The organism is Kocuria sp. CH-021 (assembly GCF_049716185.1).
Lineage (GTDB): Bacteria > Actinomycetota > Actinomycetes > Actinomycetales > Micrococcaceae > Kocuria > Kocuria cellulosilytica.
In genome coordinates this window covers 55,722-111,855 of the sequence record NZ_JBNAFK010000013.1, presented here as the reverse complement: position 1 = coordinate 111,855, position 56,134 = coordinate 55,722, and the positions used below count along the sequence as shown (strand labels likewise).

The 56,134-nt window shown below is 72.7% G+C and carries 48 protein-coding genes (1 of these 48 running past the window's edge); 19 read left to right on the top strand and 29 right to left on the bottom strand.

Features of this window, described 5'->3' with window-relative positions:
* The 3 genes from ACPYN7_RS11850 to ACPYN7_RS11840 form a co-directional block, all read right to left on the bottom strand.
* Nucleotides 1–1,119, bottom strand: partial view of an S-(hydroxymethyl)mycothiol dehydrogenase gene (locus ACPYN7_RS11850; RefSeq protein WP_424347788.1) — the 5' portion only. 45 nt of this gene lie to the left of the window's left edge; the window shows 1,119 of its 1,164 coding nt (coding positions 1–1,119); it begins with the start codon at nt 1,117–1,119; its stop codon lies off the left edge, out of view.
* A gap of 133 nt (nt 1,120–1,252) precedes the next feature.
* A complete protein-coding gene (locus ACPYN7_RS11845; protein ID WP_424347787.1) occupies nt 1,253–3,721 on the bottom strand; it encodes a GcvT family protein in 2,469 nt (822 codons plus the stop codon).
* 47 nt (nt 3,722–3,768) lie between these two features.
* On the bottom strand, nt 3,769–4,131 hold the full coding sequence (locus ACPYN7_RS11840; protein WP_058873001.1) for a bifunctional 3-phenylpropionate/cinnamic acid dioxygenase ferredoxin subunit: 363 nt from the start codon (nt 4,129–4,131) through the stop codon (nt 3,769–3,771).
* Nucleotides 4,132–4,486: 355 nt separating this feature from the next.
* Between ACPYN7_RS11840 and ACPYN7_RS11835 the strand changes: the two genes are divergently transcribed.
* The 4 genes from ACPYN7_RS11835 to ACPYN7_RS11820 all read left to right on the top strand — a co-directional run bounded on the left by ACPYN7_RS11835 (nt 4,487) and on the right by ACPYN7_RS11820 (nt 9,803).
* On the top strand, nt 4,487–5,677 hold the full coding sequence (locus tag ACPYN7_RS11835) for an NAD(P)/FAD-dependent oxidoreductase (protein WP_424347786.1): 1,191 nt from the start codon (nt 4,487–4,489) through the stop codon (nt 5,675–5,677).
* A gap of 77 nt (nt 5,678–5,754) precedes the next feature.
* On the top strand, nt 5,755–6,918 hold the full coding sequence (locus ACPYN7_RS11830; protein ID WP_424347785.1) for an aromatic ring-hydroxylating oxygenase subunit alpha: 1,164 nt from the start codon (nt 5,755–5,757) through the stop codon (nt 6,916–6,918).
* Nucleotides 6,915–8,858: a BCCT family transporter gene (locus ACPYN7_RS11825; protein ID WP_424347784.1), complete on the top strand. Its 1,944-nt coding sequence runs from the start codon at nt 6,915–6,917 to the stop codon at nt 8,856–8,858. Before ACPYN7_RS11830 ends, ACPYN7_RS11825 begins: the two co-directional genes overlap by 4 nt.
* A gap of 111 nt (nt 8,859–8,969) precedes the next feature.
* A complete protein-coding gene (locus ACPYN7_RS11820) occupies nt 8,970–9,803 on the top strand; it encodes an IclR family transcriptional regulator (RefSeq protein WP_082696965.1) in 834 nt (277 codons plus the stop codon).
* A gap of 130 nt (nt 9,804–9,933) precedes the next feature.
* On the opposite strand, the gene ACPYN7_RS11815 is transcribed toward ACPYN7_RS11820, so the two are convergent.
* Nucleotides 9,934–10,848 (bottom strand): hypothetical protein, encoded by a 915-nt coding sequence (locus tag ACPYN7_RS11815; protein WP_424347783.1) that lies wholly within the window; start codon nt 10,846–10,848, stop codon nt 9,934–9,936.
* A 221-nt stretch (nt 10,849–11,069) separates the two neighbouring features.
* Here ACPYN7_RS11815 and ACPYN7_RS11810 point away from each other — a divergent pair, with 221 nt between their 5' ends.
* The gene (locus tag ACPYN7_RS11810) at nt 11,070–11,744 is read left to right on the top strand and encodes an SDR family NAD(P)-dependent oxidoreductase (RefSeq protein ID WP_424347782.1); all 675 of its coding nucleotides are present in this window, start codon (nt 11,070–11,072) and stop codon (nt 11,742–11,744) included.
* A 49-nt stretch (nt 11,745–11,793) separates the two neighbouring features.
* On the opposite strand, the gene ACPYN7_RS11805 is transcribed toward ACPYN7_RS11810, so the two are convergent.
* The 3 genes from ACPYN7_RS11805 to ACPYN7_RS11795 all read right to left on the bottom strand — a co-directional run bounded on the left by ACPYN7_RS11805 (nt 11,794) and on the right by ACPYN7_RS11795 (nt 16,436).
* The gene (locus ACPYN7_RS11805; protein ID WP_424347781.1) at nt 11,794–12,909 is read right to left on the bottom strand and encodes an NAD(P)-dependent alcohol dehydrogenase; all 1,116 of its coding nucleotides are present in this window, start codon (nt 12,907–12,909) and stop codon (nt 11,794–11,796) included.
* Between the two features lie 118 nt (nt 12,910–13,027).
* On the bottom strand, nt 13,028–14,662 hold the full coding sequence (locus ACPYN7_RS11800) for an ATP-binding cassette domain-containing protein (protein ID WP_424347780.1): 1,635 nt from the start codon (nt 14,660–14,662) through the stop codon (nt 13,028–13,030).
* 445 nt (nt 14,663–15,107) lie between these two features.
* Nucleotides 15,108–16,436, bottom strand: coding sequence for an MFS transporter (locus tag ACPYN7_RS11795; protein ID WP_058873228.1), 1,329 nt, complete (start codon nt 16,434–16,436; stop codon nt 15,108–15,110).
* Nucleotides 16,437–16,646: 210 nt separating this feature from the next.
* On the opposite strand from ACPYN7_RS11795, the gene ACPYN7_RS11790 reads away from it, so the two are divergent.
* Nucleotides 16,647–17,696, top strand: coding sequence for an ATP-binding cassette domain-containing protein (locus ACPYN7_RS11790; protein ID WP_424347779.1), 1,050 nt, complete (start codon nt 16,647–16,649; stop codon nt 17,694–17,696).
* A complete protein-coding gene (locus ACPYN7_RS11785) occupies nt 17,693–18,514 on the top strand; it encodes an ABC transporter permease (protein ID WP_082696934.1) in 822 nt (273 codons plus the stop codon). The genes ACPYN7_RS11790 and ACPYN7_RS11785 overlap by 4 nt, the downstream gene beginning before the upstream one ends.
* Nucleotides 18,515–18,523: 9 nt before the next feature.
* Here the strand turns inward: ACPYN7_RS11785 and ACPYN7_RS11780 are convergent, their stop codons facing one another.
* The 5 genes from ACPYN7_RS11780 to ACPYN7_RS11760 form a co-directional block, all read right to left on the bottom strand.
* A complete protein-coding gene (locus tag ACPYN7_RS11780) occupies nt 18,524–19,540 on the bottom strand; it encodes a magnesium and cobalt transport protein CorA (protein WP_058872993.1) in 1,017 nt (338 codons plus the stop codon).
* A 231-nt stretch (nt 19,541–19,771) separates the two neighbouring features.
* Nucleotides 19,772–20,794: a sugar ABC transporter permease gene (locus tag ACPYN7_RS11775; protein ID WP_197412630.1), complete on the bottom strand. Its 1,023-nt coding sequence runs from the start codon at nt 20,792–20,794 to the stop codon at nt 19,772–19,774.
* Between the two features lies 1 nt (nt 20,795).
* Nucleotides 20,796–22,430, bottom strand: a complete 1,635-nt coding sequence (locus ACPYN7_RS11770; protein ID WP_058872992.1) for an ABC transporter permease subunit — start codon at nt 22,428–22,430, stop codon at nt 20,796–20,798.
* Nucleotides 22,430–23,650 carry a sugar ABC transporter substrate-binding protein gene (locus tag ACPYN7_RS11765; protein WP_082696933.1) on the bottom strand — a complete coding sequence of 407 codons (1,221 nt, stop codon included), beginning with the start codon at nt 23,648–23,650 and terminating at the stop codon, nt 22,430–22,432. The genes ACPYN7_RS11770 and ACPYN7_RS11765 overlap by 1 nt, the downstream gene beginning before the upstream one ends.
* 58 nt (nt 23,651–23,708) lie before the next feature.
* A complete protein-coding gene (locus tag ACPYN7_RS11760; protein ID WP_424347778.1) occupies nt 23,709–24,845 on the bottom strand; it encodes an ABC transporter ATP-binding protein in 1,137 nt (378 codons plus the stop codon).
* Between the two features lie 239 nt (nt 24,846–25,084).
* Between ACPYN7_RS11760 and ACPYN7_RS11755 the strand changes: the two genes are divergently transcribed.
* Nucleotides 25,085–26,812, top strand: coding sequence for a glycoside hydrolase family 13 protein (locus ACPYN7_RS11755; RefSeq protein WP_424347777.1), 1,728 nt, complete (start codon nt 25,085–25,087; stop codon nt 26,810–26,812).
* Entirely contained in the window at nt 26,773–27,834 is a 1,062-nt protein-coding gene (locus tag ACPYN7_RS11750; RefSeq protein WP_424347776.1) for a LacI family DNA-binding transcriptional regulator, read from the top strand. The genes ACPYN7_RS11755 and ACPYN7_RS11750 overlap by 40 nt, the downstream gene beginning before the upstream one ends.
* A gap of 147 nt (nt 27,835–27,981) precedes the next feature.
* Here the strand turns inward: ACPYN7_RS11750 and ACPYN7_RS11745 are convergent, their stop codons facing one another.
* The 12 genes from ACPYN7_RS11745 to ACPYN7_RS11690 form a co-directional block, all read right to left on the bottom strand.
* Nucleotides 27,982–29,544: a molybdopterin-dependent oxidoreductase gene (locus tag ACPYN7_RS11745; protein WP_424347775.1), complete on the bottom strand. Its 1,563-nt coding sequence runs from the start codon at nt 29,542–29,544 to the stop codon at nt 27,982–27,984.
* Nucleotides 29,545–29,557: 13 nt separating this feature from the next.
* Entirely contained in the window at nt 29,558–30,598 is a 1,041-nt protein-coding gene (locus tag ACPYN7_RS11740; protein WP_058872987.1) for an ArsA family ATPase, read from the bottom strand.
* Nucleotides 30,589–30,864: a cory-CC-star protein gene (locus ACPYN7_RS11735; protein ID WP_058872986.1), complete on the bottom strand. Its 276-nt coding sequence runs from the start codon at nt 30,862–30,864 to the stop codon at nt 30,589–30,591. The genes ACPYN7_RS11740 and ACPYN7_RS11735 overlap by 10 nt, the downstream gene beginning before the upstream one ends.
* Nucleotides 30,865–30,868: 4 nt before the next feature.
* The gene (locus ACPYN7_RS11730; RefSeq protein ID WP_424347774.1) at nt 30,869–32,575 is read right to left on the bottom strand and encodes a carbon starvation CstA family protein; all 1,707 of its coding nucleotides are present in this window, start codon (nt 32,573–32,575) and stop codon (nt 30,869–30,871) included.
* A gap of 139 nt (nt 32,576–32,714) precedes the next feature.
* Nucleotides 32,715–33,497, bottom strand: coding sequence for a VOC family protein (locus ACPYN7_RS11725; protein ID WP_058872984.1), 783 nt, complete (start codon nt 33,495–33,497; stop codon nt 32,715–32,717).
* A 70-nt stretch (nt 33,498–33,567) separates the two neighbouring features.
* Nucleotides 33,568–34,947: an N-acetylglucosamine-6-phosphate deacetylase gene (locus ACPYN7_RS11720; protein ID WP_424347773.1), complete on the bottom strand. Its 1,380-nt coding sequence runs from the start codon at nt 34,945–34,947 to the stop codon at nt 33,568–33,570.
* Between the two features lie 48 nt (nt 34,948–34,995).
* Nucleotides 34,996–35,871 carry an endonuclease/exonuclease/phosphatase family protein gene (locus ACPYN7_RS11715; protein ID WP_424347772.1) on the bottom strand — a complete coding sequence of 292 codons (876 nt, stop codon included), beginning with the start codon at nt 35,869–35,871 and terminating at the stop codon, nt 34,996–34,998.
* Entirely contained in the window at nt 35,868–36,848 is a 981-nt protein-coding gene (locus tag ACPYN7_RS11710; protein WP_058872982.1) for a family 43 glycosylhydrolase, read from the bottom strand. Before ACPYN7_RS11710 ends, ACPYN7_RS11715 begins: the two co-directional genes overlap by 4 nt.
* The gene (gene nagB / locus ACPYN7_RS11705; protein WP_058872981.1) at nt 36,845–37,633 is read right to left on the bottom strand and encodes a glucosamine-6-phosphate deaminase; all 789 of its coding nucleotides are present in this window, start codon (nt 37,631–37,633) and stop codon (nt 36,845–36,847) included. The genes ACPYN7_RS11710 and nagB overlap by 4 nt, the downstream gene beginning before the upstream one ends.
* Before the next feature lie 50 nt (nt 37,634–37,683).
* Entirely contained in the window at nt 37,684–38,550 is an 867-nt protein-coding gene (locus ACPYN7_RS11700; RefSeq protein ID WP_058872980.1) for a carbohydrate ABC transporter permease, read from the bottom strand.
* A gap of 1 nt (nt 38,551) precedes the next feature.
* Nucleotides 38,552–39,526 (bottom strand): carbohydrate ABC transporter permease, encoded by a 975-nt coding sequence (locus tag ACPYN7_RS11695; RefSeq protein ID WP_058872979.1) that lies wholly within the window; start codon nt 39,524–39,526, stop codon nt 38,552–38,554.
* Nucleotides 39,527–39,580: 54 nt separating this feature from the next.
* Entirely contained in the window at nt 39,581–40,909 is a 1,329-nt protein-coding gene (locus tag ACPYN7_RS11690; protein WP_424347771.1) for an ABC transporter substrate-binding protein, read from the bottom strand.
* Nucleotides 40,910–41,057: 148 nt separating this feature from the next.
* Here ACPYN7_RS11690 and ACPYN7_RS11685 point away from each other — a divergent pair, with 148 nt between their 5' ends.
* Both ACPYN7_RS11685 and ACPYN7_RS11680 read left to right on the top strand, forming a co-directional pair.
* Nucleotides 41,058–41,780, top strand: a complete 723-nt coding sequence (locus ACPYN7_RS11685; RefSeq protein WP_424347770.1) for a GntR family transcriptional regulator — start codon at nt 41,058–41,060, stop codon at nt 41,778–41,780.
* Nucleotides 41,781–41,967: 187 nt separating this feature from the next.
* A complete protein-coding gene (locus ACPYN7_RS11680; protein WP_058872976.1) occupies nt 41,968–42,474 on the top strand; it encodes a glutathione peroxidase in 507 nt (168 codons plus the stop codon).
* Nucleotides 42,475–42,502: 28 nt separating this feature from the next.
* Here the strand turns inward: ACPYN7_RS11680 and rocD are convergent, their stop codons facing one another.
* Nucleotides 42,503–43,768 (bottom strand): ornithine--oxo-acid transaminase, encoded by a 1,266-nt coding sequence (gene rocD / locus ACPYN7_RS11675; protein ID WP_424347769.1) that lies wholly within the window; start codon nt 43,766–43,768, stop codon nt 42,503–42,505.
* Nucleotides 43,769–43,949: 181 nt separating this feature from the next.
* Here rocD and ACPYN7_RS11670 point away from each other — a divergent pair, with 181 nt between their 5' ends.
* Nucleotides 43,950–44,816, top strand: coding sequence for an alpha/beta fold hydrolase (locus tag ACPYN7_RS11670; protein ID WP_424347768.1), 867 nt, complete (start codon nt 43,950–43,952; stop codon nt 44,814–44,816).
* Nucleotides 44,817–44,878: 62 nt separating this feature from the next.
* Here the strand turns inward: ACPYN7_RS11670 and ACPYN7_RS11665 are convergent, their stop codons facing one another.
* The gene (locus ACPYN7_RS11665) at nt 44,879–45,391 is read right to left on the bottom strand and encodes a hypothetical protein (protein WP_058872974.1); all 513 of its coding nucleotides are present in this window, start codon (nt 45,389–45,391) and stop codon (nt 44,879–44,881) included.
* Between the two features lie 296 nt (nt 45,392–45,687).
* Here ACPYN7_RS11665 and ACPYN7_RS11660 point away from each other — a divergent pair, with 296 nt between their 5' ends.
* Together ACPYN7_RS11660 and ACPYN7_RS11655 are read left to right on the top strand one after the other, a co-directional pair.
* Complete coding sequence (locus tag ACPYN7_RS11660) at nt 45,688–46,899, top strand: alcohol dehydrogenase catalytic domain-containing protein (RefSeq protein ID WP_424347767.1); 1,212 nt, start codon at nt 45,688–45,690, stop codon at nt 46,897–46,899.
* A 7-nt stretch (nt 46,900–46,906) separates the two neighbouring features.
* Nucleotides 46,907–47,041 carry a hypothetical protein gene (locus ACPYN7_RS11655; protein ID WP_269433305.1) on the top strand — a complete coding sequence of 45 codons (135 nt, stop codon included), beginning with the start codon at nt 46,907–46,909 and terminating at the stop codon, nt 47,039–47,041.
* On the opposite strand, the gene ACPYN7_RS11650 is transcribed toward ACPYN7_RS11655, so the two are convergent.
* Entirely contained in the window at nt 47,038–48,048 is a 1,011-nt protein-coding gene (locus ACPYN7_RS11650) for an IS481 family transposase (RefSeq protein ID WP_424347766.1), read from the bottom strand. The two genes, ACPYN7_RS11655 and ACPYN7_RS11650, sit on opposite strands and share 4 nt — an antisense overlap.
* A 226-nt stretch (nt 48,049–48,274) precedes the next feature.
* Here ACPYN7_RS11650 and ACPYN7_RS11645 point away from each other — a divergent pair, with 226 nt between their 5' ends.
* The 3 genes from ACPYN7_RS11645 to ACPYN7_RS11635 all read left to right on the top strand — a co-directional run bounded on the left by ACPYN7_RS11645 (nt 48,275) and on the right by ACPYN7_RS11635 (nt 51,363).
* Nucleotides 48,275–49,258: an aldo/keto reductase gene (locus ACPYN7_RS11645; RefSeq protein WP_424347765.1), complete on the top strand. Its 984-nt coding sequence runs from the start codon at nt 48,275–48,277 to the stop codon at nt 49,256–49,258.
* A gap of 81 nt (nt 49,259–49,339) precedes the next feature.
* Nucleotides 49,340–49,816, top strand: coding sequence for a MarR family winged helix-turn-helix transcriptional regulator (locus tag ACPYN7_RS11640; protein WP_424347764.1), 477 nt, complete (start codon nt 49,340–49,342; stop codon nt 49,814–49,816).
* 107 nt (nt 49,817–49,923) lie between these two features.
* Nucleotides 49,924–51,363 carry an alpha/beta hydrolase family protein gene (locus ACPYN7_RS11635; RefSeq protein ID WP_424347763.1) on the top strand — a complete coding sequence of 480 codons (1,440 nt, stop codon included), beginning with the start codon at nt 49,924–49,926 and terminating at the stop codon, nt 51,361–51,363.
* Nucleotides 51,364–51,448: 85 nt separating this feature from the next.
* Here ACPYN7_RS11635 and ACPYN7_RS11630 read toward each other — a convergent pair whose 3' ends face one another.
* Together ACPYN7_RS11630 and ACPYN7_RS11625 are read right to left on the bottom strand one after the other, a co-directional pair.
* Nucleotides 51,449–52,225: an SDR family NAD(P)-dependent oxidoreductase gene (locus ACPYN7_RS11630; RefSeq protein ID WP_424347762.1), complete on the bottom strand. Its 777-nt coding sequence runs from the start codon at nt 52,223–52,225 to the stop codon at nt 51,449–51,451.
* A gap of 1 nt (nt 52,226) precedes the next feature.
* Entirely contained in the window at nt 52,227–53,012 is a 786-nt protein-coding gene (locus ACPYN7_RS11625; RefSeq protein WP_424347761.1) for a FadR/GntR family transcriptional regulator, read from the bottom strand.
* 189 nt (nt 53,013–53,201) lie between these two features.
* On the opposite strand from ACPYN7_RS11625, the gene ACPYN7_RS11620 reads away from it, so the two are divergent.
* Both ACPYN7_RS11620 and ACPYN7_RS11615 read left to right on the top strand, forming a co-directional pair.
* On the top strand, nt 53,202–54,704 hold the full coding sequence (locus tag ACPYN7_RS11620; protein ID WP_424347760.1) for a GntP family permease: 1,503 nt from the start codon (nt 53,202–53,204) through the stop codon (nt 54,702–54,704).
* Between the two features lie 121 nt (nt 54,705–54,825).
* Nucleotides 54,826–56,031, top strand: a complete 1,206-nt coding sequence (locus ACPYN7_RS11615) for a CynX/NimT family MFS transporter (protein WP_058872966.1) — start codon at nt 54,826–54,828, stop codon at nt 56,029–56,031.
* Nucleotides 56,032–56,134 lie beyond the last annotated feature (103 nt).

The window sequence follows — 56,134 nt, the reverse complement described above, 5'->3', positions numbered from 1 at the left end:
GCGCTCCTCCGCGCCGGTCCCGGCACGGTCCAGTTCCACGACGGAGCGCAGGACGGTGCCGGCCTTCATCTTCGCGAAGGCCTCCTCGACGTCGCCCAGGCCGATCCGCTCGGTGACGAACCCGTCCAGGTCCAGCCGGCCCAGCCGGTACTGGTCCACCAGCATCGGGAAGTCCCTCGACGGCAGGGTGTCGCCGTACCAGGCGGACCTGATCGAACCGCCGCGGCCGAACACCTCGTCCAGCGGGATCTCCCACGTGGTCCCCGGGGCCGGCACGCCCACCAGGACCATCCGCCCCGCCAGGTCACGGGCCTCGAAGGCCTGCTTGAAGGTCGGCGCGATGCCCACCGCGTCGATCACCAGATCGGCGCCGAACCCGCCCGTGAGCTCCCGGATCGCCTCCACCGGGTCGGAGTTCCGGGAGTTGACGGTGTGGGTGGCACCGAACTTCTGCGCGGTGGCCAGCTTCTCGTCGTCGAGGTCCACGGCGACGATCGTGGTCGCCCCGGCCAGGGCGGCCCCGGCGATCGCGGCCGCCCCGACGCCCCCGCAGCCGATCACGGCCACGGACTCCCCGCGCTGGACGGCACCCGTGTTGAGCACGGCACCGATCCCGGCCATCACCCCGCAGCCGAGCAGCCCGACGGCCGCGTACTGGTGCGGCTCGAGGTCGGCCTCGATCTTGGTGCACTGACCCGCCGCGACCAGGGTCTTCTCCGCGAACGAGCCGATGCCCAGGGCCGGGGACAGCGGGGTGCCGTCCTCCAGGGTCATCTTCTGGGTGGCGTTGTGGGTGGCGAAGCAGTACCAGGGCTCGCCCCTGCGGCAGGCCCGGCACTGCCCGCACACCGCGCGCCAGTTCAGGATCACGTGGTCGCCCACGGCGACCTCCGTCACGCCCTCACCGACCGCCGAGACGACGCCCGAGGACTCGTGGCCGAGCAGGAACGGGTAGTCGTCGCCGACCCCGCCCTCGACGTAGTGGTGGTCGGTCTGGCACACCCCGCAGGTGAGCACGTCCACCAGCGCCTCCCCGGGACCCGGGTCGGGCACCAGGATGGTCTCCACGCTGACGGGCTGGTTCTTGCCCTTCGACACCACGCCTTTGACCTTGTGCATGCTGGAACTGCCTTTCGTCGTCGTCGGCACCGGGAACGGTGCTCGATCACAGAAGTCGTACTGGGGAGTCCCGGGGTCGGGACCAGGGGCCGCGGCCGGAGCGGTGCACGCGCCGGCCGCGGCGGCAGGGGCCTCAGCCGCGGATGCGCTCCATGCCGGGGTCCACGAGCGGCTCGGCGCTGACCGTGGCGGGGACGCGCTCGCCGAGGTACTCGATCTCCACGCCGTCCCCCTCGGAGAGCTCCGGCGGGAGCCAGGCGTAGGCGACCGGCCGGCCCACGGTGTGGCCGAAGACCGCGCTGGTGACGTAGCCGGCGGCGGTGCCGTCCACGTACACGGGCTCCTTGCCCAGGACCACGGAGCGGCCGTCGTCGACGGTCAGGCAGCGCAGCCGGCGGCGGACCCGGCCGTCGGAGGCCACGGCCTCCGAGCCCACGAAGTCGCCCTTGTCCTTCTTGACGGCGAAGTCCAGGCCGGCCTCCAGGGCGGTGTGCTCGGTGGTCATGTCGGTGCCCCAGGACCGGTAGCCCTTCTCCACGCGCAGGCTGTTGAAGGCGGCGCGCCCCGCGGGGACGATGCCGAACTCCTGGCCCGCCTCGTGCAGCAGGTCCCACAGCCGCAGCCCCTGGTCGGCGGTGGTGTACAGCTCCCAGCCGAGCTCCCCCACGTAGGAGAGGCGCATCGCGGTGACCCGGAGGCCGCCCACCCGGATCTGCTTGGTGCGGAAGTACTTCAGGCCCTCGTTGGACAGGTCGTCCCGGGAGACCTTGGCCATGACCTCCCGGGCCTTCGGCCCCCACAGGCCGATGCAGCAGGTCTCGGCCGTGGTGTCCCGGACCACGACCCAGGCGGCGGGGTCCTCGGCGCTCTGCCCGCTCGCCTCGGCGGACAGGTACGCCACGTCCACGCTGCTGTTGATGCCGGCCTGGAACAGGTTCTCGTCGAGCCGGGCCACGGTGATGTCGCTGCGGATCCCGGCCTTCTCGTCCAGCAGCAGGCAGTACGTCACGGCGCCCGGCTTGCGCAGGATGTTGCCGGTGGTGAGCCGCTGCAGCAGGGCGGCGGCGCCCGGCCCCTCGACCGTCACGCGCTTGAGCGGGGTCATGTCGTACATCGCCACGGCGGTGCGGGTCTTCCACGCCTCGACCGCCGCGATCGGCGAGTGGTACCGGGCCGCCCACGGCTCGCGCTCCGGCTCCCGCCACTCCTCCGGCAGCTGCTCCAGGAGCGCGCCGTTGGACTCGTACCAGTGCGGGCGCTCCCAGCCGTGGCTCTCCAGGAAGAACGCGCCGAGCTCCAGCTCCCGGGGATAGAAGGGGCTGACCCGCAGGTTGCGCGGCGACTCCCGTGGCTGGAGCGGGTGCAGGACGTCGTAGATCTCCACGAAGTTCTGCCGGCCAGTCTCCTCGACGTACTCCGGGGAGAGCTGCACGTCGTCGAACCGGGTGGCCTCGCAGCCGTGCAGGTCCGTCTCCGGGACGCCGTCCACCAGCAGCTCGGCCATGGCCTTGGCCACGCCCGAGGAGTGGGTGACCCACACCGCCTCCGCCACGAAGAAACCGGCGAGGTCCGGGGACTCGCCGATGAGCGGCCCCCCGTCCGGAGTGAAGGAGAAGATGCCGTTGAAGCCCTCGGCCACCTCGCTGCCGCGCAGGCTGGGGAGGAAGCGCCGGCTCTCGGCCCACTGCTCCGTGAAGTCCTCGGGCGTGAAGTCCAGGCGGGAGGGCATCCGGTCGTGGGCGATGTCGCGGGGCGCGTAGTGCGGCAGGTCGGAGAGATCCACCGGCATCGGTCGGTGCGCGTAGGAGCCGATGCCGATCCGGTCCCCCCACTCCCGGTAGTAGAGGTCCGCGTCCTGGTGCCGGAGGATCGGCAGGGTCGCGCCGTTCGGGGCGTCGTGCTTGCCGACCAGCTCCGGGACCGCGGAGGTGAAGACGTACTGGTGGGCCAGCGGCAGGATGGGGCACGGCATGCCGGCCATCTCGCCGATCGCGGGGCCCCAGAAGCCGGCGCAGGAGACGACGATGTCGGCCGGCACGGTCCCGTCGGACGTGGTCACGCCGGTCACGCGGCCGTTCGACCGCTCGATGCCGGTGACGGTCGTCTCCGCGCAGTACGTCACGCCGGCGCGGGAGGTGCGCTCGACGAGCACCTGCACCGCCTTGGCCGCGAGGGCCAGCCCGTCCGTGGGGACGTGGTAGCCGCCCAGGACCATCTCGGGGTTGACCAGGGGGTGCTGCTCGAGCACCTCCTCGGGAGTGAGCAGCCGGCCCTCGAGCCCCCACGACGTCGCGTAGCCCACCTTGCGCTTGAGCTCCTCCAGCCGCTCCGGCGTGGTGGCCACCTCGAGGCCGCCCACCTGGTTGAAGCAGCCCAGGGAGACGAGCTTCTCCACCGTGTACTGCGCGAAGCGGGTGAGTGCCCGGGACGGGTTCGTCTGGTAGACCAGGCCGGGCGCGTGCGACGTCGAGCCGCCGGGCAGGGGCAGGGGGCCCTGCTCGATGACAGTGACGTCGGTCCAGCCGCGCTGGACGAGCTCGTCGGCGAGGTTCGTGCCGACGATGCCGGCGCCGATGATGACGACGCGAGGGGTGGTGCTCATGGATGGTTCTCCTGACCTGCGGGTGTCGTGCGGGGGTCGACCGGGGTTCAGTTCGACTGGGACTCGTGGCCGTGGGCGGTGAGCCCGGGAGGCAGGTTCGGTGCCTCACTCGACTCCTCGACCATGATGTCGCCGTCCACAACGGCCACCTTGTGGGTTCGGACCGGCAGCTTGGCCGGGGGTGCGTCCACCGCGCCGGTGCGGAGGTTGAACTTGGACGCGTGCAAGGGGCACTCGACCTCGCAGTCCTCCACCCAGCCGTCGGCGAGCGAGGCGTCCTGGTGGGTGCAGGTGTCGTCGAGGGCGAACAGCTCGCCCTCCTCCGTGTGGAACACGGCGATGGGCGGGACGGTGTCGAGGCGCAGGGCGTCACCGGGTGCGAGGTCCTTGAGGGGGCAGGCCTTGTGCATCGGATCGGATCCTTTCCTGAGGAGGACGGGCCTGCCGTGCCGAGCGCATCCGCTCCGGCCGAACTGGCTCACCATGAGCAACAGGCGTTGCAATGTGCAACAAGCGTGGGGACACGTTCCCGACGCTGTCAAGAGATGTGCGCCGTCCGGACCACTGCGCCGAGTCGCAAAGGGACGCAGTGTGAATTTCTCGGGCCGAACCGACGGGACCCCTTGACGGAGCCGGTGACGAGGTTCACGCTGATCCTCACATCGTGAACCGTGTTGCACGACACGCACAGAAGGGCGGAGACCGAGAACTCCGTCGTCGTTGCTCCGGCTCACTGGAGACCACAGATCGGAAAGGGGTCCCCCCATGGAGTCCCTCGTCATTGTCGGAGCGTCACTGGCAGGCCTGTCGGCCGCCCGGGCCGCCCGGAGCCTCGGGTTCGCCGGACGACTGGTGATCATCGGGGATGATCCTCAGCGCCCCTACGACCGCCCGCCGCTGTCCAAGGACTTCCTCGCCGGCCGGCTCGGGATCGAGGACCTCGCGCTGGAGACCGACGACGAGGCCCTGGAGGCCGAGTGGGTCCTCGGGACCCGGGCGGCGTCCTTCGATGCGACCACCCGCCTGGTGCACCTGGAGGACGGGCGCTCGGTGCGCGCCGACGGCCTGGTGATCGCGACCGGTGCCTCGCCCCGGTCGCTGCCGCAGATCGCCGGCGCCGCGAACGTGGTGAGCCTGCGCACCCTCGCCGACGCGCAGAAGCTGCGCGGACTGCTGGCTCACGGACGGCGGCTCGTGGTCGTGGGCGCCGGCTTCATCGGTGCGGAGGTCGCCTCCACCGCGCACGCCCTCGGCCTGGAGGTCACGGTGCTCGAGAAGTCCCCCACCCCGCTGTGCGGGCCCCTGGGCACCGAGCTGGGCGGAGCAGTCGCCGGACTGCACGAACGCGCCGGGGTGGAGCTGGTCTGCGGAGTCGACATCGAGGACTTCGAGCTCACCGGCGGGTCGGTCAGCGCGGTGCGCCTGGCCGGCGGACGGGTGCTGCCCGCCGACGTGGTGGTCGTGGGCATCGGCGCGGTGCCGAACACCGCCTGGCTGGAGGGCTCCGGGATCGAGCTGGGCAACGGCGTGCTCTGCGACGCCGTCGGGGCCACCAGCATCTCCGGGGTCGTCGCCGTCGGGGACTGCGCCGCGTGGTGGGATCCGCGCACCGGCCGCCACCACCGGGTGGAGCACTGGACCGGGGCCGCCGAGCGCCCGGCGGTGGCCGTGGGCGCCCTGCTGGGCGTCGACCGGGCCGGGCTGCCCGCGGTCAAGCCACCGTACTTCTGGTCCGACCAGTACGGCACCCGGCTGCAGTTCGCCGGCGACGCCTCGCGCGCCGACCGCGTGGCCTACGAGCACGGCGGCCCGGACCAGGACTCCCTGCTGGCCGTCTACTACTCCGGGAACGAGCCGGTCGCCGTGCTCGCCTGGAACCAGACCAGACTCTTCTGCCGCTGGCGCAAGACCCTCGAGAAGCTTGCCCTCGGCGCGGCCCAGCCCGTCGCGGCCTGACCGCCCGCGCCCGACCGTCCTTCCTCCTCCCCATTCCACCCCGCGCCCTGCGCGCTGTCCGACCCCAGGAGTTCGTGTTGCCCACCAACGTTGTCTCGGAGTCCCTGATCTCCACCCTGCCCGGCTCCACCTACGTGGACGAGGCCGTCTTCCGCGCCGAGCAGGAACGCATCTTCGAGCAGATGTGGTTCTGCGCCGTGCGCGCCGCCGACCTCGACAAGCCCGGCGCCTACCGCACCGTCCAGATCGGCCGGGAGTCCATCATCATCACCCGCAACCGCAAGCACGGCATCCGCGCCTTCTACAACATCTGCCGCCACCGCGGCGTGAAGCTGTGCATGGAGGACACCGGCGAGGCCGCACGCTCCTTCCAGTGCCCCTACCACGCCTGGACCTACGACTTCGACGGCAAGCTCATCGCCGCCCCCAACCTCACCAAGATGCCCGACATCGACCGCCAGGAATACGGCCTGGTCACCGTCCCGGTCCGCGAGTACCTCGGCTACGTCTGGGTCTGCCTGGCCGAGAACCCTCCGTCCTTCGAGGAGGACGTCATGGGCGACATCCAAGAACGCCTCGGGGACACCCAGGCCATCGAGGGCTACGACATCGCCAACCTCGCCCTGGGCCGGCGGATCACCTACGACGTGCGCGCCAACTGGAAGCTCATCATCGAGAACTTCATGGAGTGCTACCACTGCGCCACCATCCACCCCGAACTCACCGAGGTCCTGCCCGAGTTCGCCGACGGACTCGCCGCCCAGTACTTCGTCGGCCACGGCGCCGAGTTCGGCGACGACGTCGCCGGCTTCACCGTCGACGGCTCCGAGGGACTCGACAAGCTTCCCGGCGTGGACGACGACCACGACCGCCGCTACTACGCGATCACCGTCAAGCCCACCGTGTTCGTCAACCTCGTGCCCGACCACGTCATCATCCACCGCATGTTCCCGATGGCCCCCGACCACACCGTCGTGGAGTGCGACTGGCTCTACCTGCCCTCCGTGGTCGAGTCCGGCAAGGACGTCTCCGCCTCGGTCGAGCTGTTCCACCGCGTCAACCAGCAGGACTTCGACGCCTGCGAACGCTGCCAGCCCGCCATGAACTCCAGGATCTACGCGGGCGGCGGGGTCCTCGTCCCCTCCGAGCACCACATCGGCGCCTTCCACGACTGGATCACCGACAAGGTCGGCGACGTCGTCCCCGTCCCCCGCCCGACGAGGCCGGAGAAGGTCCGATGAGCGACGACTGTCGCACGGACCCGGGGCAGGCCGAGGAGCCGGCGGCACCGTCCGCAACACCGCCCGTGGACGACACGACCCTGCTGCACGAGACCGAGGCCGAGGAGGCCGCGATCCTCGACGAGCTGAAGGACGGGGTCGCCGAGCGGCGCAAGTCCTTCCGCACCGGCCTGGAAGGCCTCGACCGGACCATCTTCGTGGTCACCGGCGCTCTCGTCGTCGCGTTCGTGCTCTGGGGGTTCCTCGGCACGGAGAGCCTGTCCAACGCCTCGACGGTGGCGCTGGCCTGGGTGCTGGAGAGCACCGGGTGGCTCTTCGTGCTGCTGGCCTCCCTGTTCGTCGTCTTCGTCCTCTGGCTGGCCGTCGGCCGGTTCGGCAACATCCCGCTGGGCCAGGACGGCGAGCGCCCGGAGTTCCGGACGGTGTCGTGGATCTCGATGATGTTCGCCTGCGGCATGGGCATCGGCCTGATGTTCTACGGCGTGGCCGAGCCGCTCTACCACTACATCTCCCCGCCGCCGGCCACGGCCGACGCGCAGACGGCCGAGGCCATCGAGGCGGCGATGGCCACGTCCCTGTTCCACTGGACGCTGCACCCGTGGGCGATGTACGCGGTGGTCGGCATCGCCATCGCCTACGGCACCTTCCGTCTGGGCCGCAAGAACCTGCTCTCCGAGGCGTTCGTCTCGATCTTCGGACGCAGAGCCGTGGACGGCGTCGGCGGGAAGATCATCAACATGCTCGCCATCTTCGCGACCGTGTTCGGCACCGCCGCGTCGCTCGGCCTGGGCGCCCTGCAGATCGGCAGCGGCCTGCAGTTCAACGGCGTCGTCGCCGAGGTGACCACCCCGATGCTGGTGGTCGTCATCGCGGTGCTGACGTTCTGCTTCGTGGCCTCGGCCGTCTCCGGCATCGCCCGCGGCATCCAGTTCCTCTCGAACACCAACATGGTTCTGGCCCTGATCATGGCGGTCATCATCTTCGTGGTGGGCCCCAGCGTCTTCATCCTCAACCTCATTCCCTCCTCGGTCGGCTCCTACGCGCAGATGCTGCCGGAGATGTCCGCCCGCACGGAGGCCGTGGGCGACGAGGGGATGCGCGAGTGGCTCTCCGGGTGGACCATCTTCTACTGGGCCTGGTGGGTGTCCTGGACTCCCTTCGTGGGCATGTTCGTGGCCCGGATCAGCCGGGGCCGGACCATCCGCCAGTTCGTGGTGGGCGTGCTCGTGGTGCCCTCGCTGGTGTCCCTGCTGTGGTTCGCCGTCTTCGGCGGCACGGCCATCGACATCCAGCGCCGCGCCGACGCCACACCGGACCCGGGCGACGGCATCGCCACGGTGGTGGACGGGTCCCCGACCATCTCCTTCGACAGCGCGATCTACGACATGTTCACCGGCCTGGACCTGCCGCAGGCCGTCACCGTCGGCCTCGCCGTGCTGGCCATGGTGCTCACCGGGATCTTCTTCGTCACGGGCGCCGACTCGGCGTCCATCGTGACCGGCTCGCTCAGCTCCCGCGGCAGCCTGGAGCCCTCCCGCCCCGTCATCGTCTTCTGGGGCGTGCTCATGGGCGGCGTCGCCGCGGTGATGCTCCTCGCCGGCGGCGACGACCCCGCCGCCGCCCTGGGCGGCCTGCAGCGGATGACGATCGTCTCCGCCCTGCCGTTCATCCTGGTGATGCTCCTGCTGTGCTTCGCGCTGGCCCGGGACCTGCGCCGGGATCCCCTGTGGCTGCGCAAGCGCCTGTCCGAGTCCGTGATGAACCGCGCGGTGCGCCACGCCGTCGACGAGTACGGGCACCAGAAGTTCACCCTGGTCACCCGGGAGAGCACGGATCCGCACACAGCAGAGTTCCGGGCCGTGGACGCCACGGCCGCCGGCCAGCCGATCTATGCCCAGCAGAACGGCCGTTCCCGGCGGAAGGGGGCGGACCTCTCATGACGGGGCGTGCTGCCGGCCCGGCAGCACGCCCCCGGCGCCGGCCTCGCCGGGGCCGGCGCCCACGAGCCGAGCGGACGGAGCACGACCATGACGGATGACTACCATGGGGTCATGTCCCCACAAGCCCCCAGACCTCTGCTGACCTCCGACGCCGGGACGGAGCAGAACGGTTCCGACGGGGTGACTCCGGGCGGCGTCCAGTCCGTCGACCGGGCGATCACGGTGCTCGAGGTCCTCGCCCGGACCGGTGGTTCGACGGTGACCGAGGTGGCCGCGGAGCTGGGAGTGCACAAGTCCACTGCTTCGCGCCTGCTCAGCGCCCTGGAGCTGCGCGGCCTGGTGCACCATCCGAGCGACGGGAGCCCGTACCAGCTCGGTTTCGGGATCCTGCGGCTGGCGCACGCGATCCCCGGCCGGCTGAGCGTGGTGGCCGAGGCGCGCGACGAGATCCGCGAGCTGGCTCGGACCCACTCCGAGACGGTCAACCTGGCGGTCCTCCGGGAGGGCCAGGCCGTCAACGTGGACCAGGAGATGGGGCCCTCCGCGCTCAGCATGCACGACTGGATCGGAAGCCTGACCCCTCTGCACGCCACCGCCAGCGGGAAGGTGCTCCTCGCCGGGCTCCCTTCCGAGGACAGGGCCCGCGTTCTCCGGTCCCAGGGACTGCGGGCCCTGACCGGCCGCACGATCACCTCGCGCAAGCAGCTGGAACGGCAGCTGATCGACGTGGCCGCCCGGGGCTACGCCATCGCGTGCGAGGAGTTCGAGATCGGGTTGAACTCCCTGGCCGTGCCCGTGCGCGACCATCTCGGCACGGTCGTCGCCTCGATCAGCGTGTCGGGCCCGGCGTTCCGGTTCACGGACCAGCACATGGCCGAGCTCGTCGACGACCTCAAGGAGGCCGGCCTGCGGGTCAGCCGGCGGATGGGGTACACCCCCGCCTGACCCGCCCCCGCTCTTCCCGCATCCTCCGCGAACGCACCGGATGTGCCCGAGATCAAAGCACACAGGCCGGTGTCCCGGGTCGGACCGGTGACTTCGGGGGATGCGGGGACGACGCCGGGAGCGGGGCGGCTCAGGCGCGGAACGAGGCGATCATGGCCTGGATCTGCTGGTGCTCCTCGGACGCGACGTACTCCTCGGCCGCCGCGACGGTCGGGAAGTCGTGCGCGGAACTGAAGATGACCGTCCGGTAGGTGATGCCGTTGGACGCCACCACCCCCGTCTCGACCAGCCCCAGGCCGTACATGACGTGCGGCAGCATCGCGGTGGGCGGCGGCGTGTCCGCGTCGGTCAGCGACGTCATGAGCCGCACGTTGTCCTGCCAGCCGTTGACGTTGCGCAGCCGGGGCGAGGAGGTGAGGTCCATGGCCACGGAGCGCACCACGAACTCGCCGCTGCTGGACAGCGCCGCCTCGCCCGGGACGTCGCCCAGGTGGACCACTGCCGGCTGGGTGCAGTCGGGCCCGCACTCCGCGCCCCACGCCTGGAGGACCGTCAGGTAGCCGAGGGGTGCGCCGTCGGGGCCGACGACCGTGACCGTGCCGCCGACGCCCGAGAACTCCCCGTCCACCCGCCACGTGGCGGGCAGCTCGAAGGCGAAGGCCGCGTCGGCGGCCGTGCCCGAGTACGTCACGCGCTCCGCGGGAGCCGGTGAGCCCGTGGGGCCCGAGGTCGGTGTGGCGGTGGGGCTCTCCGTCGGCCCAGCCGTCGGCGTCCCGGTGGGGCCGGCGGTCGGGCTGGCGGTGGGGCCGGTCGTCGGGCTCCCGGTCGGATCGGCGGTCGGGCTCGCCGAGGCCGGCGACGGGGACTCCGTGGCCGGTCCCGAGCCGGTCGGGGACTCGGCCGCCGTGGCTGCCGGGGAACCGGTGGCGCCGGTGCCCTCCCCCGAGGGCTCCCCGCCGGTCGGGGCGGCGCAGGAGGCCAGGAAGAGCAGGGCCGCGGCCGCGGCGCCCAGCGCCCGGGCCGAACCTGACGTGGTCGGTGACATGTGGATGGACCCCCCGATCGCGGAGCACCAGCGCGCGGGCGTCCGCCCGGCCCGGCCCCGAGGACTGCAATCTACGCCGGTCGGTTCGCATCCGACAACGGTGGGCGACGGGCGGCGGGCGATCGTTGTGGAACTGCACAGCACTGGGCGCTGTCGGAGCGTCTGGGTACGCTCGGAGCACGGCCCCGTCCCGGGGCCGCACCGGGGGCAGGAGTGGGATCATGGACCTGAACGGCGCGAGGATCCTCGTGGTGGGGGCGACCGGCGTCCTCGGACAGCGGCTGTGCGAACGGCTGGGCGAGCGCACCACCGACATCGTGGTGACCGGCCGCTCCGCCGCGGACGCCGAGGAGCTGCGGCGCCGGCTCGGCCTGCGCGCGGCCCACGCCCTGGACCTCGTGGACCACGACGAGGCCGCGGCCGTGGTCCGCCGGGCGGCCGAGGAGCTCGGCGGTCTCGACGCCGTGGTGATCGCCACCGGCGTCGCCGCGTTCGGTCCGGCCGTCGACGAGGACGAGGCCGTCGTGGAGGAGCTGTTCGAGGTCAACGCCCTCGGGCCCATGGCCGTGCTCCGGGCGGCCCTGCCCCACGTCGCGGACGGCGGAGCGGTCGCGGTCCTCACCGGTGTGGTCGCGGAGCTGCCGCTGGCCGGCATGGCCGGCTACGCCGCCAGCAAGGCGGCCATGGCCTCCTGGCTGGGGTCGCTGCGGCGGGAGCTGCGCCGTCGCCGGATCGCGGTGGTGGACGCACGGCTGCCCCACATGGACACCGGGCTCGTGGACCGCGCCCTGACCGGCCTGCCGCCCCGGCTGCCGCCCGGGCACAACGTGGACGACGTCATCGCCGCGGTGGAGCTCGGTCTCGAGCGCGGCGTCCACGAGCTGCGGATCGACTGAACCGTCTGCGCTGCGTCCCCGGACCCGGCACGGGAACGGGACCGCCGGGTCAGCGGGGCATCCGCAGGACCGGCTTGACCACGGCACCGGACCGGCTGTCGGCGAGGGCCTGCTCGATCTCCTCGAACTCGTAGAAGCGCACCAGCTCGTCGAACGGGAACCGGCCCTGCCGGTGCAGGTCGATCAGGGCGGGGATGAACCTGCCGGTGCGGCTGCCGCCGCCCAGCACACCCAGGATCCGCTTGCCCCACAGCGTGCGCAGGTGGTCCACGCTAAAGCGCGCCTGGGCGGGCGCCCCGCCGATGAGCAGGAGCGTGCCCAGCATGCCCACGCACTCCGCGGCCTGTTCCACGACCGGGACCACCCCGGTGCACTCGAAGGCGTAGTCGGCGGCTCCGCCGGTGATCCGGGCGACCTCCGCGACCACGTCCGTGTCGCGGGAGTTGATGACGTGGGTGGCTCCGTACCGGGTGGCCAGCTCGAGCCGGGAGTCGTGCAGGTCCACGGCGATGACCGTGGTGGCGGCGGTGCAGCGCGCCGCCATGATCGCGGCGAGTCCCACGGCCCCGGCGCCGAAGACCACCAGGGAGGAGCCCGGCTCCGGGCGGGCCTCGTTGAGCACCGCGCCGGCGCCGGTGCCCAGCCCGCAGGCCAGGGGACCGAGCAGCTCGAGCGGCACGTCGTCGGGCGCCTTCACGAGTGCGTCGGCGAGGACGATCGAGTGGGTCGCGAAGGAGGACTGGCCGAAGAAGTGCCCGGAGAGCTGCGAGCCGTCGGCCCGGGTGTAGGCCGAGGTCCCGGCGTCCTCGCCCCGGAAGCGGCGGCCCGAGACCAGCGCCTCCCCGGTGCGGAGGCAGTACCGGGGCTGGCCGTCCAGGCAGTTGCGGCACGCCCCGCACGAGGGCCAGCCGATGACCACCCGGTCACCGGGCGCCACGGCGGTGACGCCCTCGCCGACCTGCTCCACGACCCCCGCGCCCTCGTGGCCCAGGATGCCGGGCAGCGGCAGCGGCATGTCGCCCTCGCGGGTGATGGCGTCGGTGTGGCAGACCCCGGTCGCGACGACGCGGACCAGGACCTCCCCCCGGCCCGGCTCGGCGAGCTCGACGTCCTCCAGCTCGAACGGGGCGTCGATCCCTTCGACGACGGCAGCGCGGATCCTCATGGTGTCCTCCTCGGCATCCCGGCGCGCCGGGCCCCGGCGCGTGGTGGCGGTCCCCTCCGCCCTCTGCTCCGCAGTCTAGGGCCGGCCCACGGGCGGCCGTCCACCCGGTTCCGGGCCGTCACAGCCCCAGCCGCGGCCAGCCCTTCGTGTCCCGCAGGAGCTGCCGGTCGTGGGTGGTCAGCACCACCGCCGCGGCCGTGGCCGCGAGCGCCTCGGTGAGCTCGTCCACGAGGGCGATCGAGAGGTGGTTGGTCGGCTCGTCCAGCAGCAGCACGTGCGGGCGGGACGCCAGCACCACGGCGAGCTCGAGGCGACGCCGCTGCCCGGCGGACAGCTCCGCCGCGGGGCGCTCACGGTCCCGCGCCGCCAGCAGGCCCAGGGCGGCCAGGGGCACCACCTCGTGCTCGGCCAGCCGGCCCGCGAGCACGAGCCGGACGAGCTCCTGCTCGTACACCGCCTGGGCCGAGCGCGCACCGTGCGGGAGCCCCTCCTGCCGCAGATGCCCGATCCGCACCCCTGGTGCGGAGGTGCGCCGGCCCGTGCCGGGAGCCGACTCACCGGCGAGCACCTGCAGCAGGGTGGACTTGCCCGCCCCGTTGGGGCCCGTGACCACCAGCCGGTCCCCGGACTCCAGCGCCACGTCGACGGGCCGGAGCAGCCGACCGTGCACCGTGACGCCCTCGGCCCGCACCAGCTCGACGCCGGGCAGCACCGGCAGCTCCGGCGCCGCGGGCACCAGCGGGGGCTCGGGGACGTCCACACGGTGCCGGTCGAGGTTCTCCTGCCGGCGGTGCACCGACCGGACGAGCCCCGGCGCCCGGGTGGCGCGGGTGTGCTTGCCGGTGCCCTTGTCCGGGCGCCATCCGTCGACCAGGCGGGAGCGCGCACGCTCGAGGTCGCCGGCCAGCCGGGCGTGCTCGGCCTGCTGCTCCCGGTGGTCGTGGACCCAGCGGGAGCGCTCGGCGGTCCGGCCGGCGCGCCAGCCCGCCACCCCGCCGCCGTACCACCGCGGGCGGCCGTCCCGGCTGGGGTCCAGGTCCAGGACGGTGTCGACGACCTGCCCCAGCAGCCGCCGGTCGTGGCTGACCAGGACCACGCCGCCGCGGAAGCCGCGCAGCGCAGCGCCCAGGTGGGTCAGCCCCGCCGCGTCGAGGTGGTTGGTGGGCTCGTCCAGCAGGAGGAGGTCGTGGACGGTCCCGAGCAGGCAGGCCAGGCGCACCCGGTAGCGCTGCCCCACCGAGAGGGTGCCGAGCACCCGGGAGCGGTCGGTCACGGCGTGCAGGGCCTGCAGAGCGAGGTCCACCCGCCGGTCGGCGTCCCAGGCGTCGAGGGCCTGGGCGACCGTGAGCGCCTGCGCATACTCCTCCGCCGCGCCCGGCTCGTCCGTGGCGAGGGCGCGGGCCGCTGACTCGACCTGCGCCACCGCGGTGTGCTCGGCGGTGAGTTCGAGGTCCAGGAGGTCCCCCACCGTGCCGTCGGGCGGCACGGGCAGCTCCTGGTCGGCCACGGCGAGCGTGCCGGTGCGGCGGACGGTGCCGGCGTCCGGGAGGAGGGCGCCGGAGAGCACCTCCAGCAACGAGGTCTTGCCGCGGCCGTTCTCCCCCACCACCCCGAGGCGGGTGGTGGGCGTGATCGTGAGGTCGAGGCCGTCGAGGACGGCGTGGGAACCGCGGACCAGTCGGATCCCGGTGGCGGTCAGCTGGGCGTGCTCGCCCGCGGGCACGGCGGGACGGTGGACGGGAACGGTGGGCATGCTTCCTCCGGGGTGCGGAGCGGCGCGCGGCGGACGGCCGGGGCTCCTGGCGAGGGGACGGGTGGGCAGTGGAAAGATCCGCCGCGGCGGACGTGCTGCGCGGCGGGATCCGGGCCCGTCAGAGGAAGAAGTGGTGGAACATGGTGGCTCCAGGATAGCCCCGGCCCGCAGGCCCCGCCGAGCCCGGTCCCGAGCCCCCACGTCTGCGCGGCCCACCTCGCCGAGTCCCCAGGTCTGCGCCGGATCCCCACGGTCAACCATGGGGATCCGACGCCGGCGTGGGGACTCGACGCACCGGGCGCACCAGGGGTGGGGATTCGGCACCTCGGGCGCACCAGGGGTGGGGACTCAGCGCACCGAACGGACCAGGGATGGGGGCTCGGCGCACCCGGCGCACCGAGGGTGGGGACTCGGCACACCGGGCGTGCCGGGGGCCGGGGCCAGGTCAGGGTGCCCGGCGCTCCCGCAGCACGCCGGCCATCAGGGCCGCGACGACCGCGAAGACGGGGACCACCACCAGTGCCGCCCGCAGCCCGACGGCGTCGGAGAGCACGCCGATGGCCGGGGACAGGCCGAGGAAGCTGATCCGCATCAGCCAGCTGACCAGGGCCAGACCGGTCCCGGTCCGCAGGCCGGGGATGTCGTCGGCGGCGTGGAAGGCCGCGGGCACGAGCGTCGCGCAGCCGAAGCCGGCCAGCGCGAAGCCCGCCACGGCCGCCGCCGGCACCGGGGCCAGGACCACGAGTAGCATCCCGGCCGCGCTCAGCGCGGCACCGGCGCGGGCCACCGCGGCGCGCCCCCAGCGGTCGGTCATGGGGTCGCCGAGCATCCGGCCCACGAACTGCGCCGCCATGAGCGCCACGAGCCCGAGTCCCGCGGCGGCCAGAGGAGCGCCGAGCTCGGTGCTCAGGTACACCGCCGACCAGTTCTGCCCGGCGTCCTCGACCATGACCCCGGCCATCGCGATGACGGCCACGGGGAGAAGGCTGACGACGACGATGCGCCCCGCCGAGCGCTGCCCCGTCCCGCCGCGCCCGGGGTCCGGGTCCGGCCGGGAGCCGGCGGCGCCGGGGTCCGTCGTCGTCGTGCCGTCCGAGGGTGTGCCGTCCGCGCGCAGGTCGTCCGGCAGCGGGTCGTCCGGGCCGACCGTGCGAAGCCCCCGGCCCTCCGCCGGGCTCAGCGCGGAGCGCAGCGCCACGAGGGCGACCGCGCTCCACACGATCCCGCTCGCCGGCAGGTGCCATCCGAGGGGCACGCCGAGGGCGAGCGCCGCGGTGCCCATGAGCCCGCCGGCCACGGCGCCCAGGCTCCACAGGGCGTGCAGGGAGTTGATGATCGAGCGGCCGCGGGCGCGCTGGACCTCCATCCCCTGGGCGTTCTGGGCGGTGTCGACGTGGGCGTCCAGCGCCCCACCCAGGAACATCGCCGCGAGGAACACGCCCACGCCCAGCCCCGTGCCGGCGCCCAGGCCCGCCCCGGCCCCGGCGGCCGCGAGGCATCCGGAGAGCAGGACGGTGCCCAGCGCCGCCACCCGGCCGGAGCCGAAGCGGCGGATCGCCCGGGCGGGGAGGGCGCCCACCAGGATCGCTCCGAGCGGGAACGCCACGACCACGAGGCCGTAGAGGGTGTTGGAGAGCCCGAACGCGTCCTTGACCTCCGGCAGGCGCGGCAGCAGGTTGGCGTAGAGGGCGCCGTTGGTGAGGAAGAACGCGGACACCGCGATCCGGGCGCGCCGGACCCGTGCGGGATCGAGGGCGGTGGTGGGGACGCTCACGCCCACGACTCTAAGCCCGGTCCGCCCCGTCCCCGCGCCCGGCCCGCGGCATGCGGAGAGCCCGCGCCCCGTCCGGGGTGCCGGCGGACCGGCCGTGCCCGGCCCCTGCGCGCACCGGCAGGGGCACCCGCGGCACCGGATCCGGCACGTCCCGCAATCCATGTCCTCCCGCGGGCGGCCGCCGGCCCGGATGCGCTCTACCGTGGACCCATGAGCACCCCACCCATCATCAGCGCCCGCGGGCTGAGCAAGAGCTTCCGCGGGCCCGGCGGCCGGACCGTCCAGGCGGTGGTCGACCTGACCATGGACGTGGCACCGGGCACGCTGACCGCGTTCCTCGGTCCCAACGGCGCGGGCAAGTCGACCTCGCTGCGCATGCTCACCACGCTGCTGCGGCCCACGGGCGGCACCGCCACCGTGTGCGGCTTCGACGTCGCCCGGCAGCCGGCCGAGGTGCGCGCCCGGATCGGCTACATCGGGCAGAAGAACGGGGCCGGGCAGTACCAGCGGGTCCGCGACGAACTGCTCAGTCAGGGTGCCCTGTACGGGCTGGGCCGCGCGGAGACGCGGCGCCGCGTGGACGAGCTCGTGGAGGCCCTCGGCCTCGGCGACCTCGTCCGCCGGCCCACGATGAAGCTCTCCGGCGGCCAGCGCCGCCGCGTGGACATCGCCCTCGGCCTGATCCCCGGCCCGCAGCTGCTCTTCCTCGACGAGCCCACCACCGGGCTGGACCCGCAGTCCCGGGCCAACCTGTGGGAGCACATCCTCGGGCTGCGCCGGCGCTACGGGACCACCCTGTTCCTCACCACCCACTACCTCGACGAGGCCGACCAGTTCGCCGAGCGGATCATGGTCGTGGACCGGGGACGGATCATCGCCGACGACACCGCGTCCCGGCTCAAGACGGACCTGGCCGGGGACCGGATCGCCCTCACCCTGGACGCCGGCCCGGCGGCCGCCGTGGCTGCCGTCCGGCGCGCGGCCGCCGCAGCGGGGGCCGGCGGCGCCGAGCCGGAGGCGGCCCCCGCCGGGGAGGGCGCGCGCGTCGTCGTCGCGGTCGACCACGGCGAGCGCGTGCTGCCCGCCCTGCTGCGCGAGCTCGACCGGGACGGCCACACGGTGCGGACCGCCGAGCTCGACCGCCCGACCCTCGACGACGTCTTCCTCCGGCTCACCGGGCGGAGCCTGCGCGAGGAGCAGACGGACGACCCCGAGACCGATCCGGCCGCCGAGGCCCCGAGCGTGGGAGCACCCCGATGACGACCCTTCCGACCACCCGCGAGTCGTCCGGCGGGACCGCCGGCGGCACCGAACGGGCCCGCCCGGCGGGGATCCTGCACGACTCCGTGAGCGTCTTCGTCCGCGAGCTGCGGCCGGTGATCCGGGACCCCTTCAGCCTGGTCTTCTCGCTCATGCAGCCGCTGATGTTCCTCGCCTTCTTCGGCCCGCTCCTGGGCGGGATGACCGGGCTCCCCCTGGACCAGGCGTTCCAGTGGTTCGTGCCGGGCATCGTGGTGATGATCGCGCTGTTCGGCACCGCCATGACCGGCTCGAACCTGCTGTTCGAGATCCAGTCCGGGGCGCACGAGCGGATGCTCGTGGCCCCGGTGTCCCGCTCGGCGCTCATGGTGGGGCGCGCGTGCAAGGAGATGGTGCCGCTGGTGCTGCAGGCCCTGGTGATCTCCGGGGTCGCCGCGTTCTTCGGCTTCCGCCCGTCCCTGCCCGGCATGGCGGTGGGCCTGGCGATCCTCGCGGTCTTCGGGGTGGGGCTGGGGGCGCTGAGCTACGCCCTGGCCATCGTCTCCCGGAACCGGGACTGGATGTTCTGGACCGTGCAGCAGGGGCTGCTGTTCCCCCTCATGCTGCTGTCCGGGATGCTCCTGCCGCTCGAGGCCGGTCCGGGGTGGATGCAGGTGCTCTCGCGGTTCAACCCGCTCACCTACATGGTCGACGCGGAGCGGGCCCTGTTCAACGGCCAGTTCGGCGAGCCGGCCGTGGCCGCCGGCGCCCTCGCGGCGGTCCTGCTGGCCGCCCTGGGCCTGGCCGTGGGGATCCGCGCGATGCGCCACAGCATCTGAGGCCGCCTCTCAGAGCCACCGCTTCCACTTGAACACCCCGTAGAGGGCCACCCCCATGCCGAGCATGGCCAGCAGCGCGAGCGGGTAGCCCAGCGGCCACGCGAGCTCGGGCATGTGCTCGAAGTTCATCCCGTACACCGTGCCCACCAGGGTCGGGGCAAAGAGGATCGCGGCCCAGGAGGAGATCCGCTTCACCTCCTCGCTCTGCGCCAGGGCCGACTCGGTGAGCCGCTGCATCTCGTCGTTCTGCCGCTGCCCCACCAGGGTCGCGTGCACCGTGAGGGCGTTCTGCAGGAGCACGCGGAACGCGTCGGCGCGCTCCCCCACCCGGATGGCGTGGTCCTGCACGTCCCGCAGCCGCTGCTGCAGCTCGACGCCCAGTCCGTGCTTCTCCGCCCCGAGCTGCAGGGCCTCCAGCATGGCCACCAGCGGGTGGACGGCGCGCTGGAACTCGATGACCTCCCGGGAGAGCTCGTAGACCCGGCGGGAGACGTCCCGGTCCGCGCCGAAGATCTGGTCCTCGATCTCGTCGATGTCGTTCTCGAGACCGGCGACCACGGGGGCGTAGCCGTCGACCACCTCGTCGAGGATCCCGTACAGCACGGCCTGCGGGCCCGCGCCCAGCAGCTCCGGGGCGGCCTCCAGCCGGCGCCGGACCGCGGCCAGGTCGGGGGACTCGGCGTGGCGGACCGTCACCACGAAGTCGCGGCCCACGAACACGTGCAGCTCCCCGAACTCGACCTTCTCGACGTCGTCCAGGTACCGGGCCGGGCGCAGCACCACGAAGAGGGTGTCCCCGAAGCGCTCCAGCTTGGCGCGCTGGTGCCCCTTCAGGGCGTCCTCCACCGCGAGATCGTGCAGCCGGAACTCCGCGGCCACGGACTGCACCTCGGGCGGCTCGGGGCGGTAGAGGCCGATCCAGGCCATCCCGCCGTGCCCGCGCATCACCGCGTAGGTCTCGTCCAGGTCCTCCGGGGTCGACGCGCGCCGGCCCTCCACGTACACCACGTTGTCCACCAGCGGCACCGCGTGCCACCTCCCGTCCGGTCCGTCGTGCGTTCCGCCCCATCATGACAGGCCCCGCTGCCCGCCCGGCCCCTTCCCGCGCACGCTCACCTCCCGCACGGGCCCGCTTCGCCTCCTCGTGAACTCACCGGTTCCGCCCGGGACCAGAGCATCGATGCTCTGGTCCCGGGCGGAACCGGTGAGTTGGGCGCAGAGGTGGCCGGGCGGTGGTGCAGGCAGGCAGGCTGGCGGTCAGCCCTTCACCGCGCCGCCGGTCAGGCCCGAGACGATGTAGCGCTGCAGGAAGAGGAACAGCGCGACCACCGGGATCGCCGCCAGGATCGCCCCGGCCGTGAAGACGCCCCAGTTCTCCCCGAACTGCACGGAGACGAACTGGTACAGCCCCACGGCCAGCGTGTACTTGTCCGGGTCCTGCAGCACGATCTGGGCGAGCAGGAAGTCCGAGAAGGACGCGATGAAGGACAGCATCCCGACGACCACGAGGATGGGGGTCACCAGCGGCAGGATCATGGTCCAGTAGATCTGGGCGTGCGAGGCGCCGTCGATCTCCGCGGCTTCGTCCAGGTCCTTGGGGATGGTGTTGAAGAAGCCGTACATGAGGAACGTGTTCGCCCCCAGTGCCCCGCCCAGGTAGACGGCGACGAGGCCGAGCCGGGAGTTCAGGCCCAGGAAGGGATAGATCTCGGAGATCGCGAACAGCAGCAGGAAGATCGCCACGAAGGCCAGCAGCTGCGGGAACATCTGGATGATCAGCAGGGACATGAGCCCGCTCTTGCGGGACTTGAACCGGAAGCGGGAGAAGGCGTAGGCCGCCGCCGCGCCCATGAGCACGGTGCCCACGGCCGTGGTCACGGAGACGAACATCGAGTTGGCGAACCAGGTGAGGTACGGGTTCTGCGGGTCGTTGAGCAGGTTGGTGTAGTTGGCACCGGTTACGTCGGAGAAGAGCCGGTTGGATCCCAGGAGGGACCCGGAGGCCGACAGGGACGCCGAGAGGGCATAGACGAGCGGGAAGAGCGCAAAGACGCACGCGGTGATCGCGGCGAGGTGCTTCCATCCGCCGCGGGCGGAACGACGGCGCCGACGGGGCCGGGGAGCCCCGGTCGGGGCGTCCGGGGGCCGCAGCGTGTCGGTGGGCTGGACGGTGTTCGAGGTGCCGGTGGACGGAGCGGCCGTGGCCGCGGCCCACGGGGCGTCGTGGGCGCCATCGGAGCCGGGGCGGTCGCCCGGGGTGGGCGTGGTGGGAGTGGACATGTCAGCTGATCTCCTCGAGAGCCTTGCTGCGGCGGAACGTCAGTCCGGAGATGACGGCCACCATGATGAAGATGAGGATGGACAGGGCCGAGGCCAGGCCGTAGTCATTGGTGCCGCCGGCGAACGCGATCTTGTAGACGAACGAGATGAGGATGTCCGTGGCGCCCACCCCGGTGGTGGACTCCACGTCCTGGGGCCCGCCTCCGGTGAGAAGGTAGATCACGTTGAAGTTGTTGAAGTTCATGGCGAAGGACGCGATGAGCATCGGGCCGACCGCCACCATGAGCATGGGCAGGGTGATCGACCCGAACTGGCGGACCGGTCCGGCCCCGTCCATCTCGGAGGACTCGTAGATCTCGCTCGGGATCGACTGCAGGGCGCCGGTGGTCACGAGGAACATGTACGGGAAGCCCAGCCAGAGGTTGACCAGCAGCAGCGAGATCCTGGCCAGCCAGGGGTTGTCCAGCCAGGGAACTCCGGCGCCGCCCAGCAGGATCTCGTTGACGAAGCCGTAGTCGGTGTTGAGCAGACCTGCCCAGATCAGGATGGACAGGAACGCGGGGAAGGCGTACGGCAGGAAGATGATGGCCCGGTAGACGTTCCGGAACCTCAGCTTCTCGTCGTTGAACAGGATCGCCAGGAGCAGGCCCAGGAAGAAGGTCAGGGCCACCGAGAGGATGGCGAAAGCGAAGGTCCACAGGGTCACGGAGACGAACGGGCCGCCCAGGATCGCCGGGTCGAAGATCGCCGCGAAGTTGTCCAGTCCCACGAAGACCCGCCAGCCCGGCCGCAGGGCCTCGCCCTCGGGTCCGACGAAGGCGCCCTCCCCGTTGTTCGCGTACACGGTGCCGTCGTCGGCGACCATCGCGTCGGCCGCCTCGTCGTGGACGAGCGTGGACTCGTACACGTAGGCGGTCCGGCCGTCGTCGGTGCGCAGTGCGGCGTCGTCGGCCTCCTGTCCGCTCACGGGCACCCGGAGGTCGGTCAGCTCGTCGGCGGCCGCTACGACGCCGCCGTAGTCGAGCACCTCGTAGCCGGGCGCCTCGACGACGCGGCCGTCCGTGACCGTGGCGTCCTCGAGCGGGGCCAGCGGCTGATCGGCGGCGCCCACGAGCACCTGGTCGTCCTGCACGGTGGCCAGCGCAAGTCCGTCATCGCCCTCGAGGACCGTGACGGGGTACGCCTGGGAGCCCTCGACCCGCTGCTCGTAGGTGGTGGTGAGCTGGCTGATCGCCGCCGTCTTGGTGGCGTTGTGTCCGTCACCGTAGTTGGTGAACGCCGTGGCGGCGGTGTAGAGCACCACGAAGATCTGGAAGATCAGCAGGAAGATCAGCCCCGGGTAGAGGTACTTGGCGGGCAGGATCTTCCGGCCGGGCAGGAAGTAGACGAGGTCGGCCACGATCAGGGCCAACGCCAGGAAGGCCAGGATGCCCCAGCTGCCGGCGGCCCAGGCCGCGAGGATGCCGTAGAGGCCGAACGCGTTGATCAGCGCCATCAGGACCAGCTTGACCACGAAGCCCAGGCCGAATCCCCGGGAGTGCGAGTTGCGCAGGTCCAGGGGCGCGCCGAGCCCGGCACCGCCCCCCGCCTCGCCGGGGGCGGCGGTGGTGCCCCGTGCGGTGATGTGCGTGCTCATCAGATCTGTCCTTCGATGTTGTCGATCATGCGGTCCCACAGCTCCACGGGGTTTCCGCGGCCGTTGATGATGGCGTTCTCCGTGGTGCCCCAGAAGCTCCACACCGCGCCCATCTCGGGGATGGCCGGCATGGGCAGGCCGGTCTCGGCGATCTCGGCGTAGGCGGCGCGCAGCGGGTCGCCCTGCATGCGGTCGATCGCCACCTGGCTGGCCGGGGGCCGGCCCGTGCTCTCATACATGGCCGTCTGCGACTCCGGGCGGGTCAGGTAGTTGGCGGCGAAGTCCTGGGCCGCGACCGGGTTGGGGGCGTTGGCATTGACGAAGAACGCCTGGACGCCCACGAACGGGCGTGCTTCCTCGTCCCCGGCCGGCGGCACGGGCAGGACGCTCACGTCCATCCCGGCGGCCTCGACGTCGGTCAGCTCCCACGGCCCGCCCAGGTGGAAGGCGGACTCGCCGTTGAGGAAGGACTCCTTGGCGATGTCCGGGGTCATGGAGGTCTGCAGGTCCCCGGTCTGTCCGAGGTCCTGCAGGTAGCGGGCGAACTCGTGGCCGTCCTCGCCCCCCATGGTGAGGTTGCTGGTGTACTCCCCTTCCGCGGTGCGCTCGAAGACCTCGGCCCCGAAGGAGGTCTGCAGGGCGTAGAGGTGGTAGGGGTCGCCGGCCTCGGGCGACTGGCTCACCGTGAAGGGGTACTCGATCCCCCGCTCCTCCATGAGCCGGTGCCCGATCGCGCGCAGCTCGTCGAACGTGGCGGGGTCCTGGGCGGTGAGCTCGTTGTTGCGCAGCATCGCCACGTTCTCGATCGCGTACGGCACCCCGTAGCTCACCCCGTTGTAGACGACGGCCTCACGGGCGTTCTCGGTGAAATCCTCCGCCCGGTCTCCCATCTCCACGGGGGCCACCACCCCGTTGGCGGCGAGCTGGCCGAGGTTGTCGTGCGGGGAGACGATGATGTCCGGGGCCTGCCCCGTGGGGGACTGGGAGATGAAGTTGGAGATCGCCTGCGCGTTGATCTCCCGCTGGACGAACTCCACCTCCACCCCGGTGTCGGCGGTGAAGCTGTCAGCGACCTGCTCCAAGGCCGGGATCTCGTCCTCGCCCGCCTGGATCTTGATGCTGCCCGGTCCGCCGGCCAGGCCGGCCGTGGGTGCCGACGCGCAGCCGGCGAGCAGGATCGCGGCACCGACGGCTCCGGCCGCCCGGTGAGTCTGTTTCATGGTGGGATTCCTCATCATTGTCCGTAGTCAGTCGGCGGCGTGAGCGTGGGATCCGGAGTCAGTCGGGCAGGCGTCGGCCGGTGGCGGCGTCGAAGAGGTGCACGTGCTCCAGGTCCGGGGCGACCCAGATGGTGGTCCCGGCCCGCGGCGGAGTGCGGCCCTCGACCCGGACGATGAACTCGTGGGTGGCGGGGTCGTCGGCGGTCCCGGTGGTGGCGTCCACGGGCACGATCGTGTTGGCGGCGGTGACCGGGGCCAGGTGGCCGTAGACGAAGGCGTCCGCTCCCAGTTCCTCGACGACGTCGGCGACGATCGGCAGCCCGGTGCCCTCACTGGCCCGGTGCAGGTCCTCGGGGCGGATCCCCACTGACACCTGGGACCCGGTCACGGCCGACCGCTGGGCGCCTGTCAGCGGAATCCGCACCGTGCCCAACTGGGCCCCGGCCTCGGTGAGCGGCACCCGGAAGAGGTTCATCGCAGGCGACCCGATGAACCCGGCCACGAACTCCGTGGCCGGCCGGTCGTAAAGCCTGCGCGGGGTGTCGACCTGCATCAGCAGCCCGTCCTTGAGCACGGCCACCCGGTCGCCCATCGTCATCGCCTCGACCTGGTCGTGGGTGACGTAGACGGTGGTGACCCCCAGCCGGCGGGTCAGCGAGGCGATCTGGGTGCGGGTCTGCACCCGCAGCTTCGCGTCCAGGTTCGACAGCGGCTCGTCCATCAGGAACACCTGCGGGGACCGGACGATGGCCCTCCCCATCGCCACCCGCTGGCGCTGCCCGCCGGACAGGGCCTTGGGCTTGCGGTCCAGGTAGTCGGTCAGATCCAGGATCTTGGCCGCGTCCTCGACGCGCCGGCGGCGCTCCTCGGCGGAGATCTTGGCGATCTTCAGGGCGAAGCCCATGTTCTCGGCCACGGTCATGTGCGGGTACAGGGCGTAGTTCTGGAAGACCATGGCGATGTCGCGGTCCCGGGAGGGGACGTCGGTGACGTCGCGGTCGCCGATGAAGATGTTGCCGCCGGTGACCTCTTCCAGGCCGGCGAGCATCCGCAGGGTGGTGGACTTGCCGCACCCGGAGGGGCCCACCAGGACGAGGAACTCCCCCTCGGCGATCTCCAGGTTCAGGTCGGTGACCGAGGGGCGTTCGGCCCCGGGGTACTGACAGGTCACATTCGCGTAGCGCACAGAGGACATGGTGGGTGATTCCTTTCAAGGTCCCGCGGCCGCTCCCGCGCCGGCGGAACCCGGAGAGGGAGAACGTGGCCGGAGCTCGGACGGTCCGGCCGGGAGGGCTATACACCGGGAGGTGAGTTGGCTCACTACTGTAAGTGCTATCACAAACACTGTCCATACCCCAGGAGAACCTAGGCGCTTTGGTCATCGCATGGTGATAGCGCTTCCAGTACGCGGCGATCCGACCTACGATGGAGCGCATGTCCACGACCTCCCCCGCGCTGCAGTCCCTGCGCCTCACACCCGTCCACGACCGCGACCAGGAGCCGAAGTGGTGGCGCTCCTCGGTGATCTACCAGGTGTATCCCCGCTCGTTCCGGGACCTCGACGGGGACGGCGTCGGCGACCTCGCCGGCATCACTGCCGAGCTGGGACAGCTGGCGGAGCTGGACATCGACGCGATCTGGCTCTCCCCCTTCTACCCCTCCCCGCAGCGCGACGGCGGCTACGACGTGAGCGACTACTGCGACGTCGACCCCGCCTTCGGCACCCTCGCGGACTTCGACGCGCTGGTCTCGGCCGCGGACGCGCTGTCGATCCGGGTGATCATCGACCTGGTGCCCAACCACTGCTCGCAGGAGCATCTCCTGTTCCGGCAGGCCCTCGCGGCGGGTCCCGGCGCCCCGGAGCGCGACCTGTTCGTCTTCCGGGACGGCCGCGGCGCGTCCGGGCAGCTGCCCCCCAACAACTGGCAGTCCCACTTCGGGGGCCCGGCCTGGACCCGGGTGACCGAGCCCGACGGGCAGCCCGGCCAGTGGTACCTGCACCTGTTCGACTCGTCGCAGCCCGACTTCAACTGGGACAACGAGCTGGTCCGCCAGGAGTTCGAGCGCGTGCTGCGCTTCTGGCTCGACCGCGGCGTCGCCGGCTTCCGGGTGGACGTGGCGCACGCCCTGATCAAAGCCGAGGGCCTGCCCGACTGGGGAGGACGCGCCGACGGCGGGAGCATTCCGGGCTACCCCTTCACCGACGCACCGATGTTCGGCCAGCCGCAGATCCACGACATCTACCGCCGCTGGCGCGAGGTGCTCGCGGAGTACGACGGCGAACGGATCCTGTGTGCCGAGGCCAGCGTGGAGCCGCTCACGCGCCTGGCCGACTGGGTGCGCCCGGACCAGATGCACCAGACCTTCAACTTCTCCTACCTGGCCGCGCCGTGGGACGCCGCCCAGCTGCGCCGCATCATCACCTCCTCCCTCGAGGCGTTCGACGCGGTCGGGGCCCCGACCACCTGGGTGCTCTCCAACCACGACGTCGTGCGGCACACCACCCGTCTAGGGCTGCCCGAGAACGTGTCCCGCCCGGGCGACGGCCTCGGGCCTGAGGACGCGCAGCCGGACCACATCCTGGGCACACGTCGGGCGCGCGCGGCGTCGCTGCTCATGCTGGGCCTGCCGGGCGGGGTGTACCTGTACCAGGGGGAGGAGCTGGGGTTGCCGGATCACACGACCCTGCCCCACGGCTTCCGGCAGGATCCCACGTATCACCGCACCGGTGACGACCGGATCGGGCGCGACGGCTGCCGGGTACCACTGCCGTGGACCACCACCGGGGATTCCCTCGGATTCAGCGCCACCGGCAAGTCCTGGCTGCCGCAGCCCGCCGACTGGTCGGAGCTCTCACGCGAGGCGCAACGGGAGGACCCGGCCTCCACGCTGTCCCTCTACCGCGCCGCCCTGGCGTTGCGACGAGCCCACGGACTCGGTGCCGGCTCGCTGGCTTGGGCCGAGGATTTCACCGGGCAGGGATGTCTGGGGTTCGTCAACAACGACGTGCTGGTGCTGCTCAACATGGGCACCACCGCGGTGGAGCTGCCGGAGCTGCCGGTCCTGCTCCGCAGCGACTCCGGGACGGCTGTGCCCCGTATTCTGAGCCCGGAGGAGTGCATATGGCTGAACATGGACGACCCCGGGATCACGGGGCCTTGAACCCCCCGCGGCTCCAAGACGTCGCCGACCGGGCCGGGGTGTCTACGGCCACCGTCTCCCGCGCGCTCAGCGGCAGAGGGCATGTGTCCTCCCGGGCCCGGGCGAAAGTGCAACAGGCCGCGCACGAGCTGGGTTTCGTCGTCTCCTACCACGCCTCGAGCTTGGCCAGCGGTCGGAGCCGCAACATCGGGGTGGTGCTGCCCTACGTCGACCGGTGGTACTTCTCCACGGTCCTGGAAGGAGCGGCCGGAGCTCTCATGGACGCCGGATACGACCTGTCCCTCTACAACTTCGAGGGCGACCGCTACCGAGAGACCGTCCTGACCGACTTCCTGCTGCGCAAGCGGCTCGACGCGGCCGTGGCGGTGTCCCTGCACCTGGACCCGACCGAGGCGGCCCAACTGCTTGCTGCCGGCATCCCCCTCGTCGGGGTCGGAGGCCCGCTGGAGGGTGTGCCCACCATCAGCATCGACGACCTCGACGTTGGGCGCCGCGCGACCGAGCACCTCATCGGGCTGGGCCACCGGCGGATCGCACATCTCGGCGGGGCCGAGGAGGGCAGACGCTACTTCCCCATGTCCAGCGACCGCCGGGACGGCTGGGAACAGGCGATGGCGGGCGCCGGGCTGCCCGTTGACCCCGCGTGGTCGCTCATCGCGGACTACACCTTCACCGGCGCCTACCAGCAGGCCAAGAACCTCCTGGCGGACCCCTTCCACCGCCCGACGGCGGTCTTCGCCTCGTCCGACGAGATGGCGGCCGGCACGATCCTCGCGGCGCGGGACCTCGGTCTCACCGTGCCCGGCGATCTGTCCGTCATCGGCATCGACGCCCATCCCATCGGGGAGGCCTTCGGCCTGACGACTCTGGACCAGCACGCCCGGCAGCAGGGCACCCGTGCCGTCGAGCGGCTCCTCGAGCACCTGTCCGGAGGCTCCGACGAGCCGTCGAACGAGGTGCTCCCGGCCCACTTCGTCGTCCGGTCCTCCACCGGACCGGTCGCGGCCCCGCACGGCACCTGACCCACCCCTGACCCTGCCCCGCCCCGTCGGCGTCACCGCCCCGTGAACCCACCGGTTCCGCCCGAGAGCGGCACACCAGTGCCGTGGTCCCGGGCGGAACCGGTGGGTTCGGCGGAGGGGCCGGGGAGCGGCGCGTGCAGAGGCCGGTCAGGCCACCGTGAACGTGCGCTCGTGCCACCCGGAGGCACCGTCCGGGGCCGGCGGGGCCTGCTCGGCGGTCTGGACGGCCCCGTCCCGGTCGACGGCCCGCACCCGCGCCGTGTGCCGGCCGCCGGGGAGCTCGGTGCGCAGCACCCACTGCCGCCACGTGTCGTCGGAGGGCACCTCCCCGAGGTCGGCCTCCTGCCACGGTCCCCCGTCCACGCTGACCTGCACCGCGGCGATCCCCGTGTCCTGGGCCCACGCGGTGCCCGCGAGCACGACCTCCCCGGCGTCCACGCGGCCCCCGGCGCGCGGGACCTCGATCCGGGACGCCGTCTTGACGGGCCCGAGCGCCGACCACCCGCGCGGGGTCCAGTAGCCCTCGTCGCGGTCGAACCGCGTGACCTCCAGGTCCACCAGCCACTTGGTCGCGGAGACGTAGCCGTAGAGCCCGGACACCACCATGCGCACCGGATAGCCGTGCTCGAACGGCAGCGGCTCCCCGTTCATGGTCACCGCCAGCAGGGAGTCGCGGCCCGGGTCCAGCAGCGCGTCGAGGGGCGTGCCGGCGGTGAACCCGTCCTCGGAGGTCGAGAGCACCATGTCCGCGTCCGCCTGCACCCCGGCTTCGGCGAGCAGCTCCCGGATCGGCACCCCCGTCCACACGGCGTTGCCCACGAGGTCCCCGCCCACGGTGTTGGACACGCAGGCCAGCGTCACCACGTGCTCGGCGAGCGGGCGCGCCACGAGGTCCTCGAAGCTCAGCTCGAGCTCGCGGTCCACCATGCCGTGGATCCGCAGCCGCCAGTCCGCCACGTCGATGCGGGGCACGCTCAGGGCGGTGTCGATGCGGTAGAAGTCGTCGGCGGGGGTGAGCCAGGGCTGCACGCCCTCGATGCCGAGGTCGGCGCCCGCCGGGATCGGGTCGCGCACCGCGGGCGGGGGGATCCGGAGCATCTCGCGCGCCGCGGGCACCCGCGCGGCCGCGGCGGAGGCCCAGCGGCCCGCGACGCCGGCGGCGGCGCCCAGCACGGCGGCGGCCGCGGAGGCCCGGACGAAGCCGCGGCGGTCGAGCCCCGCCCCGGGCCGGGGGGAGGGACCGGCCCGGCGGGTGAGCACCGTCAGGAACAGCGCCCCGGCCGCCGTGCCGACGACGACGGGGACCGTGTCCGCCACGGCCGGCCCCGCCCGCGTCAGCACCGCCAGCAGCCCGAGGAGACCCAGCACGCCGAGCAGCACCGTGCCCATCGGCGGGTTGGCGCGCTGGGCCGCCCCGATCCCCGCGCCGACCGCCACGAGTCCCGCGGCCATGACGAGGAGCAGCACGAGCTTGTCCGCGGTGCCGAAGAGGGCGATCGCCGCGTCCTTGACCGGGGCGGGGACCCCGTCCACGATCACCCCGCCCACCGCCGTGAGCGGCGCGCCGACGGGCCCGGTCACCCAGGCCAGGAGCTCGGCCAGGCCCACGGCGAGGGCGGTCGCGGCGACACCGGCGAGGATCCACGGGCCGAGGTCGGCGGGGGTCCGTCGTCGTCGCCCGGCGTCCGGGCGGTGCGCGGTGGAGGTCATGCGCGTCAGCGTGTCACGTGGCCCTGAGATCAGCCTGGGCGAGCGCGTCCCCGAACCGCTCGAGCGCCTCCTGGCCCACCACGTCCCCCGGCAGCAGGGGGACCTGCAGCAGCGGGACGTCCGGGAGGGCGCCGCGCAGGGTGGCGACGTGCACCTCCTCCAGCGCGCGGCGCTCGGCGAGGAAGTCCCCGGCGTCCGCCGGGGAGCGCTTGTTGATCACGAGGGCCCCCACGTGCACGCCGGCGCGGACCAGCTGCCCGTGCAGCTCGACGGTCTCGAGGACGGGCAGCCGCTCGGCCGCGAGGACGATGACGAAGCTGCAGCGCCCGGCGTCCACCAGCACCTCGCGCAGGGCCTCGAAGCGCTCGCGGCGGCGCAGCAGGATCCGCCGGATCTCGAGGTCGCGCTCCTCGCGCGGGTCCCGGGGCCGCTCGGTGCCCACGATGCTCTCGGCCGCGGCGTCCCGGTCCTCGAGGCCCCGCAGCGCGGCGCCGAACTTCTCCGCCCTGCCGCGGCGGCGCAGCAGCCCCTCGGTCCAGGCGGACATGATCTCGGGCAGGGCCATGAGCCGGGCGGTGTGCCCGGACGGTGCGGTGTCGAAGACGATGAGGTCGTAGTCGTGCAGGCCCGTGTCCACGAGCTCGGCGATCCGCTCGAGCACCGCCGACTCGTGGGTTCCCGGGGAGTCGCGGGCGAGCTCCATGTGCTTGTCGACCTCGCCGGCGAGGTGCTCGGGCATGAGCCGGCGGATCGTGGCGCCCACGGCGACGAGGTGGGCGTCGGTCGTGGCGACCGGGTCCACCTCGATGCCGTCGAGGAGGCCGCCCCCCGGCCCGGGGCCGTCCAGGTCCCGGGCGAGCGGGGTGATCCGGTCCCCGACCGGGCGCTCCCACAGGTGCCCGAGGTTGTGCGCCGGGTCGGTCGAGACGACCAGCACCCGGCGGCCGGCGCGGGCCTGGGCGAGGGCGGTGGCCGAGGCGACGGCGGTCTTGCCGACGCCGCCCTTGCCGCCGACGAACAGGACCCGGCGGGCGGCGGCGAGCTCTAGCAGCATGAGATGTGCTCCAGGGGCGATCGCTCCATGCCCATCCGCCGGTGCCAGTCGTGGAACCGGTCGTAGACCACGGGCAGCAGCTCCACGGTGTAGTAGCTGGCGGGATTGGGCACGCCCAGGGCCTCGGAGAGGACCAGCATCATGAACAGGTCCTCCTCGTCGCGCTGGGCGCGGGCGAAGGTGCGCCGGTAGGGCGCCACGTAGAACTCGTGCAGGCCCGCCCCGAGGCGGGCCTGCACGGTGCGCAGCCGGTCGAGGAGCGTCACCGGCTCACAGGGAGCGCTTCTCCCCGGCCGTGCTGGGCAGCGGCTCCTCGTCGAGCTCCGGCGGGTTCTTCCGGGCCGCGGTCATCGCCGACACGGACTCGACGATCACCCACAGGGCGGCGATCAGGATGATGACGTCGAGGACGAGCAGGAACCAGTTCTCGGCGGCCCAGAACTGTCCCAGCTGGACGACCAGCGCGTAGACCGACATCAGGAGCAGGAACACGAGGGGCACCAGCACGGGCAGCACCGGGCGGCCCTTGCGCAGCAGGATCACCGCGATCATCGACAGCGTCAGGCCGGCCAGCAACTGGTTCGAGGTGCCGAACAGCGGCCAGATGAGCATGCCGCCGGAGCCGTCCGCGCCGGCGCTGAAGGTCAGCCCCATGGCCACCGCGAGCACGATGAGCGTGGCGAGCGCCTTGCCGATGTTGACGCCCATGATGTGTCCGGCCTCCTGCACCACGAAGCGCTGCAGGCGGATGCCGGTGTCCATGGTCGTGGCCGCGAAGAGCACTGCCATGGTCGCGAGGATGGTCGCGCTCAGCGACGGGGGGATGCCCAGCCCGGAGTTGACCACCGAGGCGCCGCCCTGGACGAACGCGCCCACGCCGCCCTGGCCGAACGCGCTGTACACGGCCTCCCAGTCGGCGAGGGTGCGGAAGCCGGCGGTCGTGGCGATGATCGCGCCGAGCGCGAGCAGGCCCTCGCCGACCGCGCCGAAGTAGCCGACGAAGCGGGCGTCGGTCTCCTTGTCCAGCTGCTTGGAGGACGTCCCCGAGGCCACGATCCCGTGGAACCCGGAGATCGCACCGCACGCGATGGTCACGAACAGCAGCGGCACGAGGCTCGGCGTGCCCTCGGGCACGGAGTCGTTGAACGCGGGGGCCACCACGGTCGGGGCGGAGATCAGGACCGCGCCGTAGAGGATGCCCAGGGCGATGAACAGCTGCAGGCCGTTGATGTAGTCGCGCGGTTGCAGCAGCATCCACACGGGGAGCACGGACGCGATGCCCGCGTAGACGAAGAGCACCACGATCCAGAACGCGTTGGCCGGCAGGCCCAGGACCGTCTCCGGCAGGACCACCGGGAAGCGGTCGCCCAGCAGGATGAGGGCGTAGAGGGCCACGACGCCGACGACGGAGACGACGGCGAGGTTCCACTTGTAGCGGTAGACCGCCTGGCCGATCAGCAGCGCGACGACGATGGCGCCCCACGTGGGGATGACCGAGGTGGGCGTGCCGACCAGCAGGTTGGAGATCACCACGGCGAACGCGGCGTTGACCATGAGCAGCACGAGGAAGATCACGACCAGGAAGAGGTTCCGGCCGCGGTGGCCGATGTACTTCCCGGACAGCGATCCGATGGACCGCCCCTGGTGCCGGTTGGACGCCCACAGGGCGCCGAGGTCGTGGACGCCGGCGAAGAAGACGGTGCCGAGAGTCACCCAGAGGAACGCCGGGAGCCAGCCCCAGATGACCGCGATGGCGGGTCCCACGATGGGGGCCGCGCCGGCCACGGAGGTGAAGTGGTGGCCCCACAGCACGTACTTGTTGGTGGGCACGTAGTCCACACCGTCCCCCATCTCGTGGGCGGGGGTGACGAAGGAGTCCTGGAGCTTGTAGATCCGGCGGGCCACGAACTTCGAGTACAGGACGTACCCGAGGATCATCATGGCGACGCCGACCACGGCGAGGACGATGGAGTTCATGCTGCTCCGATCTCTGCGGAAGTGGCGGTGGTGGTCGCTGGGTCACCATGCTACCGCCGGGTGACTGCCGTCACGACGGGCACCGGGCACGTGCCCCGGCCCCCGCGCAGAGCGCAGCGCGCAGCGGGGACGGAGCCGGTTACGTGCCCGCGGGCGTCATGATCGCGAAGGACTCCCGGTCCGGGCCGGCCACGACCGCGAGCCGCCCGTAGGCGAAGTCGAACGGGTTCTCCACGACCGATCCCCCGGCCTCGCGCACGCGCTGGACGGCGGCGTCGACGTCGTCCACCTGGAAGCAGACCGACCAGACCGCGGGGGCGTTCTCGGCCCCGGGGTCGGTCCCGCCGATCCCGCCGGCCGGGCGCTCCCCGTGCGGCACCGTGAACGTGGCGTAGGAGACGCCCTCCTCGCCGATGTCCTCGTAGTGGTAGCCGAAGACGTGGGCGTAGAAGTCGCGGGCGGTGTGGTGGTCGGGGGTCATGAGGTCGCACCAGGCGACGCTGCCGGGCACGTCGACCAGCGCGAACCCGATGTGCTCCCCGGCCTGCCACATCCCGAAGGCCGCCCCGGTGGGGTCCTGCCAGACGCCCATCCAGCCGAACCGGCCCACCTCCACCGGCTCCATCAGCTGCGTGCCGCCGGCCGCGTGCACCCGCTCGGCGCAGACGTCGAGGCGCTCCGTGGCGAGGTAGACCTGCCACACGTGCGGCACGCCCTCCAGGTCCGGGGCCGCTGGGGAGAGCCCGGCCACGGGGGCGCCGCCGACCAGGGCGTTGCGGTATCCGCCGTGCTCCGGCCGCGGCTCGCTGTACTCCCACCCGAGCACTGTCCGGTAGAACTCCTGCGTGCGGCCGGGATCGGACACGGTGAGATCCGCCCAGCAGGGCGTCCCGGCGGGCCACGGTTCGGTGCGCTGTGTCATGACGGGCTCCTTCCGACACGGCCAGCGTACGCCGCGCCTCCCCGCTCCACAGGACCGGCCCGGGGGATCGTCACCCACCTGTGCCCCCTGCTCCCTCCCTTCCGCTCCTCCCTTCCGCGAGATTGCGGCTGTCGGCCACCGCGCGGGGTTGCGTAGCCGTCAGCCGCAACCTCGGCGTCCCGGCGGGCGCTCCGAGGGATGCTCCAGGGGTCGCTCCGGGGGGGCGGGGAGGGGTTCCGGAGATCCACCGGCCCCGGCGCATCACGGCGGCCGGCCGCAGGTCCTCCCCCACGACCAGGAGGTCCGCCAGCGCGCCCGTCGTCAAGCTCCCGGCCTCACCCGCCAGGCCGAGGACCCGGGCGGGGACCACGGTGGCCGAGCGCAGCGCGTCCCCGAGGGGGACGCCCGCCGCGACCGTCCGGCGCAGGACCTCCAGCATCGTGGCCGTACCACCGGCGATCGATCCGTTGGAGACCAGCGAGGCCACTCCGTCCTCCACCCGGACCTCCGCCGCGCCGAGCGTGTAGGTGCCGTCCGTCAGCCCGGTCGCGGCCATCCCGTCGGTGACCAGCGCGATGCTGTCCGCCCCCGCCAGCTCGAACACCCACTGCACGATGCCGGGATCCAGGTGGGTGCCGTCCGCGATGAGCTCGACGACGGCCCGGCCCTGCGCCGCGGCGCGCAGGCAGGCCGGCACCGGCCCGGGCGAGCGGTGGTGGATCGCGGGCATGGCGTTGAACAGGTGCGTCACCGTGGGCAGCCGGGGAGCACCGTCCACGGCGGCGTCGCGGAGCATCTCCTGCACCCGGCGCAGCGCGGTGTCGACCGTCGTGGTGTCCGCGTCGGTGTGCCCCAGCGAGGGGACCACGCCGTGGGCGACGAGCAGCTCGGCCAGCTCCTGCGCGCCGGGCAGCTCCGGGGCGAAGGTCATGGTCCGGAGCGTCCCCGCCGCGGCGGCGATGAGCTCGGACGCCAGCCCGAGGTCCGGCTCCCGCATCTCCGCGGGATCCTGTGCCCCGCACCGTGCCGTGGACAGGAACGGGCCCTCGAGGTGGATCCCGGCGACCAGCCCGTCCTCGGTGAGCGCCGCCAGCAGCGGCTCGGCGGCCAGCATGTCCGCCCGCGAGGCGGTGACCAGGCTGGCCACGAGCGTCGTCGTGCCCTGTCGGTGGAAGGCGTCGAGGGTGGCCCGGACCGGTCCCTCCGCCGAGGAGGAGAAGTCCGCGCCGAAGCCGCCGTGGCAGTGCACGTCCACGAGCCCCGGCAGGATCATCTGGCCGGGGCCCAGGACGAGGTGCTCCCCCGGGTCGCCGCCGGGATGCCCGGACCGGGGCCCGGCGTGGAGGACGCGGTCGCCCTCGACGACCACCAGGCCGTCCCGGTGCTCGGCGTACCCGGTGTGCACGCGGCCGGAGAGCACCGTCCTGCGCGGGGAGTCCTCGGAGACCAAGGGTCTCACCTCCTGACTGGTCGTGCGGGGCGTCGGACCGGTCCGGGACTACCGGACCAGCCCGTTCGGGGACCGCGGGATCTCGAGGTCGGCGACGATCGGCAGGTGGTCCGACGCCGACGTGCGCACCACGTGCGCCTCCTGCGGCCGCACGCCCTCGGACACCAGCACGTAGTCGATGCGCAGGCTCGCGTCCAGGACCGGGGCGCCGTCCGGGGCGAAGGTGTGGGCGTCGTCCTGGCCCAGGGCCGCGAAGGTGTCCGTGAACACCGAGAGGAGACCCTGCAGCTCCGGAGCGCCGGGTTCGGCGTTGAGGTCCCCGACGACCACTGCCGGGCGCCGGCTCTCACCGGTGATCTCCACGATCTCCCGGGCCTGCAGCTCGCGCTGCTCGGCGCGCTGGTGGTCGAGGTGGGTGCTGTAGAACCCCACGTGGTGACCCTTCACGTTGATCACCGCCTCCAGCAGGCCGCGCTGCTCGGTGGGCCGCTCCGGGTACTCGATGCTGGTCAGCAGGTGGTTCTCGGAGTCGATGATCGGGTGTTCGCTGAGGATCGCGTTGCCGTACCGGCTGTTCTCCGTCGGGCCCTCGGCGGGCGCCACGTCCAGGTTCGCGCCGTACACGTAGTGCATCCCCAGGAGCCCGGCGAGACGGGCGGCCTGGTCCTCGAAGTCGCTGCGCGAGGACCAGGCGTCGTCGACCTCCTGCAGGCCGATCACCTCCGCCCCCGACGCCTCGATCACCGCGGCGGTGCGCTCGAGGTCCAGCACGTCGTTCCCGTCCGCGCCGTGGTGGATGTTGAAGGACATGACGCGGAGGTCGGTGGTGCGCTCCGGGGCGGCCGCGGCGGGGGCCGCGGCGAGCACGCCGGTGGTCACGAGCAGGGCGGCCGCGGAGGCGGCGACCATCAGGGTCTTTTTCACGAGGTGCTCCTGGGGGTGGGGATGGGTGGTAGGTCGTGGACGGGGAAGAGCCGGCCGTCCGTCAGCAGGTCCGTCAGCGGCACGGGGCTCGCGATCTCACCGATGAAGCGGCCGTCCACGCTGTTCTGGAAGCCGAACACGACCCACTGGCCGTCGCGCCTGCGGAACAGCTGGGCGGCGTAGACGCCGGGCACGAAGAAGCTGGCGCTCCGCTCGAGCTCCCACGGGCCGAGCCGGCCGGCCCCGGGGGCGATCCAGGTGCCGGTGCTCGCCGCCGAGAACGGGATGCCGGGGGCCAGCCGCGGGAGGCAGGAGAAGATCAGCACCCCGGCGCCGTCCACGACCTGCGCCTGGACGACCTCCATCTCCCCGAAGCCGGCCGGCGCGGTCAGCGGGGGCCGGACGGTCCAGTGCTCCAGGTCGTCGCTCACGGCGTGGCCGACCACGCCGCGGGCGGCCGGATCCCCGGCGGCGGCGCGCGCGGTGACGAGCATCTGCCACTGCCGGGAGTCGTCGTCGTAGAAGACGAAGGGGTCCCGCCACGCCTCGTCGGCCCAGGTGCCCTCCCCCAGCTTCTCGTACCAGCGGGGATCGGCCTCGAGCGGGCCCGCGCCCGTGCGCTCCCAGCTGATCAGGTCGTCCGAGACGGCCGAGCCGATGCGCTGCCGCAGACCGTCCTCGGCGCGGCTGATGCCGGTGTAGAAGAGGTGCCACCGGCCGTCGTGGCCCTGCACGGTGCTGCCCGTCCAGGTCGCCATGTCGTCCCAGGACGGTTCGTCGCCGGCCACGAGGGCGTCCGGCAGCAGGGTCCAGGTCTCCAGGTCGGACGAGACGGCGTGCCCGATCGAGGCCCGGCGGTGGCGCTTGTCGGGGTCCCGCAGGGCGCGGCTGGCCCGCAGGAAGAACAGGTGGTAGTCCTGTCCGTCGTCGGCCAGCCAGCTGTCCCAGACCCAGGAGTCCGCGAGGCGGAACGTCATCGCTGCTCCCGGGGCGGCCGGTGCCCGGCCTCGGCCACGAACCGGTAGTAGTCGGTCAGGGCGAGCCGCCCCGCCGCCGCCTCGTCCACCACGACGGTGACCGACCGGTGGAACTGCAGGACGGATCCCGGGCACATCGCGGAGACGGGCCCCTCCACGGCGGCCGCGACGGCGGTGGCCTTGCGCTCGCCCTGGGCGACCAGGAGCACGCGGCGGGCGTCGAGGATCGTGCCCAGTCCCTGGGTGACGCAGTGGGTGGGGACGTCGTCGGGCGTCTCGAAGAACCGCGCGTTGTCGGCGCGCGTCCTCGCGGCCAGCGCCTTGACCCGCGTGCGGGAGGACAGCGAGGACCCGGGCTCGTTGAAGCCGATGTGGCCGTTGGCACCGATCCCGAGGATCTGGAGGTCGATGCCGCCGGCTCCGGCGACGTCCTCCTCGTAGTCGTGGCAGGCCGCCTCGAGATCCTCCCGGGAGCCGTCCGGCACGCGCACCCGCGAGGGCGGCAGGCCGAGGGGCCGGGCCAGCTCGCGCTCCAGGACGGCGGCGTAGCCGGCCGGGTGGCCGGCGGGCAGCCCGACGTACTCGTCGAGGGCGAAGCAGCTGAGCCGCGTGAGGTCCAGCAGGCCGTGGGCCTGCCGGCGGGCGAGCTCCCGGTACGTGCCCAGGGGCGAGGAGCCCGTGGCCACGCCCAGCACGGTGTCCTGCCGGCGCGAGACCTGGTCGCCGACGACGTCGGCCGCGCGCGCGGCGACGTCGTCGGCCGTGGGCAGGACGAGCACTTCCATGGGGTCCTTCCGGACGGTCGGTGGAACGGGACAGCGCCGGGCGGGCGGGGTCAGCCCTTGACGGCCGAGCTCGCCACGCCCTCGATGAACCAGCGCTGGAAGACGAGGAACACGACGACCACGGGCACGACCAGCAGCACCCCGAAGGCCATGACCTCTCCCCACGCCGGGGGGAGCTGGCCCGCGAAGACGCTGATCTGGAGGGGCAGGGGGCGCAGGTTCGGCTCGGAGATCATCAGGACCGGCCACAGGAACGCGCCCCACTGCGTCAGGAAGGTCAGCACCGCCACCGACGCGTAGACGGGTTTGCTCATGGGCGCGATGATCTGCCAGAACACCCGCAGCGGTCCGGCGCCGTCCATCCGGGCGGCCTCGTCGATGCTGCGGGGGATGCCGGAGAAGAACGAGTAGAAGAGGAAGATCGACAGGGCGTTGCCGATGAAGGGCGCGATTTGGATCCACAGCGTGTTCCGGGCGTCGTTGTAGAGGTAGAACATGGGTACGGCCACAGCCTCGAACGGGACGATGAGCAGCAGCAGGATCCCCAGGAGCACCAGCTCCTTGCCGCGCCAGCGCAGCCGGGACAGGGCGAAGGCCGCCATCGAGTTCACGATCAGCCCCAGCCCCACCACGGAGACGGTGACGGTGACGGACACGAAGAAGAACCGCCACAGGTGGCCGGTGCTGTCCGAGGACAGGCTCGAGGCCACCCCGGTGTAGTTGTGCAGGCCCCACCCGCGCGGATCGAAGACCTCGAAGCCGGCGAGCGTGCGGGAGGCGGGGGCCAGGGAGGCGGCCGCCATGTAGGCGACCGGGGCGAAGAACAGGATGCTCGTGACGACGAGCACCGCGTAGCGGGGCGCGTCCGTCCTGCGCCGGCGGCGGTCGGTGGGGGCGGCGGAACCGTTCTGCGTCATGTCAGTCCTCCCGTTCGCGGGTGGCGCGGCGCTGGATGAGGGACAGGACCACCACGATCACGAAGAACACCACGGAGATGGCGCTCGCGCGCCCGATGTTGTTCTCGTCGAAGGCGGACGTCACGGCCTCGAACATCACGGTGCGGGTGGCGTCCTCGTTGAGCCCTCCGCCGGAGCGCGCCAGGACGTAGATCTGGTCGAACACGCGCAGCGACAGGATCATCGTGTACAGGGCCACGAAGACGAGGGTGGTGTTGATCCCCGGCAGGGTGACGTGCACGAAGCGCTGCCACGCGTTGGCCCGGTCCAGGCGGGCCGCCTCGTAGAGGTCGCCGGGCACCTGCTGCAGGGCCGCCAGCAGGATGACCATCTGGAAGCCGACGCCCTGCCAGATCGACAGGACGATGACCGAGGCCAGCGCCGTGAGCTCGGAGCCCAGCCAGTCCTGGGCCCCGAAGCTCCCGCCCGAGAAGAAGCCGAGCAGGGAGTTGAGCAGTCCGTCGTCCCCGCGGGCGAGGATCAGCCGCCAGATGAGGGCCACCAGGGCGATGGGGAAGACGACGGGGAGGAAGTAGACGGACCGGAAGATCCCGATCCCCGGGATGCTCTTCTGCACCAGCATGGCCAGCGCGAGCGCGAGGGCGGTCTGCACCGGGACCACCACGGCCGCGAAGACCAGGTTGTGGAGCAGCGCGCTGAGGAAGCGGCTCGACACGTCCGGGTCGGTGAAGATCCGGGCGTACTGGGTGATCCCCATGAAGGTGGGGTCGCGCGGGTCGCCGAGCCGGACGTTGTAGAAGGAGAAGCCGACGGCCGCGAAGAACGGGACCGCGACGAACAGCACGAGCAGCAGCACGGCGGGGGCCGCCATGAGGGGCCCGGCGAGGCTGTCCCGCCGGAGCCCTCTCCGGGGCGGCGCCTCGGGCACGTCCTCCGGGGCGGACGCGGGGGCCGCGAGGCCCGGGGTGGTGGTCATGGTGCACTCCTCGCCGGTGCGCGGCGGGACCGCTGGGCGGTCCCGCCGCGCCCGTCACTCGTCCTGGTAGCCGTTGTTGTCCTCGAAGTCGGCGTCGATGGCCCGCGCCGCGGTGTCGAGCTCGGCCTGCGGGTCCGCCCCGCCCCAGATCGCCGCGAGGGCGCTGCCGTAGGAGCTCGTGACCGTGGGGTAGCCCGGGGTGATGGGCCGTGCCACCGCGATGCACTCCTGCGTGACGTCCTCCGAGCCGCAGGCGGAGGCCAGGTTGGTCGCGAACAGCTCCAGCGGGCCTCCCTCGCCGTAGAGCTCACTGCCCTCGAGCGCGCTCGTGGTGCCGGGCACCGCCGCGTTGGCCTCGACCATCCGGGCGATGCTCTCGTCGGAGTGCAGGAAGTCGAGGAAGGCGCCGGCCGCGGCCTCGTCCCCTCCGGCCGCCGGCGTCACGCCCCACTGCCAGGAGCCGTGCCCCGCCTTGGTGCCGTTGCCGAGATCGGGCAGGGGCATGAGCACCAGGTCCTCGCCGAGGGCCTCGCTGAACGTGGGGTACATCCAGTTGCCGGTCCAGGTCAGGGCGATGTCCCCGTCGGGAAAGGCGGTGCCGCTGGTGTTCGGGTCCGTGTGCTCCTTCCACGAGGCCCACTCCTCGAGCGCCTCGACGTTCTCGGCGCTGTTGAGCACCCCCTCCGCCGAGCCGTCCCGGAGGAGCGTGCCGCCGTTGGACCACAGGACCGGGGTGGTGGTGAAGGTGCCCCACTCGGCGGCGAAGCCGTTGGCCTCTCCCAGGTCGATCGCGTTGCCCGACGGGCTGACCTCCGCCAGCTTCTGCAGGTTCTGCTCGAACTCATCCGCCGTCCACGCCTCCTCGGCGGTGGCCGGGGCCTCCACCCCGGCGGCGTCGAGGAGCTGCTGGTTGCCCCACAGGCCGAGGCCGACGTCGAACATGCCGACGGCGTAGGTCTGGTCCCGGTACGTGCCGCTCTCCCGCACGCCCTCGATCCGATTGTCGAGGGTCTCCTGCGACACCACGTCGTCGAGGGGCACGAGCTTGCGGTCGTAGACGAAGGACGCCATCGTCGGGGCGTCCATCTCCATCACGTCGGGCAGGTCCTCCGCGGCGGTCGCCTGGACGGTGCTGGTGTAGTCGGCCTCCGGGATGAGGGTCAGCTCGACGCTGACGTCCTCCTGCGAGTCGTTGTACTCGGCGACGAGGGCCTCCAGCGCCTCGGCCTCGGCCGCCTGGCCGCTGTGCGCCCAGACCTCCACGACGCCGTCGCCCTCCGCGCTCGCGCTCTCCCCGCCACCGCAGGCGGACAGCAGCACGGCCGCCGACAGGCCGGTCCCCAGCACCACGGCCCGGGACCGGCGCCTCGTTCGTGCACTCATGAGCAGTTCCCCTTCTCTCCGCCGCAGTGTTCGCGATCGTCACAGCTTTCGTTCCCCCAGCTTGGACTAGACCAATTTGTGTGTCAATGGTCACAGTCGGACGGACGGGCCCCGGCGGCCCGGACGGGGCGGCCGATATGCTGGACGGATGAGCGCGGAGCCGCGGAACGTCCCGAAGTACTACCTGCTCAAGGAACAGCTCCGGGCGCTCGTGCGGGACGCCGCCCCCGGCACGCTCATCCCCACGGAGCGCGCGCTCGCCGAGCAGTACTCCACCTCCCGCACCACGGTCCGCCAGGCCATCGGCGAGCTCGTGGCCGAAGGGGTGCTCGGACGCGCCCAGGGCCGGGGCACCTTCGTGGCCCCGCCGCGGTTCACCTACGTCCGCCAGCTCACCTCGTTCAGCGACGACGCCGCCGCCCAGGGCCTCACGAGCTCCTCCACCGTCCTCGACGTGAGCCGCACGGCCGCCGACGACGACACCGCGGCCCGGCTGCGCGTGCCCGCCGGGGCCGAGCTCGCGCGGGTGGAGCGGATCCGGCTCATCAACGGCGAGCCGCTGGCCCACGAGGTCGCCCTGCTCGCCGGACCGCTGCCCGACCTCGCGGAGCACCTGGACCGGACCGGGTCCCTGTACACAGCGCTGCGGGAGGACTACGGCATCGACATCGTCGCGGCGGAGGACACCGTGGAGACCCGGCTCGCCGGCCCGGAGGACGTCCGGCTCCTGGGCATCGAGATGGGGGCGCCCCTGCTGCTGATCCACCGGCTCGGGTTCACGTCGGACGACTCGCCCGTGGAGTGGACCCGGTCGGTGTTCCGCGGGGACCGGTTCCGCTTCCTGGCCCGCATGAAGGGCCCGCAGCCCTGACCCGCGGGCCCAGCCCTGACCCGCGGGCCCCCAGCCCTGGTCCGCGAGGTTGCGGCCGTCGGCCACCGCGCGCGGCTGCGTAGCCGTCAGCCGCAATCTCGGCGTCCTGGGCGGGGGGTCCGGGCCGGGGGGCCGGGCGGCAGAATGGGGGCAGACCACCTTTCCTCGACCGAACCGGAGGCCCCCGATGACCACGCTGCACGACTTCACCGCCAGGACCCTCGACGGGCGCGAGCAGCCGCTGTCCGAGTACGCCGGGAAGGTGGTGCTCGTGGTCAACACCGCGAGCGAGTGCGGGTTCACGCCGCAGTACGAGGGGCTCGAGCAGCTGTGGCGGGACTTCCGGCAGGACGGTCTCGTGGTCCTGGGCTTCCCCTGCGACCAGTTCGGGGGCCAGGAGCCGGGCACGGAGGAGGAGATCGCCGAGTTCTGCAGCCGCAACTACGGGGTCACGTTCCCGATGTTCGAGAAGGTCGACGTCAACGGCCCCGGCGCCCACCCGCTCTGGTCGTGGCTGCGCGAGGAGAAGGGCGGGATCATGGGCGACGCCGTCAAGTGGAACTTCACCAAGTTCCTCGTGGGCCGGGACGGGCGGGTGATCCGCCGCTTCGCCCCGAAGACCGCCCCGGCGCAGCTCGCCGGCAGCATCGAGTCCGCGCTGGCCCACGGGGAAGCGCCCGCCGGGGCGAGCTGAGCCGGGCCGGGGGCGTGCCGGGGACGGCTCAGCCGCGCGCCATCTCCCGCAGCACGTCCGCGAGGGCGGACAGTCCGCGCTCCAGCTCCCGGTCGGTGATCACCAGCGGCGGGCTCAGCCGGATGGTGGACCCGTGGGTGTCCTTGGCGAGGACCCCGTGGGCCGCCAGCCGCTCGCAGCACTCCCGGCCGGTGCCGAGCCGCGGATCGATGTCGATCCCGGCCCACAGCCCGCGTCCGCGCACCTCGGACAGGCCCAGCGGCGTCAGTTCCGCCAGGCCGGCGTGCAGCTTCTCCCCCATGGCCCGGGCCCGCTCCTGGGGCTCCCCGGTGGCGAGGAGGGCGACGACGGCGCGGCCGACGGCGCCGGCCAGCGGGTTCCCGCCGAAGGTGCTGCCGTGCTGGCCGGGCCGCAGCACCGAGAGGACGTCCGCGCGACCCACCACCGCGGACACCGGCAGGACGCCTCCGCCCAGGGCCTTGCCCAGCAGGTAGAGGTCCGCCTCGACGTCCTCGTGCTCGCACGCCAGCGTCCGGCCGGTGCGGCCCAGGCCGGACTGGATCTCGTCCGCGACGAGCAGGACGCCGCGCTCGGCCGTGCACCGCCGCACGCCCTGGAGGTACCCCGGAGGCGGCACGATCACGCCGGCCTCGCCCTGGATGGGCTCCAGCAGCACCGCCACCGTGTCCTCGGTGACGGCCGCCTCGAGGGCGGCGAGGTCCCCGAACGGGACGGTCACGAAGCCCGGCGTGTAGGGGCCGTAGTTGCGGTGCGCGTCGTCGTCGTCGGAGAAGCTGATGACCGTGGTGGTGCGGCCGTGGAAGTTCCCCGCCGCCACGACGATCTGCGCCCGGTCCGGGGCCACACCCTTGCGCTCGTAGCCCCACTTCCGGGCCACCTTGATCGCCGACTCCACGGCCTCGGCGCCGGTGTTCATCGGCAGCATCATGTCCTGGCCGAGCAGCTCGCACAGCTCCCGGGCGAAGGGGCCGAGCTGGTCGTTGTGGACCGCTCGGCTGGTCAGCGTCACGCGCTCCAGCTGGGTCCGGGCCGCCTCGAGGACCGCCGGGTGGCCGTGGCCGAAGTTCAGCGCCGAGTAGCCGGCGAGGAAGTCGAGGTACTCCCGTCCCTCCACGTCCGTCACGGTGGTGCCCTGGGCGCGGGCCACCACCACGTCCAGCGGGGAGTAGGTGCGCGCGGTGTACCGCTCGGTGGTCTCCACCAGCTCCCGCGAGCTCACGTCGTGGCCGGCTGCGGCCGCGGGGCCGGCGAACTGTGTCGGGGCGTGGTTCATGGGGTTTCTCCCGGTTCCTCGCTGGTGTTGTCTGGGACGTGTGCGTCCCACCACATCACGTACAACACCGCGGGGCCCGCATTCCAGTCCCGGCCCCGCGCGGCCCGTCCCGTTCCCGCCCCCTGCACCGGCCCGAGCCCGAGCCCGAGCATGATCCCGACCCCGAACCCCAGGAGGAACCGTGTTCCCCGGCTTCACCACCCATGACGTCCCCGTGGCCGACGGCACTGTCCATGCCCGCACGGGCGGCGACGGCCCGCCCGTGCTGCTGCTGCACGGCTTCCCGCAGACCCACGCCATGTGGCACCTCCTCGCCCCCGTGCTGGCGGAGGAGTTCACGGTGGTCGCGGCCGACCTGCGCGGCTACGGCCGCTCCCGCACGAGCAGCGAGGACTACACCTTCCGGGCGATGGCCGCCGACCAGGTGCAGCTCATGCGGGCGCTGGGCCACGACCGGTTCGCCGTCGTCGGGCACGACCGCGGCGCCCGGACCGCCCACCGGATGGCGTTCGACGCCCCAGGTGCGGTGGCCTCCGTGGCGCTGCTCGACATCCTGCCCACCCTGGAGGTGTGGCGGTCGATGGACGCGTGGCTGGCCCGGCAGTACTACCACTGGTCCTTCCTCGCCCAGGGCGAGGGGCTGCCGCAGACCCTGATCGGCCACGACCCCGCGTACTTCGTGCGCCGGACGCTCCAGGGGCTCAGCGGCACCTCGGTGCCCTTCGACGCGGCCGCGGTCGCCGCCTACGAGGAGGCGGCCCGGGATCCCGCCGTCGTCGACGCCTGGTGCCGTGACTACCGCGCGGCCGCCGGCCCCGACGTGGCGATCGACGAGTCGGACGAGCACGAGCAGCGGGACCTCCCCGCCCTCGTCCTGTGGGGCGCCCGGGGCCGGGTCGGCGCCCGGGAGGACCCGCTCGCGCTGTGGCGGCGGCACTTCCCGCGGGCCGAGGGCCAGGCCGTGGACGCGGGCCACTTCCTCGCCGAGGAGCGGCCGGAGGAGGTCGGCGCGGCGGTCCTGGCGCACCTGCGGGCGGCACGGCCGTGACCGCGGCCCCGGCACGGTGATCGGGAGGCGCGGTCGCGCCTCCCGATCACCGCGCGGAGGACCTACTTCCGCATCCACTGGTCGGACGTGTAGTCCTGCCGCCCGTCGGCCGGGGTGAAGTCGGTGTGCACCCACACCCTCAGGTACTCGCGCCCGGAGAACGTGTAGGGCTTGAGCCACACGTGCTTGGTCGCCCAGCTGTGGTGGTAGGTGGCCTTGCGCCAGCCGTCCTTCTGCACGTAGATCGTCCGCGTTCCCCAGTCGCAGTCGGTCGGGTGGCACTTGCCGTACACCCGGACGGAGCCCCCGGGGGTGACGCAGCTGCCGCCGACCGGACACAGCACCTGGTCCGCGCACCCCCAGTTCACGTTCACCCGGGTGACGGACCGAGTGTTCGGATCGGTGTTGCGCCAGGTGCCCGAGATGGTGTCGGGGCCGACGCACAGGGCCTGAGCCGGTGCCGCGGTCACCGTGGTGCCGACGAAGACGATGGCCAGGGCGGCCAGGATCGTGGCGATCAGGGAGACGGCGGCGGCGGATCGGGCATTTCGCCATCGCATCGCGCTGTGGGACATGACAGTTCCCTCCTCCAGAGGATGTGGCCTCTGCCGGTTCGACCCGGGGCGGTCCGACCGCCCCGTCGAGCTCTCGGCATGCCCACAGCGTGGCAGACCGTCCCGCGCTGCGAATCCACCCCCGGATGTACTTCCGGCCTCCATCCCCGGGAGTACTGCCGTCCGGGCACCGGCGGACCGCTGCGGTGCCCACCGCGAGGGAGCGCGGTCAATTCCTTCAGCTCACTTACCTTTCGCCGCGGCACCCCGTAGCGTGGGACGGGCACGTCATCCCCGACCGATGAGGAGCGCGACCCATGAAGGCTCTGGTGTGGCACGGCGAGGGCGACATCCGCCTCGACACCGTGGCCGATCCCTCGATCCGGGACCCGAACGACGCGATCGTGCGCATCACGCGCAGCGCCATCTGCGGTACGGACCTGCACTTCATCCGCGGCACCATGGCCGGCATGCACGAGGGCACGATCCTGGGTCATGAGGCCGTCGGGGTGGTCGAGGACGTGGGCGCCGCGGTGCGGGGTCTGTCCCCGGGCGACCGGGTGATCGTGTGCTCCACGATGTCCTGCGGTGTCTGCCGCTACTGCCGGATGGGCCAGACCGCCCAGTGCGACGTGGCGAACCCCAACGGCCCGGCGGCCGGCACCTGCTTCTTCGGCGGCCCGGCACCCACCGGACCCGTGGACGGGCTGCAGGCCGAGTACGCCCGCGTCCCGTGGGCCTCGAACACCCTGATCCCGATCCCGGGCAACGTCTCCGACGACGACGCGATCCTGCTCTCCGACATCTTCCCCACCGCCTGGTTCGGCGCCCAGCTGGCCGGGATCCGCCGCGGGGACACGGTGGCCGTCTACGGCGCCGGGATCGTGGGACAGCTCGCGATCGCCTCCGCCTACCGCCAGGGCGCGGGCCGGGTCTGGGCGGTCGACGGTGTGCAGACGCGCCTGGTCAAGGCCCTGGAGCAGAACGCCGAGGTCGTCGACTTCAACGCCGAGGACCCTGTCGAGGCGATCATGGACGCCACCATGGGCGTAGGCGTGGACGCCGTGATCGAGGCCGTCGGGGTCGACGCCCAGCGCCCGGCCGACGGGCCCGCGGCCGATAAGTACGCCGCCCAGGCCGAGCAGTTCCACGCCGAGGTGGCCCAGACCGCCCCGGAGACCAACGTGCAGGGTGAGAACTGGGTGCCGGGGAACGCCCCGTCGCTGTCGGCCCAGTGGGCCGTGGAGTCCGTGGCGAAGTACGGGCGGATCGGCATGATCGGCGTGTTCTCCCCGGACCTGACGTCCTTCCCGATCGGGGCCGCCACCAACAAGAACCTCACCATCCGCGCCGGCAACTGCGACCACCGCTCGGTGACCCCGCCGCTGCTGGACCTCGTGGCCGCCGGCCTGTTCGATCCCGCGCCCTTCATCACCCAGCACGAACCCATCGACGACGTGGTCGACGCCTACCTCAGCTTCGACCGCCGCGACGAGGGCTGGCTCAAGACGGTCCTCACCACGGAGTAGCCGGGCGGTGACTCATCCCGCAGCCCGGCAGTCCACCCAACAAAAGGAGCACCACATGCGCAAGATCCTCTTCATGGTCGGCAGCGCGGTCTTCGGCCGCATCATGGCGAAGCGGCGCGAGAAGAAGGCCGGCGGCCGCTAGCTGTAAGAGGGCATGACGTTATTGGCACGGGCCGGGGTGCGTGAGGCCGGGGGCTGATCGCCGCAGGCGGTGTGGGGCCGATGGTAGTTGAAGTGGTTCACCCAGACCCCGATCGCGTCCCGGCGATCCTGCTCACTGGAATAGGGGCGGGCGTAGAGAACCTCGTCGGCCAGCAGTCGGTTGTACCGCTCGACCTTGCCGTTGTGCCGGGGCGTATAGGGCTTGATGCGCTGGTGCCGGCCGGCGAGGGCCTCCACGCACCGGGTGAAGTCGCGGGCCTTGTAGTTGGCGCCGTTGTCCGTGACGACTCGGTGGATCCTCTCGATCCCGTGGGCGGCGAAGAACGCCCGGGCTCGGCAGAAGAACCCGATCGTCGTCACCGCCTTCTCGTCGGCGAGGGCTTCGGTGTAGGCCAGCCTCGAGAAGCCGTCCACGGCCGAGTGCAGGTAGGTGTAGCCGACCTTCGCCCCGGGCCCGCGCTTGGCCGCCTTCGCCGCCGTACTGCCGCGGCCATGGGCGCGCCAGCCGCCGCCGTCGGGGATGCGCCCGACCTTCTTCACATCCAGGTGCACCATGTGCCCGGGCCAGGCGGCACGGATCCGCTGGGGCGGGCGTCTCAGGTCGTCCCCGGCCGGAGTGAGGTCGCGCAGGCGGGAAATGCCCAGCCGGGCCAGCCAGCGACCGACCGTGCGCAGGTGCAGCTCGTGCCCGAGATCCAGCAGGTGGCGGTGGATCCGCCTGGCCGACCATTTCCGGTCTCGCCGGAGGGACTCGATGAGCTCCACGACGGCCGCCGGGGTGCGCTGAGGGTTGCACCTTGGGACCGAGGGGCGATCGGCCAGCCCCGCCTCACCGGCGGCGAGATAGCGGGCCACCCAGGTCGCCACCGTCGGGCGGCTGACCCGGAACTCGGCGGCCACATGGGCCTTCGGGATTCCGTCCTCGAGGTGACAGCGGACCATGCGCAGCCGGCCGGTTGGGGTCAGAGGTGCATTAATGTGGGGCATGAACGGGCTCTCTTGCTGCGGACGGACGGTGTAGGAACTTCCATCCTGTGGCGAGGAGCCCGTTCCTCATCTCACCGGCACACCCGCGGCAAGAACCTCATGCCCTACAACAGCTAGCCGTCCGTCGGAGACCGCCGGGGGAGTTCTCGGCGCACCGGAACACCAGCACGCCCAGGGCATCAGCGCGCCCGAGGGCTACATCGAGCACGAGACGAACGAGGAGCACATGGAACAACGCACACTCGGCAGGACCGGACGGAAGGTCTCCACCGTGGGCCTGGGCACGTGGCAGCTGGGCGCGGACTGGGGGGACGTCGATCCCGCCGAGGCCACCGCCGTGCTGGAGGCCGCCGTGGAGTCGGGGGTGACGTTCTTCGACACCGCCGACGTCTACGGCGACGGCCGCAGCGAGCAGACCATCGGCGCGTTCCTGCGCGAGCGGCCCGACCTGGACATCACCGTGGCCACGAAGATGGGCCGCCGCGCGGACCAGGTCCCGGAGAACTACACGCTCGCAAACTTCCGGCAGTGGGTGGACCGCTCGCGCCGGAACCTGGGCACCGACACCCTCGACCTGGTCCAGCTGCACTGCCCGCCCACGCCGGTCTACAGCGACCAGGAGGTCTACGACGCCCTGGACACCCTGGTCGAGGAGGGCGCGGTCCGCCACTACGGCGTCAGCGTGGAGCGCACCGACGAGGCGCTCGCGGCCATCGCCCGCGGCAGCACCGCCACCGTCCAGATCATCCTCAACGCCTTCCGGCTCAAGCCGCTGGACGCCGTGCTCCCGGCCGCGAAGGAGGCCGGGGTGGGGATCATCGCCCGGGTGCCGCTGGCCTCCGGGCTGCTGTCCGGGAAGTACACCCCGGACACCCGGTTCGCCGCGGACGACCACCGCAGCTACAACCGCGGCGGTGAGGCCTTCGACGTCGGGGAGACCTTCTCCGGGGTGGACTTCGAGCGCGGCCTCGAGGCCGTCCGCGAGTTCGCCGGGCTGCTCCCGGACGGGGTGAGCACGGCCCAGGCCGCGCTCGCGTGGATCATCGCCCAGGACGGCGTGAGCACCGTGATCCCCGGGGCGCGCAGCGTGGAGCAGGTCCGCGCCAACGCCTCCGCGGCGGACACCGGGGACCTGGGCCGCGAGATCGACGCCGGGGTCCGCAGGATCTACGACGCCTTCTTCCGGGAGGACGTCCACCCCCGCTGGTGACCCCCGTCCCGGGAGGGCCCGTCCGGGGCGGCTCCAGCTCGTAGGATGGTCCGGATCCACCCGTGAAAGCGAGCTGCCCCGATGACCTCCAGCCCCACCGCGGACCACCCCGAGCCCGCACCCGACGGTCTCGCGCGGCTGACGGGGATCGACCTGGCCGCGGAGCCCGTCTTCCTGATGGTCCGGGCGGCGGCGCTGGGCTCCTCGACCGCCAACCAGGGGCTCGCGCCGCTCGGGCTGAAGGTCCGCAGCTACTCCATCCTGGCGGTGGCCTGCAGCGGCACGGGGCCGACGCAGCGCGAGCTCGGCGACCTGCTGCGGATGAGACCCAGCCAGACCGTGGCCATCCTCGACGAGCTGGAGCGGCGCGGCCTGGTGGAGCGCCGGACCGATCCGCGGGATCGCCGCTCCAAGACCGTGGTCCCCACCGGCCCGGGGCGGGAGCTCTACGCGCGCGCCAAGGCCGCCGTCGACCGCGCCGCCGAGACGTCGCTCGCCGCCCTCCCGCCGCAGGACCGGGAGGACCTGGCGCGCCTGCTGCGCCGGCTCGCCTTCTGACGGCGCAGGCCGGACGCACCCCGCCGCGCCCTGTGACCCTTGACACACCCCGCCACCGGGCACAGGATCAGTTCACTAACTGAACTGTTCACTTTTGGAGGCATCTCGTGGCCCGTTCCGCCCGGTCCTACCGCACCGCCCTCGTCCCGGCCGCCGCCCTGGCCACGGCGCTCGCCACCGCCGCCGGCGCCCTGCCCGCCGTGGCCGCCCCGAGCGCGGCCGCGTCGAGCGCGGCCGCGTCGAGCGCGGCCGCCGCCCCGGCCGCGGTGGCCCAGGCGCCGACGACCGTGGCCACCGGAACGCTCGACAACGGTGCCGCCTGGCAGGCGGAGGTGCCGGCCGGCTGGAACGGCAAGGTCGTCCTCTTCGCCCACGGCTTCCGCCCCGGTCCCGCGAACCCCGCCTGGGACGCCGGGTTCGCACCGACGGCGCAGGAACTGATCGGCCGGGGCTACGCCGTCGCGTCGTCGTCCTACGCCGGGACCGGGTGGGCGCTGGAGACGGCCGTCCAGGACCAGCTGGACACCCTCGCCGCCTTCGAGCAGCGCTTCGGCGAGGCGGACCGGGTCATCGCCGTGGGCCGCTCCATGGGCGGGCTCGTCACCAGCCTGATGGCGGAGGTGCCGGGAGCCGGCATCGACGGCGCGGTGAGCACCTGCGGGCTCGTCGGCGGCGGCGTGGCCCTGAACAACTACCAGCTGGACGCCGCCCACGCCGCGACCGAACTGCTGCTGCCCGGTCAGGACGTGCAACTGACCGGGTTCACCGCCCCGGGCCAGGCCGACGCGACCATCGCCGCGCTGCGCGCCGCCCTCGAGGAGGCCCGCGGCTCCGCGGAGGGCAGGGCCCGCATCGCCCTGGTGGCGGCCCTGCTGCACACCCCCACGGAGCTGGACGGCGTGGACACCGAGGACCCGGAGGCCCTCGCGGCCGCGCAGGCCGATCTGGTCCTGCAGACCCTGCCGACCGTCATCGAACGCCGGCACACCATCGTCGAGGCCGCCGGCGGCGACAGCGGCTGGACCGCCGGGGTCGACTACGCCCGGGTGCTGCGGTCCTCGGACCAGCGCCACCAGGTCCGGCACCTGTACCGGCTCGCCGGCCTCGACCTGGCCGAGGACCTCGGGACGCTGACCCGCACCGCCGACATCGCCCCGGACGAGGACGGCCTGGAGTGGATGCTGCGGACCTCCACCCCCACCGGCGAGCTGCAGGTCCCCGTGCTGGCCACCCACACCCTGGTCGACCTCCTGGCCCCCGTCGAGTACCAGGAGGAGTACGCCGAGACGGTCCGCCGGGCCGGCGAGCAGTCCCTGTTCCGGCAGGCGTTCGTGGACCGGGAGGGGCACTGCTCGTTCACCGTCGCCGAGAACGTCGCCGCCGTCGAGGCCATGGACGAGCGCCTGGAGACGGGGCACTGGGGCTCCCTCGCCCGGGCCTCCTCGCTCCAGCGCAGCGCCGAGTCCCTCGGCCTCGACGGCGCGGCCTTCGTGCACCACCACCCGGACGAGTTCGTGGGCGACCGCACCTGGACCGGCGCGCCCTGAGCCGGGCGCCCGTGCTCGCCCCGCGGGCGCGGGAACGGGGCCGGGCGGGACCCCCGGGGGTCCCGCCCGGCTGCCGGGGCGCGGATCAGGAGATCTGCAGCCCGCCGTTGATGTCGTAGGTCGCGGCGGTGATGAAGCCGGCGTCCTCGCCGACGAGGAACGCCAGCAGCGCGGCCATGTCCCGCACGGTGCCCACCCGGCCGACGAGGATGTCCTTGGACATGTCCGCCTTGCGCTCGTCGCTCAGCGTGCCGCCCATGATGTCGGTGTCCACGGGGCCGGGGGCGATGCAGTTCACGGTGATCCCGTGCTCGCCCATCTCGCGCGCCACCGCACGGGTGAAGCCGATGATCGCGGCCTTGGAGGCGCTGTAGGCGGACTTGGAGTAGGTGCCGCCGCCGCGCTGGGCGGAGATCGAGGAGATGCTGACCACGCGGCCCAGCCTCCGCTCGATCATCCCGGCCAGCACCCGCTGGGTGACCATGAACGTGCCGGTCATGTTGATGGCGAAGACCCGGTCCCAGGTCTCGCGGGTCTCGTCCATGAAGTCGGTGGGCGAGCTGATCCCGGCGCAGTTCACCAGGGCCACGATCGGGGGGAGCTCGGCCTCGACGCGGGCCACGGACTCGTCCACGGAGCCGTCGTCGGAGACGTCCGTGCGCAGCCCGAGGGCCTGCACCCCGTGCCGGCCGGCGATCTCGCGCGCGGCCTCGGCGGCGGCGTCGCCGTCGATGTCGAGGATGGCGACGCTCCAGCCCTGGCTCGCGAGCAGGTCCGCGGTGGCGCGGCCGATGCCGCGCTCGGAGGCGGCGCCGGTGAGCACGGCGGTGCGCTCGGCGGGGAAGGCGGTGGTCTCGGTCATGTCAGTCATCTCCTGTGCTGTTGAGTGCGTGTCCGGGTGCGGGTCCGGGTTCCCGGCCCTGCGCCGGGCCGGGGCCGCCGGCGGCGGTCCCGTGGCCGATGTAGTGCTCGTAGTCGGCGTAGGTCTGGTCGATGTGGGCCTCCATGGCCTTGCGCGCCGTCTCGGGGTCCCGGGTGCCGATGGCCGCCAGGATCAGCCGGTGGTGCTCGATGGCGTGCCGCTGGACCTCGGGGAACGCGGAGGTCGCCCGGCGCTCGGCGTAGAGCAGCTGGGAGAGCTGGGCCAGCAGCACCGGGACGAACGGATTGCCCGAGCCCCGCAGCACGGCGTCGTGGAAGGCCATGTCGGCACGGGTGACCTCGTCCAGGTCCCCCGTGCCGTGCGCGCGCTCGAGGTCCTGGACGGCGTCCTCCATCGCGGCGAGGTCCTCCGGGGTGACGTGCACGGCGGCAAGCGCCGCGGAGCCGGTCTCCACCATGCGCCGGACCTCCAGCAGCCGCAGCGCGACCTGGTGGGAGGCCGTGCCCCGGGAGGCGGCCTTGAGGATCGCCTCGAGGCCGGTCCATGCCTCGGGCGGGTTCACGTAGGTCCCGAGCCCGCGCCGGACGTAGACGATGTTCTGCGCCTGGAGGGCTTTGAGGGCCTCGCGCACGGTGAGCCGGCTGACGTCGGACTCCCGGGCGATCTCGGCCTCGGGGGGCAGCGCCTCGTGCGGACCCACCTCGCCCTGGAGGATGCGCTCGAGCAGCTCCTCCGCGACCGCCTCGACCAGGGACTTCCTAGCCATCGGCGCGGCGTCCCACAGCGGCTCCCGCGGGCGGAACGGTGCGCACGTCGGGGTCAGGGTTCACGGCGCGTACCTGCCTCTTGTCAGACGTCATATGTGTGGTTAGCCTCACATGCAGCGCCGATCTCGTCAATTCCCGCGTCCGGGCCGCACACACGGCCGTCCCACGTCCCCGAGGAGCCGTACACCGTGGATCTGCAACTACTCCTGGCACTCCTGCTGGGCATCGCCACCATCATCGTCCTGGTGCTGCGCACCCGGCTCGACGCGTTCGTGGCGCTGCTCATCGCGGCCCTGCTGACCGGCGCCGTCGCCGGTCAGGCCCCGCTCGAGATCGTCGACGCCATCACGACCGGCTTCGGCAACACCCTCGCCTCGATCGGCATCGTGATCGGCCTCGGCGTCGGGATCGGCAAGATCCTCGAGGTCTCCGGCGCCGCCAACTCCCTGGCGCACGCCTTCCTGCGCGCCTTCGGCAAGGGCCGGGAACCGTGGGCCATGGGCAGCGTGGGCGCCCTGGTGTCCATCCCCGTGTTCTGCGACTCGGGCTACGTGATCATGAACCCGCTCGCCCGCTCGATCGCCCGCGTCGAACGGGCCGGCTACGTGACGCTCGCCCTCGCGCTGGGCTGCGGCATGACGCTCACCCACCACCTCGTCCCGCCCACGCCCGGCCCGCTGGCGGTCACCGGCATCCTCGGCGCGGACCTCGGCGCGGTCATCCTCGTCGGCCTGGTGTTCACCGTGCTCCTGCTGCCGATCGTGGTCGCCTATGCCCGGTGGATCGGCCCCACGCTCGAGCCCAAGGTGGAGGAGCACGTGCGCGAGGCCGTCTACGGCACCGTGGCGACCGCCGGCGTCGGCGGCGGCGCCCACGCCACGGGCACGGCCCTCGACGACGGCCCCCGGGACGACCTCGACGCCGAGGCGGGACAGCCCCCCGCCGCCGACCCGTCGGCGGATCTCGGCCGGCCGCCGGAGGGCGCCGCGCCGCACCGGATCGGCGCGTTCACCGCGTCCCTGCCGCTGCTCATCCCGCTGCTGCTGATCATCACCAACACGGTCACCGGCGCCATCGACCAGAACGCCCAGGGCGTGATCGGCGGGGACGAGTACGAGCCCTCCGCCTGGGCCGTGCCCTTCGCCTTCGTCGGCAACCCCGTGGTCGCCCTGGTCATCGGCATGATCCTGGCCCTCTACGTGCTCCTGCCCCGGTGGAGCCCGCGGAACAAGGCGCACGGCTGGTTCGCCGAGGCGGCGGCCTCGGCCGGTCTGATCCTGCTGATCACCGGCGCCGGCGGCGCGTTCGGCCAGGTGCTGCGCACCTCCGGCGTGGGCGACGCCCTCGCCGAGGCCGTGGCCGCGACGCCGCTCCCGGCCTTCCTGGTCCCGTTCCTCATCGCCACCCTCGTGCGCATCGCCCAGGGCTCCGGCACGGTCGCGATGATCACCGCGGCCTCCGTGACCGCCCCGCTGGTGGGCAGCCTGGGCATCGACCCCGTGGTCGCCGTCCTGGCGTGCACCGCCGGCTCGATGTGCTTCAGCTACTTCAACGACTCCTACTTCTGGGTGGTCACCCGCTTCACGGGCCTGCAGGGCCTGGACGCGCTGCGCGGCTGGTCCGGCATCACCACCGCGGTCTGGGCCGGCTCCATCCCCCTGCTGTTCGTGCTCAACCTCATCCTCGGCTGACTCCAGGACTCCTGCGGCAGCGCCGCGGAAGCTGGTGGAACGGGGCGGCGCGCCGGAGGGCGCGCCGCCCCGTCTACGCTGTCCGGAGATCCTCCGTCCTGTCCTCCGGAAAGGGTGTGCCGTGCTCACCAACGCGTCATCGGCCACGGGCCGGCGGGCCCGTCTCGGCTTCGGCTTCCTCGGCGTGGTGCTGATCGCCGTGAACCTGCGCGTCGGCTTCGTGACCGTGGGGCCGCTGCTCGAGGAGATCAGCCGCGACCTCGGCATCTCGGCGGGCCAGGCCGGACTGCTGACCGGGCTGCCGCTGGCCATGTTCGCCCTGTTCTCCCCCGTGGCCCCCGCCGTGGCCGCCCGGACGGGCCTGGACCGGGCCCTGTGGCTGTCGCTGCTGCTGCTCGCGGCCGGGATCGGCGGCCGCTCCGCGCCGGTCGAGGGCGCCGTGTGGGTGGGCACCGCGGTGATCGGGATCGGCATCGCGTTCCTCAACGTGCTGCTGCCCTCGCTGGTGAAGCGGGAGTTCCCCCTGCGCGTGAGCCAGGTGACCGGCGTGTACACCTCGATCCAGGGCGCGGTGGCCGCGGCCGGCTCCGCCCTGGTGGTCCCGATCGCCCACGCCGGTCCGGCCGGGTGGCGCCTGGCCCTGGGGGTGTGGGCGGTGCTCGCCGTCGCGGCCCTGGTGGTGCTCTCCCCCGGCCTGCGGTCCGATCCCCCCGGGACCGGCGCCCCCGTGGCGGAGGCGGGCCCCTACCGGTCCCCGTGGCGGTCGGCGCTGGGCTGGCAGGTCACCCTGTTCATGGGTCTGCAGTCGGTGGCGTTCTACGTGCTCATGGCGTGGCTGCCGAGCATCGAGCGCAGCCACGGCGTCCCGGCGGCCGCCGCCGGCACGCACATGGCACTGTTCCTGCTGATCGGGATGGGCTCCAGCCTGGGCACCGGGGCGCTGATGCACCGGCTCGGCGACCAGCGGCCGGTGGCCTTCGCGGGCGGCGCCCTGGCCCTGGCCACCTTCGTGGGGCTGGCCGCCGCGCCGGAGCTGACGCTGCTGTGGATCGTGCTCGGGTCGATCGGCTGCGGCAGCCTCATCGTCGTCGCGCTGTCCCTGTTCAGCCTCCGCTCCGCCGACCACCGCCAGGCGGCGGCGCTGTCCGGGATGGCCCAGTCGGTGGGCTACGCGCTGGCGGCGATCGCCCCCGCCGTCTTCGGCGCCCTCTACGACGCCGGAGGGCGGTGGGAGCCGCCGCTGCTGCTCATGGCGGGACTCATGGTGGCGCTGTGCGCCGTCGCCCTCCTCGCCGGCCGCGACCGCGTCATCGGGCAGGGCCGCTGACGCCGGCCCGGACCGACGCCCGGCTCCGACGCGGCCCGGGACTCACCGGAACACTTCGCACAAGTGACGCGGATCACGATAGGGTCGACTCCGAGGCACCTGG

Bases quoted from the DNA above. Each gene is read 5' to 3' on its own strand.
- ACPYN7_RS11725 (WP_058872984.1), bottom strand. From the start codon at position 33,497: ATGACACAGCGCACCGAACCGTGGCCCGCCGGGACGCCCTGCTGGGCG.
- ACPYN7_RS11775 (WP_197412630.1), bottom strand. From the start codon at position 20,794: ATGTCCACTCCCACCACGCCCACCCCGGGCGACCGCCCCGGCTCCGAT.
- ACPYN7_RS11650 (WP_424347766.1), bottom strand. From the start codon at position 48,048: ATGCCCCACATTAATGCACCTCTGACCCCAACCGGCCGGCTGCGCATG.
- ACPYN7_RS11800 (WP_424347780.1), bottom strand. From the start codon at position 14,662: ATGCCCACCGTTCCCGTCCACCGTCCCGCCGTGCCCGCGGGCGAGCAC.
- ACPYN7_RS11640 (WP_424347764.1), top strand. From the start codon at position 49,340: ATGACCTCCAGCCCCACCGCGGACCACCCCGAGCCCGCACCCGACGGT.
- ACPYN7_RS11730 (WP_424347774.1), bottom strand. From the start codon at position 32,575: ATGAACTCCATCGTCCTCGCCGTGGTCGGCGTCGCCATGATGATCCTC.
- ACPYN7_RS11760 (WP_424347778.1), bottom strand. From the start codon at position 24,845: ATGTCCTCTGTGCGCTACGCGAATGTGACCTGTCAGTACCCCGGGGCC.
- ACPYN7_RS11770 (WP_058872992.1), bottom strand. From the start codon at position 22,430: ATGAGCACGCACATCACCGCACGGGGCACCACCGCCGCCCCCGGCGAG.
- ACPYN7_RS11710 (WP_058872982.1), bottom strand. From the start codon at position 36,848: ATGACGTTCCGCCTCGCGGACTCCTGGGTCTGGGACAGCTGGCTGGCC.
- ACPYN7_RS11645 (WP_424347765.1), top strand. From the start codon at position 48,275: ATGGAACAACGCACACTCGGCAGGACCGGACGGAAGGTCTCCACCGTG.
- ACPYN7_RS11685 (WP_424347770.1), top strand. From the start codon at position 41,058: ATGAGCGCGGAGCCGCGGAACGTCCCGAAGTACTACCTGCTCAAGGAA.
- ACPYN7_RS11740 (WP_058872987.1), bottom strand. From the start codon at position 30,598: ATGCTGCTAGAGCTCGCCGCCGCCCGCCGGGTCCTGTTCGTCGGCGGC.
- ACPYN7_RS11695 (WP_058872979.1), bottom strand. From the start codon at position 39,526: ATGACCACCACCCCGGGCCTCGCGGCCCCCGCGTCCGCCCCGGAGGAC.
- ACPYN7_RS11810 (WP_424347782.1), top strand. From the start codon at position 11,070: ATGGACCTGAACGGCGCGAGGATCCTCGTGGTGGGGGCGACCGGCGTC.
- nagB (WP_058872981.1), bottom strand. From the start codon at position 37,633: ATGGAAGTGCTCGTCCTGCCCACGGCCGACGACGTCGCCGCGCGCGCG.
- ACPYN7_RS11835 (WP_424347786.1), top strand. From the start codon at position 4,487: ATGGAGTCCCTCGTCATTGTCGGAGCGTCACTGGCAGGCCTGTCGGCC.
- ACPYN7_RS11745 (WP_424347775.1), bottom strand. From the start codon at position 29,544: ATGACCTCCACCGCGCACCGCCCGGACGCCGGGCGACGACGACGGACC.
- ACPYN7_RS11840 (WP_058873001.1), bottom strand. From the start codon at position 4,131: ATGCACAAGGCCTGCCCCCTCAAGGACCTCGCACCCGGTGACGCCCTG.
- ACPYN7_RS11815 (WP_424347783.1), bottom strand. From the start codon at position 10,848: ATGTCACCGACCACGTCAGGTTCGGCCCGGGCGCTGGGCGCCGCGGCC.
- ACPYN7_RS11785 (WP_082696934.1), top strand. From the start codon at position 17,693: ATGACGACCCTTCCGACCACCCGCGAGTCGTCCGGCGGGACCGCCGGC.
- ACPYN7_RS11625 (WP_424347761.1), bottom strand. From the start codon at position 53,012: ATGGCTAGGAAGTCCCTGGTCGAGGCGGTCGCGGAGGAGCTGCTCGAG.
- ACPYN7_RS11630 (WP_424347762.1), bottom strand. From the start codon at position 52,225: ATGACCGAGACCACCGCCTTCCCCGCCGAGCGCACCGCCGTGCTCACC.
- ACPYN7_RS11765 (WP_082696933.1), bottom strand. From the start codon at position 23,650: ATGAAACAGACTCACCGGGCGGCCGGAGCCGTCGGTGCCGCGATCCTG.
- ACPYN7_RS11750 (WP_424347776.1), top strand. From the start codon at position 26,773: ATGGCTGAACATGGACGACCCCGGGATCACGGGGCCTTGAACCCCCCG.
- ACPYN7_RS11845 (WP_424347787.1), bottom strand. From the start codon at position 3,721: ATGAGCACCACCCCTCGCGTCGTCATCATCGGCGCCGGCATCGTCGGC.
- ACPYN7_RS11690 (WP_424347771.1), bottom strand. From the start codon at position 40,909: ATGAGTGCACGAACGAGGCGCCGGTCCCGGGCCGTGGTGCTGGGGACC.
- ACPYN7_RS11790 (WP_424347779.1), top strand. From the start codon at position 16,647: ATGAGCACCCCACCCATCATCAGCGCCCGCGGGCTGAGCAAGAGCTTC.
- ACPYN7_RS11660 (WP_424347767.1), top strand. From the start codon at position 45,688: ATGAAGGCTCTGGTGTGGCACGGCGAGGGCGACATCCGCCTCGACACC.
- ACPYN7_RS11680 (WP_058872976.1), top strand. From the start codon at position 41,968: ATGACCACGCTGCACGACTTCACCGCCAGGACCCTCGACGGGCGCGAG.
- ACPYN7_RS11825 (WP_424347784.1), top strand. From the start codon at position 6,915: ATGAGCGACGACTGTCGCACGGACCCGGGGCAGGCCGAGGAGCCGGCG.
- rocD (WP_424347769.1), bottom strand. From the start codon at position 43,768: ATGAACCACGCCCCGACACAGTTCGCCGGCCCCGCGGCCGCAGCCGGC.
- ACPYN7_RS11820 (WP_082696965.1), top strand. From the start codon at position 8,970: ATGTCCCCACAAGCCCCCAGACCTCTGCTGACCTCCGACGCCGGGACG.
- ACPYN7_RS11805 (WP_424347781.1), bottom strand. From the start codon at position 12,909: ATGAGGATCCGCGCTGCCGTCGTCGAAGGGATCGACGCCCCGTTCGAG.
- ACPYN7_RS11665 (WP_058872974.1), bottom strand. From the start codon at position 45,391: ATGTCCCACAGCGCGATGCGATGGCGAAATGCCCGATCCGCCGCCGCC.
- ACPYN7_RS11700 (WP_058872980.1), bottom strand. From the start codon at position 38,550: ATGACGCAGAACGGTTCCGCCGCCCCCACCGACCGCCGCCGGCGCAGG.
- ACPYN7_RS11755 (WP_424347777.1), top strand. From the start codon at position 25,085: ATGTCCACGACCTCCCCCGCGCTGCAGTCCCTGCGCCTCACACCCGTC.